Source organism: Virgibacillus alimentarius, from assembly GCF_000709085.1.
Lineage (GTDB): Bacteria > Bacillota > Bacilli > Bacillales > Amphibacillaceae > Virgibacillus_B > Virgibacillus_B alimentarius.
The window spans coordinates 1-53,677 of the sequence record NZ_JFBD01000004.1 but is presented as its reverse complement, the minus strand read 5'-3'; the positions used below and the strand labels follow the sequence as shown (position 1 = coordinate 53,677).

Annotated in this window: 52 protein-coding genes, 2 riboswitches and 2 other annotated features; of the genes, 36 read left to right on the top strand and 16 right to left on the bottom strand. The window is 38.9% G+C overall.

Annotation, left to right across the window (positions count from 1 at the left end; translation table 11 throughout):
- Window positions 1–194 precede the first annotated feature (194 nt).
- Window positions 195–848, bottom strand: coding sequence for an MsnO8 family LLM class oxidoreductase (locus tag GZ63_RS0100925; RefSeq protein WP_051681339.1), 654 nt, complete (start codon window positions 846–848; stop codon window positions 195–197).
- Between the two features lie 449 nt (window positions 849–1,297).
- Here GZ63_RS0100925 and GZ63_RS0100920 point away from each other — a divergent pair, with 449 nt between their 5' ends.
- Entirely contained in the window at window positions 1,298–1,903 is a 606-nt protein-coding gene (locus GZ63_RS0100920) for an alpha/beta hydrolase (RefSeq protein ID WP_029265952.1), read from the top strand.
- 45 nt (window positions 1,904–1,948) lie between these two features.
- On the top strand, window positions 1,949–2,347 hold the full coding sequence (locus GZ63_RS0100915; RefSeq protein WP_029265950.1) for a VOC family protein: 399 nt from the start codon (window positions 1,949–1,951) through the stop codon (window positions 2,345–2,347).
- Window positions 2,348–2,449: 102 nt separating this feature from the next.
- Here GZ63_RS0100915 and speG read toward each other — a convergent pair whose 3' ends face one another.
- The 3 genes from speG to sph all read right to left on the bottom strand — a co-directional run bounded on the left by speG (window position 2,450) and on the right by sph (window position 4,419).
- A complete protein-coding gene (speG, locus tag GZ63_RS0100910; protein WP_029265948.1) occupies window positions 2,450–2,962 on the bottom strand; it encodes a spermidine N1-acetyltransferase in 513 nt (170 codons plus the stop codon).
- Window positions 2,963–3,220: 258 nt separating this feature from the next.
- A complete protein-coding gene (locus GZ63_RS17765) occupies window positions 3,221–3,379 on the bottom strand; it encodes a hypothetical protein (protein WP_156947648.1) in 159 nt (52 codons plus the stop codon).
- A 56-nt stretch (window positions 3,380–3,435) separates the two neighbouring features.
- Window positions 3,436–4,419, bottom strand: coding sequence for a sphingomyelin phosphodiesterase (gene sph, locus GZ63_RS0100900; RefSeq protein ID WP_029265947.1), 984 nt, complete (start codon window positions 4,417–4,419; stop codon window positions 3,436–3,438).
- Window positions 4,420–4,825: 406 nt separating this feature from the next.
- Between sph and GZ63_RS0100895 the strand changes: the two genes are divergently transcribed.
- The 13 genes from GZ63_RS0100895 to GZ63_RS0100830 all read left to right on the top strand — a co-directional run bounded on the left by GZ63_RS0100895 (window position 4,826) and on the right by GZ63_RS0100830 (window position 15,711).
- The gene (locus GZ63_RS0100895) at window positions 4,826–5,347 is read left to right on the top strand and encodes a type 1 glutamine amidotransferase domain-containing protein (protein ID WP_029265945.1); all 522 of its coding nucleotides are present in this window, start codon (window positions 4,826–4,828) and stop codon (window positions 5,345–5,347) included.
- A gap of 303 nt (window positions 5,348–5,650) precedes the next feature.
- Complete coding sequence (locus GZ63_RS0100890) at window positions 5,651–5,974, top strand: PadR family transcriptional regulator (RefSeq protein WP_029265943.1); 324 nt, start codon at window positions 5,651–5,653, stop codon at window positions 5,972–5,974.
- Window positions 5,967–6,527, top strand: coding sequence for an HAAS signaling domain-containing protein (locus GZ63_RS0100885; protein WP_029265942.1), 561 nt, complete (start codon window positions 5,967–5,969; stop codon window positions 6,525–6,527). The genes GZ63_RS0100890 and GZ63_RS0100885 overlap by 8 nt, the downstream gene beginning before the upstream one ends.
- Window positions 6,520–7,365, top strand: a complete 846-nt coding sequence (locus GZ63_RS0100880) for a DUF4097 family beta strand repeat-containing protein (protein ID WP_029265940.1) — start codon at window positions 6,520–6,522, stop codon at window positions 7,363–7,365. The genes GZ63_RS0100885 and GZ63_RS0100880 overlap by 8 nt, the downstream gene beginning before the upstream one ends.
- A 123-nt stretch (window positions 7,366–7,488) precedes the next feature.
- Window positions 7,489–8,391, top strand: a complete 903-nt coding sequence (locus tag GZ63_RS0100875; RefSeq protein ID WP_029265938.1) for a nucleoside hydrolase — start codon at window positions 7,489–7,491, stop codon at window positions 8,389–8,391.
- A gap of 271 nt (window positions 8,392–8,662) precedes the next feature.
- Entirely contained in the window at window positions 8,663–9,652 is a 990-nt protein-coding gene (locus tag GZ63_RS0100870) for a LacI family DNA-binding transcriptional regulator (protein WP_318842347.1), read from the top strand.
- Window positions 9,645–10,520 carry a ribokinase gene (gene rbsK, locus GZ63_RS0100865; protein WP_029265935.1) on the top strand — a complete coding sequence of 292 codons (876 nt, stop codon included), beginning with the start codon at window positions 9,645–9,647 and terminating at the stop codon, window positions 10,518–10,520. The genes GZ63_RS0100870 and rbsK overlap by 8 nt, the downstream gene beginning before the upstream one ends.
- A 99-nt stretch (window positions 10,521–10,619) precedes the next feature.
- Window positions 10,620–11,015: a D-ribose pyranase gene (gene rbsD / locus GZ63_RS0100860; protein WP_029265933.1), complete on the top strand. Its 396-nt coding sequence runs from the start codon at window positions 10,620–10,622 to the stop codon at window positions 11,013–11,015.
- A 40-nt stretch (window positions 11,016–11,055) separates the two neighbouring features.
- Window positions 11,056–12,564, top strand: a complete 1,509-nt coding sequence (locus GZ63_RS0100855) for a sugar ABC transporter ATP-binding protein (protein ID WP_038220811.1) — start codon at window positions 11,056–11,058, stop codon at window positions 12,562–12,564.
- On the top strand, window positions 12,533–13,468 hold the full coding sequence (locus GZ63_RS0100850; protein ID WP_029265930.1) for an ABC transporter permease subunit: 936 nt from the start codon (window positions 12,533–12,535) through the stop codon (window positions 13,466–13,468). Before GZ63_RS0100855 ends, GZ63_RS0100850 begins: the two co-directional genes overlap by 32 nt.
- 33 nt (window positions 13,469–13,501) lie before the next feature.
- Window positions 13,502–14,446, top strand: coding sequence for a ribose ABC transporter substrate-binding protein RbsB (gene rbsB, locus GZ63_RS0100845; RefSeq protein WP_029265928.1), 945 nt, complete (start codon window positions 13,502–13,504; stop codon window positions 14,444–14,446).
- A gap of 592 nt (window positions 14,447–15,038) precedes the next feature.
- Window positions 15,039–15,233, top strand: coding sequence for a helix-turn-helix transcriptional regulator (locus tag GZ63_RS0100835; protein WP_029265926.1), 195 nt, complete (start codon window positions 15,039–15,041; stop codon window positions 15,231–15,233).
- A gap of 31 nt (window positions 15,234–15,264) precedes the next feature.
- Complete coding sequence (locus GZ63_RS0100830; protein ID WP_029265924.1) at window positions 15,265–15,711, top strand: hypothetical protein; 447 nt, start codon at window positions 15,265–15,267, stop codon at window positions 15,709–15,711.
- Between the two features lie 203 nt (window positions 15,712–15,914).
- On the opposite strand, the gene GZ63_RS0100825 is transcribed toward GZ63_RS0100830, so the two are convergent.
- The 6 genes from GZ63_RS0100825 to GZ63_RS0100800 form a co-directional block, all read right to left on the bottom strand.
- Window positions 15,915–16,400: a small multi-drug export protein gene (locus GZ63_RS0100825; RefSeq protein WP_029265922.1), complete on the bottom strand. Its 486-nt coding sequence runs from the start codon at window positions 16,398–16,400 to the stop codon at window positions 15,915–15,917.
- A 14-nt stretch (window positions 16,401–16,414) separates the two neighbouring features.
- Window positions 16,415–17,131 carry a MerR family transcriptional regulator gene (locus tag GZ63_RS0100820; protein WP_029265920.1) on the bottom strand — a complete coding sequence of 239 codons (717 nt, stop codon included), beginning with the start codon at window positions 17,129–17,131 and terminating at the stop codon, window positions 16,415–16,417.
- Window positions 17,132–17,143: 12 nt separating this feature from the next.
- Entirely contained in the window at window positions 17,144–17,479 is a 336-nt protein-coding gene (locus GZ63_RS0100815; RefSeq protein ID WP_029265919.1) for a DUF4870 domain-containing protein, read from the bottom strand.
- 411 nt (window positions 17,480–17,890) lie between these two features.
- Complete coding sequence (locus GZ63_RS0100810; RefSeq protein ID WP_038220800.1) at window positions 17,891–20,044, bottom strand: peptidase domain-containing ABC transporter; 2,154 nt, start codon at window positions 20,042–20,044, stop codon at window positions 17,891–17,893.
- A gap of 62 nt (window positions 20,045–20,106) precedes the next feature.
- The gene (locus tag GZ63_RS0100805) at window positions 20,107–23,202 is read right to left on the bottom strand and encodes a type 2 lanthipeptide synthetase LanM family protein (protein ID WP_029265915.1); all 3,096 of its coding nucleotides are present in this window, start codon (window positions 23,200–23,202) and stop codon (window positions 20,107–20,109) included.
- Between the two features lie 86 nt (window positions 23,203–23,288).
- Entirely contained in the window at window positions 23,289–23,468 is a 180-nt protein-coding gene (locus tag GZ63_RS0100800; RefSeq protein ID WP_029265914.1) for a class II lanthipeptide, LchA2/BrtA2 family, read from the bottom strand.
- A 343-nt stretch (window positions 23,469–23,811) separates the two neighbouring features.
- Between GZ63_RS0100800 and GZ63_RS0100795 the strand changes: the two genes are divergently transcribed.
- Window positions 23,812–26,208, top strand: a complete 2,397-nt coding sequence (locus tag GZ63_RS0100795; protein WP_029265912.1) for a penicillin acylase family protein — start codon at window positions 23,812–23,814, stop codon at window positions 26,206–26,208.
- A gap of 68 nt (window positions 26,209–26,276) precedes the next feature.
- Complete coding sequence (locus GZ63_RS0100790; protein WP_029265910.1) at window positions 26,277–27,446, top strand: pyridoxal-phosphate-dependent aminotransferase family protein; 1,170 nt, start codon at window positions 26,277–26,279, stop codon at window positions 27,444–27,446.
- A gap of 177 nt (window positions 27,447–27,623) precedes the next feature.
- Here GZ63_RS0100790 and GZ63_RS0100780 read toward each other — a convergent pair whose 3' ends face one another.
- From GZ63_RS0100780 to GZ63_RS0100770, 3 genes are all read right to left on the bottom strand, one after another.
- The gene (locus GZ63_RS0100780) at window positions 27,624–28,520 is read right to left on the bottom strand and encodes an AEC family transporter (protein ID WP_029265909.1); all 897 of its coding nucleotides are present in this window, start codon (window positions 28,518–28,520) and stop codon (window positions 27,624–27,626) included.
- A 194-nt stretch (window positions 28,521–28,714) separates the two neighbouring features.
- Window positions 28,715–29,653, bottom strand: a complete 939-nt coding sequence (gene hprK, locus GZ63_RS0100775; RefSeq protein WP_029265907.1) for an HPr(Ser) kinase/phosphatase — start codon at window positions 29,651–29,653, stop codon at window positions 28,715–28,717.
- A gap of 111 nt (window positions 29,654–29,764) precedes the next feature.
- Window positions 29,765–30,709, bottom strand: a complete 945-nt coding sequence (locus tag GZ63_RS0100770) for a c-type cytochrome (RefSeq protein ID WP_038220798.1) — start codon at window positions 30,707–30,709, stop codon at window positions 29,765–29,767.
- Window positions 30,710–31,044: 335 nt separating this feature from the next.
- On the opposite strand from GZ63_RS0100770, the gene GZ63_RS0100765 reads away from it, so the two are divergent.
- Complete coding sequence (locus tag GZ63_RS0100765) at window positions 31,045–31,965, top strand: LCP family glycopolymer transferase (protein WP_029265903.1); 921 nt, start codon at window positions 31,045–31,047, stop codon at window positions 31,963–31,965.
- A 160-nt stretch (window positions 31,966–32,125) separates the two neighbouring features.
- Window positions 32,126–32,233, top strand: a riboswitch (SAM riboswitch).
- Between the two features lie 171 nt (window positions 32,234–32,404).
- Entirely contained in the window at window positions 32,405–32,959 is a 555-nt protein-coding gene (gene ssuE, locus GZ63_RS0100760; RefSeq protein ID WP_029265901.1) for an NADPH-dependent FMN reductase, read from the top strand.
- Window positions 32,960–33,035: 76 nt separating this feature from the next.
- Here the strand turns inward: ssuE and GZ63_RS0100755 are convergent, their stop codons facing one another.
- Together GZ63_RS0100755 and GZ63_RS18020 are read right to left on the bottom strand one after the other, a co-directional pair.
- Window positions 33,036–34,556 carry a recombinase family protein gene (locus tag GZ63_RS0100755; protein WP_029265899.1) on the bottom strand — a complete coding sequence of 507 codons (1,521 nt, stop codon included), beginning with the start codon at window positions 34,554–34,556 and terminating at the stop codon, window positions 33,036–33,038.
- Window positions 34,553–34,711: a hypothetical protein gene (locus tag GZ63_RS18020; protein ID WP_198020893.1), complete on the bottom strand. Its 159-nt coding sequence runs from the start codon at window positions 34,709–34,711 to the stop codon at window positions 34,553–34,555. The genes GZ63_RS0100755 and GZ63_RS18020 overlap by 4 nt, the downstream gene beginning before the upstream one ends.
- Window positions 34,712–35,281: 570 nt before the next feature.
- Between GZ63_RS18020 and GZ63_RS0100745 the strand changes: the two genes are divergently transcribed.
- Together GZ63_RS0100745 and thrS are read left to right on the top strand one after the other, a co-directional pair.
- The gene (locus GZ63_RS0100745) at window positions 35,282–36,223 is read left to right on the top strand and encodes a phage/plasmid replication domain-containing protein (RefSeq protein ID WP_318842348.1); all 942 of its coding nucleotides are present in this window, start codon (window positions 35,282–35,284) and stop codon (window positions 36,221–36,223) included.
- A gap of 131 nt (window positions 36,224–36,354) precedes the next feature.
- Window positions 36,355–36,580 (top strand) — a binding site (T-box leader).
- Between the two features lie 44 nt (window positions 36,581–36,624).
- Window positions 36,625–36,847, top strand: a binding site (T-box leader).
- Between the two features lie 54 nt (window positions 36,848–36,901).
- Window positions 36,902–38,821: a threonine--tRNA ligase gene (thrS, locus tag GZ63_RS0100740; protein WP_029265895.1), complete on the top strand. Its 1,920-nt coding sequence runs from the start codon at window positions 36,902–36,904 to the stop codon at window positions 38,819–38,821.
- 147 nt (window positions 38,822–38,968) lie between these two features.
- Here thrS and GZ63_RS0100735 read toward each other — a convergent pair whose 3' ends face one another.
- A complete protein-coding gene (locus tag GZ63_RS0100735; protein WP_029265893.1) occupies window positions 38,969–39,457 on the bottom strand; it encodes a hypothetical protein in 489 nt (162 codons plus the stop codon).
- A gap of 81 nt (window positions 39,458–39,538) precedes the next feature.
- On the opposite strand from GZ63_RS0100735, the gene GZ63_RS0100730 reads away from it, so the two are divergent.
- The 15 genes from GZ63_RS0100730 to GZ63_RS16240 form a co-directional block, all read left to right on the top strand.
- Window positions 39,539–39,721: a hypothetical protein gene (locus GZ63_RS0100730; RefSeq protein WP_029265891.1), complete on the top strand. Its 183-nt coding sequence runs from the start codon at window positions 39,539–39,541 to the stop codon at window positions 39,719–39,721.
- A gap of 35 nt (window positions 39,722–39,756) precedes the next feature.
- Window positions 39,757–42,714: an SIR2 family protein gene (locus tag GZ63_RS0100725; RefSeq protein WP_029265889.1), complete on the top strand. Its 2,958-nt coding sequence runs from the start codon at window positions 39,757–39,759 to the stop codon at window positions 42,712–42,714.
- Window positions 42,715–42,769: 55 nt separating this feature from the next.
- The gene (locus GZ63_RS0100720) at window positions 42,770–44,122 is read left to right on the top strand and encodes an LLM class flavin-dependent oxidoreductase (RefSeq protein WP_029265887.1); all 1,353 of its coding nucleotides are present in this window, start codon (window positions 42,770–42,772) and stop codon (window positions 44,120–44,122) included.
- Between the two features lie 622 nt (window positions 44,123–44,744).
- Window positions 44,745–45,587, top strand: a complete 843-nt coding sequence (locus GZ63_RS0100710; protein WP_029265886.1) for a MurR/RpiR family transcriptional regulator — start codon at window positions 44,745–44,747, stop codon at window positions 45,585–45,587.
- A 20-nt stretch (window positions 45,588–45,607) separates the two neighbouring features.
- A complete protein-coding gene (locus GZ63_RS0100705; protein ID WP_029265885.1) occupies window positions 45,608–46,747 on the top strand; it encodes a M20 peptidase aminoacylase family protein in 1,140 nt (379 codons plus the stop codon).
- A 3-nt stretch (window positions 46,748–46,750) separates the two neighbouring features.
- Window positions 46,751–47,536 carry a GNAT family N-acetyltransferase gene (locus tag GZ63_RS0100700; RefSeq protein ID WP_038220806.1) on the top strand — a complete coding sequence of 262 codons (786 nt, stop codon included), beginning with the start codon at window positions 46,751–46,753 and terminating at the stop codon, window positions 47,534–47,536.
- A 24-nt stretch (window positions 47,537–47,560) separates the two neighbouring features.
- Window positions 47,561–48,670 carry an o-succinylbenzoate synthase gene (gene menC / locus GZ63_RS0100695; protein ID WP_038220804.1) on the top strand — a complete coding sequence of 370 codons (1,110 nt, stop codon included), beginning with the start codon at window positions 47,561–47,563 and terminating at the stop codon, window positions 48,668–48,670.
- A gap of 203 nt (window positions 48,671–48,873) precedes the next feature.
- A complete protein-coding gene (locus tag GZ63_RS0100690; RefSeq protein WP_029265880.1) occupies window positions 48,874–49,959 on the top strand; it encodes a YkvI family membrane protein in 1,086 nt (361 codons plus the stop codon).
- 84 nt (window positions 49,960–50,043) lie between these two features.
- On the top strand, window positions 50,044–50,517 hold the full coding sequence (locus GZ63_RS0100685) for a PaaI family thioesterase (RefSeq protein ID WP_029265879.1): 474 nt from the start codon (window positions 50,044–50,046) through the stop codon (window positions 50,515–50,517).
- Window positions 50,518–50,531: 14 nt separating this feature from the next.
- Window positions 50,532–50,595: riboswitch (Fluoride riboswitch) on the top strand.
- 59 nt (window positions 50,596–50,654) lie between these two features.
- Complete coding sequence (gene crcB, locus GZ63_RS0100680) at window positions 50,655–51,047, top strand: fluoride efflux transporter CrcB (protein WP_029265877.1); 393 nt, start codon at window positions 50,655–50,657, stop codon at window positions 51,045–51,047.
- Window positions 51,044–51,400 carry a fluoride efflux transporter CrcB gene (crcB, locus tag GZ63_RS0100675; protein WP_029265875.1) on the top strand — a complete coding sequence of 119 codons (357 nt, stop codon included), beginning with the start codon at window positions 51,044–51,046 and terminating at the stop codon, window positions 51,398–51,400. Before crcB (GZ63_RS0100680) ends, crcB (GZ63_RS0100675) begins: the two co-directional genes overlap by 4 nt.
- Window positions 51,401–51,556: 156 nt before the next feature.
- The gene (locus GZ63_RS0100670) at window positions 51,557–52,099 is read left to right on the top strand and encodes a phage holin family protein (protein ID WP_029265874.1); all 543 of its coding nucleotides are present in this window, start codon (window positions 51,557–51,559) and stop codon (window positions 52,097–52,099) included.
- A 188-nt stretch (window positions 52,100–52,287) separates the two neighbouring features.
- Window positions 52,288–52,740 (top strand): GNAT family N-acetyltransferase, encoded by a 453-nt coding sequence (locus GZ63_RS0100665; RefSeq protein ID WP_029265873.1) that lies wholly within the window; start codon window positions 52,288–52,290, stop codon window positions 52,738–52,740.
- A gap of 93 nt (window positions 52,741–52,833) precedes the next feature.
- Window positions 52,834–53,280 (top strand): ASCH domain-containing protein, encoded by a 447-nt coding sequence (locus GZ63_RS0100660; RefSeq protein ID WP_029265871.1) that lies wholly within the window; start codon window positions 52,834–52,836, stop codon window positions 53,278–53,280.
- Between the two features lie 34 nt (window positions 53,281–53,314).
- A partial coding sequence (locus GZ63_RS16240) for a hypothetical protein (RefSeq protein ID WP_156947647.1) occupies window positions 53,315–53,677 on the top strand: 363 nt, incomplete at its 3' end.

Sequence of the window (53,677 nt, the reverse complement as noted above, 5' to 3'; positions counted from 1 at the left end):
TTTGGGCATTTTAAAGCAAGTAAATGTATTATGGAGAGAAATTAGTAAGCTATGAGAATTAAAACGACGAATTTGAAGATTACATCTACTTGGTAATAAACCACGGTACGGATCAAAAGCAAAAATTTGACTGGACTGAAGTCCGGTCACGAATACCGAACTCAATCCAGCCAATCAGCTGCATAATAAAAACTCTAACTTTTAGGGGTCGCCACTTTATCTGGATTATTCAAAAACCCTTTTCGGAAACTTGCTCGATAGGTCTGATGTGCTTCTTTCCCTCTATTTTGGTTAATGAAATGACCGTATACATAGCCAATCCCCAGTTCGCCTGCCAGTGCAGCACTATTTTCTCCCAAACCTAATGCGAATAAGTTCGGAGCATCTTCTGTACGTGGTGCGGCACGAACCCTTCCTTCTTTACGCAAAAATTTAATGAGATCTTTCAATTTTTCGGGATAGTCAGCTAGTTGATTCACCTTGCCATCGGCCAGTAACGATCGAATCCTTTCTGTTCCTCCAGGAGAACGTCCGACACCGGCCTCTATTCTTCCGGGAAAAAGTGCCTGTAATTGAAATAGCTGGGTAGCAACTTTATATGCACTATACTGTGGAAGCAGGATACCACCACTGCCAACCTTCAATTTGGAAGTTTTAGCTGCGACTGCCGCCATCATAATTTCAGGAGAACTGGATACAAGTCCCTTCGTTGCATGATGTTCCGCAAACCAATAGCGTTCATACCCTAATGCTTCTACATATTGAGCCAATTCAATCGTACGATCTGTTGTCTCTTCTGCAGACACCCCCTTTGGTTGCGCCATCTGATCTAATACACCTAACTTCATTTTCAAATCTCCCCTTTTTTCCCGATAATCTCCATTTTAAATTGGACGACAATATTTTTATGAAACCCTTGATAATCATTATCATCATCATATCATGAAAATGAGATATGCCTTTGTTGTGCAGCACGGCGGAGTAAAATAAATAATGTTCTTCAAAGTACTGAAACCTAGAGAGTAGGGAAGATGTTTCGCAATCAGGTCATATCGTTGGAAGAGGTATTCATTTATACATCTCATTGACACGGTAAAGGAAACTGATATATAATTACTTCGAAATCGAGATAATTTGATAAAGGTATTTGGCAGGGGTTGGAAGCCGGTTCTAATGATGCGAAAAATCGGTGACGTTTTTTCCATAGAGAAACCAAAATAGATTGGGGAACATGTAAAAGAATGTAAAAAGGAATAGGAGAAATAAGCGGCGAAAATAATAAAGAAGAGGAGAATTGATCATGAAACATATTTTCCAAAAAGGAAACGATTCATCCAAACCGACATTACTATTATTACATGGAACGGGAGGAACGGAACAGGACCTTCTGCCTCTTGCAGATAAGGTTGACCCAGATGCAAATATTTTAAGTGTAAGAGGTAATGTTCTGGAGAACGGAATGCCGCGCTTTTTCAGGAGATTAGCGGAAGGTGTATTTGATGAAGAAGATTTGGTTTTCCGTACAAAAGCGTTGAACGAATTTCTAGATGAGGCAGCACAAAAGTATGCATTTGACCGTAATCAGATTCTAGCAATCGGTTATTCCAATGGTGCAAATATCGCAGCAAGCTTACTGTTTCATTATCCAGATGCTATCATAGGAGCCATTCTCCATCATCCAATGGTTCCAAGACGAGGCATGAAGTTGCCGAATTTATCAGGCAGAAATGTATTTATTGCAGCAGGTACCAATGATCCTATTTGTTCACCAGGGGAATCTGAAGAATTGAAATCCTTGCTGGAAGGAGCAGGGGCAAAAGTAGACTTGCATTGGGAAAATAAAGGACATCAGTTAACGTTTCATGAAGTAGAAGCAGCTGGTAAATGGTATAAGCATATTTAAATTTTAAACAAATCAACAATAATGGTAAAGGTGTGAGAAATAGACATGAAAAGGATAGTACCTCATATTAGGGTAGAGAATTGTAAAGAAGCAATTGAATATTATCAGGGGATTTTTGGCGGTGAAATCAAGAATACGCAACTATCTGATGGTATTGAAATGTTTAAAGGGCATGAAGGTAAGTATATCCATGCTGAATTACATATTAACGAGCATTGCATCCTTTATTTTGCAGATGTATTTGGGGAAAAGACGATAAGTGGAAGTGATATCTTGCTCGGTCCCGATCTCGACAGTGAAGATGAAATCGTTCGAATCTACGTTGCTTTATCAAAAGACGGTGAGGTTAAAATGGAACTACAGGATACTTTTTGGGGTGCCAAACATGCGATAGTTACAGACAAAAACGGCATTTCATGGGAATTGAATGTTGTCAAAGGATAACAAAACACACAATTGCTTCACACCAAAAATGAAAGAATCATTTTAAACCGCGTCATCTTTTAGAACGGGAAAGAGTAATTAGTAAAAGAAGTAATAAATGACTTATTTTTTTAAATACTGCTGTTGAAACAGACACATTCGAATAGCGTTATGATAACTGCCCTCAACAAAGAATTCATCTTGTAACTCACATTCAATGGAGAAACCAACTTTTTTGTATATGTGAAGCGCCTTCTCATTTTTCGCATCTACGATCAAATAGAGTTTGTGTAGATTTAATATGGAAAAAGCATAATCCATTGCCAGATTCGTTGCAACCGTTGCATAACCGTTACCTTGTTGCTTAGGATCGATGATGATTTGAAATTCTGCATTGCGATGAATAGCGTCAATATACACTAGCTCGACAAGCCCTATCATTGTGTGCTCTTTTTCTACTATAAAACGACGCTTATCTCGGTCGTGAATATGCTTATCATATAATTCTTGCAGCGCAGCAAAATTTGCATAAGGTTCTTCAAACCAATAAGACATAATGTCGGGATCATTATGAAGTTTATGTATAAATTTTAAGTCATTACGTTCTAGTGGGCGTAAATGAATATCGTTGCTCATTTTTAAACCTCCGTACTGTATCAAAAGTATTTTAAGCATACAATAATGAAACAAACATGTCTAGAAAAGGTGATTTTAAAGTAGCTTCCACGAACCGATATCAAAAATAACTTTAGCCCTTATTTCACTGAAAAAGATAAAGCAGCTGGTGATAGCTTTGATTTAAAAAATAGATATTATGCATCCGAAATGCGTGAAAGAAGTATAAACCATCCAATTCCTTTCTTATAAAAAAGATACTGTTGATACTTAAAAGTGCTAACACAAGAAGAAGGCATCAATCCATTTGATGCCTTTGTCAACGATATGAAGTTTGTGTGCGATGCAAAAAATGTGTATCCGACTGTTACTGCAGTTGTATGCTTTCGCGTATTGCTCAGCAGCAAAAATGGCATCCGCAACTTCATTCGATGCCATCTCAAGCCCCCTTTCGTAGAGGTGAATGAGAGCACTAGATGAATAGCTAACCGTTATTATTTCATTGGAACGGTTGAACCGGAGACTGGATAATGATCGGAAAAATCATTATACTTATAGGTTTTTCCCCAGGAAGTAACGGACCATTCCGATGATTTGATTTTTTTTGCATCTATATACCATTGATTCGGTTGGGCATGGTCTCTCTCAACAAAAATATAATCCAAATATTGTCCATCCATTTCAGGATAATTATAACGGGCAATGGAATTGGTTGTCGGATCCCAAGTTGCAGTGTATCCTGTATAAGCATGAGGCGGTGTTACATTTAATTGATCGATCATTGACTTATATTCATCCGTACCTTTCATGACATTTAGGTCCCCACCTATGTAGATCACTTCATCTTCTGGGATGTTCTTCCTGTCAATAAACTGCTGGATTTCTTTCATCTGCGTGGAACGAATTTCAGCAGCTTCATCGGTCGAACAAAGGGAATCTGTCGATTGCATATGCGTACCGATTGTATGATAATCATGTCCATTTTTATTTATTTTGACGTATACAAATCCTTTATTAGCCATCGCGTCACCACTACATCCTTCATCGTAAACGTACTGAATTTTTTCTTCAATCGGCCATTTACTGACAATGGCTACACCACCATCTTCCGGAACTGTATGTGAATAGTCACCAAGAGTCTGGTTCCATCCTTCTGTACTCCGGCCAAGTACAGGAGTTTGATAAGGATACTGTTCGGTTAAATCATTTAAAAGCACCTCTGAAGCTTCATTATCAAATACTTCATTTAAAATAAAGATATCATAACCCTTAATATAATCTGCGTCAGCAATAAGTTCAGCCCGTTTTACCTGGCCCCAATTCGGATACAATGCTTGTGATAACATATAGACATTTTGTGATAGCAGTTTAAAATCGTTAGGATAATTCGCTTTAGCATAGACTTTTCCCTGTGAAACGGAAAAAATAGAAAGGATTATCCCCAGTGTCATACATGCAGTTATCAATTTTTTTATCATTCTGTTCCCTCCATGAGTTCGTATTTGGAAATGGCTTATACGGTTCATTGGATATTGCACAGTCCTGTTGCTAACTGCGATCCAATGGTTACTGGTTCACATTAGCTTGTGCAGTAGTCTTGTGAAGTTGTTTTTAAAACGGTAATCCGCTTTCATTAATGTAATTAAAATTATTAAAAATATTTTTAACGTTTTGAAACAACTGATTATAATTATACTAAATCTCTATTTACTGTCAACTTCCTTAAACCAATCCTATCCAATGATTCTCAAGTTTCGTAACTGTTGTTATACTAGAAGTAGTCCCTGGGAAAGCTTAGGCACGCTTGCTAACGTCTCCTAGTATAAACACGCTTTATGTCTTTCTCGGGTGTGAAAATACTATTTTTAGAAGGAGAGAATGCAAATGGGAAAAAAAGTTGCGGTTCTTATGACAGATCTATTTGAAGAGGTTGAATATACAGATCCGGCCAAAGCTCTAGAGGAGGCGGGACATGAATTGACCGTAATTGAAAAAGAAAAAGGCAATAAGGTTACAGGCAAAAATGGAGAAGCTAAGATTACAATCGATGCTTCCATTGATGATGTAAAACCGGAAGACTTTGATGCGCTTATGATCCCTGGCGGTTTCTCACCGGATATCCTTCGTGCAGATGATCGATTTGTTGACTTTGCGAAAACTTTCATGGATGCAAAAAAACCGGTGTTCACTATTTGCCACGGTCCTCAATTACTTATTAATGCAAATGCACTCAATGGGCGCAAGGCAACAGGGTATAAGTCCATTCAAGTTGACTTAGTCAATGCCGGAGCTAACTTTGTTGACGAAGAAGTCGTCAACTGCGGGGATCAATTGGTCACAAGCCGCACGCCAGATGACCTTCCTGCATTTAATCGGGAGTGTCTTGCTGTTCTTGAAAGAGCATAAAAGATGCCGGTGATGCGGATGTTATATAACGTTAGTTAGAGACTGCAAAATAAAGAACCCTTTAAATTGGAATTCACTGTGATCCGTTTTTTCATGGTGAATTCTTTTTTATATAACAAAGGATCGAGAAAAGTTAGCTCTTTTGTAAGCTTCTGCTCCATAAGAGCCGCGCTTCCCGTTGGGTATTCGCGGATTTTTTAATGAAAAAAATATACTACCTTGCAATAAACAGTACTGTATGGTAAATTAACTATAACAGGTACTGTTCAATACAAGGTACTGTATTGGAATGGAGTGACAACAATGAATGTGCAATTTAAAAAGGGCATCTTGGAAATTTGCGTGCTTGTCCTGCTGGATAAAAAAGATTGTTATGGCTATGAATTGGTGCAAAGAATCTCCGAAAAAATTGAAATATCGGAAGGCTCAATGTACCCGCTTTTAAGAAGATTAACGAAAGATGGTTATTTTACCACCTACTATCAGGAATCCTCAGAGGGACCCGCGCGTAAGTATTATAAACTGACAGAGAAGGGGAGGATTCATCTGCGTGAGCAAATGCAGGAGTGGAAGGAATTTTCAAATGCTGTGAATCAATTCATAGAGGAAGGTGTCAGCAGTGAATAAAGAACAATTTTTAAATCAATTGGATAAATCGCTCAAAAATCTTTCCCAAAAGGAACGGAAGGATATTATCCGAGATTTTGAGGAACACTTTGCTTTTGGGCAACAAGAAGGGAAAACAGAAGAGGAAATTGCAGCATCGCTCGGTCAGCCAAATCAAATTGCGAAAGAACTGCTCGCCACCTATCATCTTGAACAAGTAGAGGCGACTGCAACGGCAGGTAATGTCATGCGGGCCTTGTGGGCAGTGATCGGACTTGGCTTTTTCAACCTCGTCATTGTTCTCGGTCCATTTATTGGGCTAGCAGCTGTTGTCTTAGCCGGATGGACAGTCGGGGTTGTGTTTGCAGCATCACCACTTTTAGTGCTTTTCAATGCGGTTATTTATCCGGAAACATTTGTACTTTTTGATTTATTTTTTTCCATTGCGCTAACTGGTCTTGGATTATTCATAGCGATTGGAATGTATTATGTCACCCGGGTATTAACCAGCGGATTTATTCATTATTTACGTTTTAACGTCAAACTTGTCAAAGGAGGAATGAAGCATGATTAAAAAAACAGCGATGATTGCTGGAGTACTCCTAGGGATTGGCATCATCGGAAGTGTTTTTACGTTTGCGTCCGCAAATAAGATGGAAGATTTCGAAAAAGAGAAAACCATCAAGGAAGACTTTGATGCCATTGATATCAAAGCCGGTAATGCTAAAATAGAAGTTTTACCGACTAGGGATAAAGAAGCCAGAGTAGAACTGTCAGGGAAAGGTTCGAATATCGATTTCTCTGCTAACGTCGAGCAATCCAACTTGCGGGTAGTTGTAAATGATCAGCAGAAAAAACTGATTCACTTTGATTTCATTTCATCACGTTTAGCTTTAAACGTGTATGTTCCAGAAAAACAATACCAGGCACTCAAAATTGAGAGTGATAATGGTCTTGTGGAAGCTAGCGAGCTACAGGCAAAAGCTATTCAGATCCGTACGGATAACGGAGCTATTCAATTACAAGAAATGAAGAGTGAAAAGATGAACATCGGAACAAGTAATGGAAAAATCCTTGTAAAAGATTCAGAAGCCGGTGCGGCTGATGCGAAGGCGAATAATGGGAAAATCAGTTTTGATCACGTAAAGGGAGCGCTTTCCGCTGAAGCAGATAACGGAAGCATCTCGCTCAACACAGAAAGTTTGGATCGTCCATTGGATTTTGAAACAGATAACGGCAAGATCAACATAAAGACAGAAAACAAGCCAACCAACGCTATTTTTGATGTCAAAGTAGACAACGGAAAAGTGAAGCTATTTGGTCAATCAGACTGGGATACAGTCATTGGCAATGGCGCACATATGATAAAATTAACAACAAATAACGGAAATATTACGGTGGAAAAAATATAGGGTGCCTGTCACTTCCCGGATTTTGTCGAAAATAAATAGAGCTCACACATACATATGTGTGGGTTTTTTTGTATGATCGTTTATAATAACTTATGTAATACTATTAACATAAGGAGGACTACCATGAAACGACCAATTATCATTGATACAGATCCTGGGATTGATGATGTTGCTGCGATCACTGCAGCATTATTTTCAGATAAGCTTGACGTAAAATTAATTACAACGGTTGGTGGAAATGTCGGGATTGATAACACGACAAAAAATGCACTTGATTTGCTTACATTTTTAGAAAAAGATATACCGGTTGCGAAAGGTTGTGGCGAGCCACTAATCAATAAAATAAAGACAGCATCACAAGTGCACGGGGACAGTGGTGTTGGCAACTATCAATTTGAAAAGGAGCCAAACACTTCGCTTTTGTTAAAAGGCAATGCAATCGTCGAATTGAGAAAAGCTATTATGAGTGCAGAGGAGCCGGTGACGCTTGTGCCGATCGGTCCATTGACCAATATTGCACTTTTATTCAAAACTTTTCCGGAAACAAAAGAAAATATTAAAGAAATTGTCTTAATGGGCGGGGCTGCTGAAGGAGGAAACGCAACCCCTGTTGCAGAGTTTAATATATATGCAGATCCGCATGCTGCCAAAATCGTTTTTGATACATCGATTAATATTGTCATGTGTGGACTCGACGTGACCCGTTTAACTGGAGTGGCTGCTGACGATGTGGAAAAAGTAAAGACGCAAGGGAAAATCGGTGAAATGATCGCGCATATGATTCAGTTTTATGAGCGTGCCTATTCTAAATATTCCATTGCGATTCATGATTTGTGCACCATTCTTTACCTGACTCGACCTGAGTTGTTTAAGACAAAGCGAGCAAACGTCAATGTAGTGACAGAAGGGGAAGCGTCCGGATGTACGGTAACGCATTTCACGGAAGAAGGGAACGTGCATGTCTGTATCGATGCAGATGTGGAGGCATTTCGAAAGGCATTTACTTCCATTTTCGCGGGAATTTAGTGCTTGTGATATGGGAGGGGGCACTCCCTGGTTTTTACCTGTATGGATTGCCGGGTGGTTGGGTGGTGGATCACTTGGATATTTTTCGACATTATTCGGGGAGTGCCAGGCACCATACGCTTCCTCGTATTTTGTCGAAAGATTCCCGTTGACATGCCCACGGAACGGTTTTATTATATTCTGTAACGGGTTACATTTATTTTTTGAAACGGATGTAACCCGTTACATGCTTTTTTATTTCAAATCTTGGGAGTGATGGAGGTTGTCTACGATGAGAGATGTTGCGAAATTTGCCGATGTTTCAGTTGCTACCGTTTCACGGGTCATCAATGGGAAAGGTGATGTGAATCCGGAGACAAGAAAACGCGTGGAACAGGCGATTGAATACCTGCATTACAAACCAAATGATGTAGCCCGGACCCTTTTTAGAGGGAAGTCGAAAATGATTGCCTTATTTGTGCCGGATATTATGAATCCTTTCTTTCCCGAACTTGCCAGGGCAGTAGAGGATGTAACGAATAAATATAATTATACCTTTATTTTATGTAATACAGATGGCGATTTAGAAAAGGAATTAACATACATAGACACACTGCAGCAAAAAGCAGTGGATGGGTTTATTATTGTTTCCAGTACGATTACCGATGAAATGCTCAAGAAAATCAGTGTACCGATCATTGCCCTTGACCGGTTCTTCCATTCGGAATTGGCTTCGATTACCGTAGATAACTACCAAGGCGGAAGAGAAGCTACGGAGTATTTACAATCCATCGGTTGTCAGCGCATTGCTCATTTATGTGGGCCAGAAAGTGCCAGTAATACGATGGAGCGGCTCAGGGGGTATATGGACGTAGTCCGAGATACAGATTGGTTTCTGTCCAGTTATCTTTTATCGTGCAATTACAACATGGAACAAGCGAAAGTAATGACCATGGAAATGCTTAGGAACCATCCAGAAATCGATGGTATCTTTGCAGCAAATGATGTAATGGCAATCGGTGCAATGAAAGCTGCAGAACAATTGGGGATCCGCATCCCGGAAGATTTAGCGGTGATTGGCTTTGATGGAAGTTCAGTTGGAGAGGCAACAAGCCCAACACTGACGACGATGGCTCAGCCAATTTATGATATGGGTACCCGTGCTGCTGAAATGCTCATGGAACAAATACAGACACAAGTGGCACCTAAAACAATCGAAACATTTCCTGTTCATTTATTAGAAAGAGAATCAACCAAACGAAAGAAGGTCGCACATGGATAATCAACCAACCGTTTGTATCGTCGGAAGCATAAATATGGACTTAACGATTACAACGGAAAAAATGCCAATGCAAGGAGAAACTGTTCTTGGAAAGGACTTTGCAACATATCCAGGAGGAAAGGGTGCCAATCAGGCTGTCGCTGCCTCTAGGCTAGGGGCAAATGTGCATATGATTGGAGCAGTCGGAACAGATGCATTTGGTGAAAAATTGCTTGCTCACCTTAAAAAGGAAGGAATAAATACACAAGGCATGCGTACAGATCCAAGTCAGCCAACCGGGATCGCGAACATTATCTTATCCGAAGATGATAACCGTATTATCGTTGCCCCTGGAGCAAATAAAAGCGTACTTCCTGACTTGGTGGACAAGCAAAAAGAATTAATCAAACAAAGCGATGTCATTTTAATGCAGCTGGAAATCCCAATGGAAACGGTGCTTCATACGTTAGCAATTGCCAGTAAGTTCCAGGTTCCAGTCATTCTTAATCCAGCACCCTATCAGAAGCTACCTGAAGCACTTTTAGCCAAAGCTGCTTACTTCACACCAAACGAAATTGAAGCGGAAGCAATCAAAGAGAGTCCCCTGTTTTCCTCCATTCAGAAAAAACTGATTGTGACCGAGGGGAGTGAAGGTGTCACGTTTTATGAGAATAATAGCCAGCAATGGATACCGGGACATCCTGTCGAAGTAAAAGACACTACAGGGGCTGGGGATACGTTTAACGGCGCATTTGCGGCAGAAATAGCAAACGGTGCTTCTATCCGTGAAGCAGTTACGTTCGCGAATGCAGCTGCCGCATTATCCGTTACAAAGATTGGTGCCCAGGGCGGCATGCCGATAAGGCAAGAAGTGAAGCATTTGATGTAAGGGGGCTGTACGGTCTGACCCCCGCCACGTTCGTGTGCTAAAGCGGTGAGAGAGTGTCCCCAGTTTATTTTATAAGAGAGAGAGAGAGGACGAGCTTCGATGAAAAAGTCAGGAATATTAAATAGAGAAATTGCATCCGTGCTCGCAAATCTTGGTCACACCGACACGATCATCATTGCGGATTGCGGGCTGCCGATCCCGGAAAATATCCAATGCATCGATGTTTCCCTTGGGTTAGGGAATCCTAGCTTTTTGACAGTACTGAAAGCGGTCACAGCGGATATGGCTGTTGAGGAAATCATGCTTGCAAATGAAATACAGATAAAGAATGATGAACTGCACCAGGAAATTATCAAAAGACATTCAGATACACCGGTTCACTATATCCCCCACGAGGAATTAAAAAAGAACATAAAAGGTGCAAAAGCAGTCATTCGAACCGGGGAAGCGACACCTTATGCCAATATGATTTTACAGGCTGACGTCATTTTTTAGAAAAGAGGTGAGAACATTGCATTCAACACCGATTGTAGAAATGAAGCAGATTGATAAATCGTTTGCTGGAAACAAGGTGTTAAAAAATGTGGATTTTGAGGTGAGAAGCGGAGAAGTCCACGCTTTGATGGGTGAGAATGGAGCTGGTAAGTCAACATTGATCAAAGTTTTAACAGGCATCCATCCACGCGATCACGGGGTCATTAAAGTAGACGGTGCAGAAGTTGATTTTACCAATCCAAAACAGGCAGAGGAAATGGGGATCAGTGTGATTCATCAGGAATTGAACATTATTCCTTATTTAACCGTTGCCCAAAATATGTTTCTCGGAAAAGAACTCGTGTACGGAAAAACAGGTATCTTACATAAAAAAGAAATGCATCAACGCACGAAAGAAAGTCTGAAGGAACTCGGGGTTACAACAATTCACCCGAATGATATCGCAGGGGATCTTTCGGTAGGAAAACAGCAAATGGTTGAAATTGCCCGGGCACTGTCCACCAAGGCGCGGCTGATTGTCATGGACGAGCCGACTGCGGCACTGACCGACCGCGAAATTTATAACTTGTTCCGCGTGGTTACGGAGTTAAAGAAACAGGGAGTTAGTATTATTTACATATCACACCGGATGGAAGAAATTTTCCATCTTTGTGACCGGATTACGATTTTACGTGACGGACAGTTTGTTGGGTGTGAAAATATTGCCGATACATCCTTTGAAGCCATTGTCAAAATGATGGTTGGGCGTGAGCTCGGTGAACGCTTTCCGGAACGAACCCACGCCGTCGGTGACGTTATCTTCGAGGTGGAAAACCTCAAACGGGATGGCCTATTTCAGGATGTGAGCTTTAACGTGAAAGAAGGAGAAATCCTTGGCATTGCCGGTTTGATGGGAGCGGGAAGGTCAGAAGTGATGGAAGCGATCTTTGGCTTTCAAAAAAAAGACGGCGGCACCGTAAAGCTCCTGGGCAAAGAACTGCACATCAAACACCCGCGGGATGCCGTCCGTGCGGGAATCGGTTTTATTACGGAGGACCGAAAAGCAAAAGGACTCGTTCTAGGCGCATCCATCCGAGAAAATATTGCGTTAACGAATTTGAGAGCGGTATCAAAAAACGGCTTTATCTCGGATGCGAAAGAAAAAAATCTCGTGATGGATTTGATTCAAAAGCTTCAGGTGAGGACAACAGGAAAAGAACAGCAAGTAAAATCACTGAGCGGCGGAAACCAGCAAAAGGTCGTCATTGCCAAGTGGCTAGGAATCCATCCGCGTGTCCTCATATTGGATGAACCGACAAGAGGTGTTGATGTTGGGGCGAAAAAAGAGATATATACCATCATGAATGAACTCACTCAAAGTGGTGTTGCCATTATGATGATTTCCTCCGAGCTCCCCGAAGTGCTTGGTGTTAGTGATCGCATTATGGTCATGCACGAGGGGAAAGTTACTGGGTTTTTAAACCGTGATGAAGCGGATCAGGAAAAGATTATGACAGCAGCTACAGGAGGGAATAAACATGAAGCAGCTGATCCAGCGCAACCTCATTAAAATTGGGCCACTTATTGGGCTGATTATCATTACGATTATTCTTGGCTTGTTAAGCGATAATTTTTTTACCCTAAATAATATTTTGAATTTACTGAGACAGGTATCTGTCAATGCACTGATTGCCTTTGGAATGACGTTTGTTATTTTAACTGCTGGTATTGATTTATCGGTAGGCTCACTTTTAGCCCTTGGCAGTGCACTCACGGCAGGTTTACTAAGCAGCGGTGTGGATCCGATGCTTTCAATGCTCATTGGTCTGTTGATTGGTCTGGCTTTAGGTGCAGTTAACGGACTAATTATTACAAAAGGGAAAGTGGCACCGTTTATTGCAACACTTGCGACAATGACGATTTTCCGCGGTGCAACGCTTGTTTATACAGGTGGAAAGCCGATTACCGGATTATCGGATAGCGTCAGCTTTCAAATGATTGGGAAAGGATATGTATTCGGCGTTCCTTTTCCAGCCGTTATCATGATGATTGCTTTTGTGATTTTATTTTTCGTCCTCAGAAACACCGTATTCGGCCGGCAGGTATATGCGGTCGGGGGAAATGAGGAAGCATCCATATTATCGGGAATCAAGACAGATCGTGTCAAAGTCTGGGTGTATGCTTTAACCGGAATGTTGTCGGTTCTTGCCGGAATTATTATTACGAGTCGTTTGAATTCCGCGCAGCCAACAGCAGGCACGATGTATGAACTGGATGCCATTGCGGCTGTAGTAATCGGTGGTACAAGCCTAGCCGGCGGCCGCGGGAGAATTGCAGGAACATTAGTCGGTGCCTTAATTATCGGTGTCATCGATAATGGCTTAAATCTATTAAATGTATCTTCATTCTATCAGCAAATTGTAAAAGGTGGTGTTATTTTACTAGCGGTATTAATGGATCGACGTTCTGAGTAAGGGAAGGAATAAAAAAAGAGGAGGAATACTAGAATGATAAACTTTTTGAAAAAATGTAGTATTTTCGCTTTATTGCTTGTTTTACTGGCAGCATGTTCCATGGAAAAACCGGGATCTTCCGATGACGGGGAAGAGGCAATAGGAAAAGAAGAAGATAAGGATATTACCATTGGATTATCCGTCTCCACACTAAATAATCCATTTTTTGTCACATTACGCGATGGTGCGGAGGAAACAGCAAAAGAAGCCGACTATGATATCGTATCCTCAGACGCGCAGGATGACCCATCAACGCAATTAAGTGATGTAGAGGATCTATTGCAGCAAGACATCGACGTCCTTTTAATCAATCCGGTAGATTCCGAGGCAGTTACGTCCGCTGTGGAATTAGCCAATGATGCAGACGTCCCGGTAATCACAGTGGACCGAAGCGCTGAAGGGGGAGAAGTAGTCACGCATATCGCTTCCGACAACGTGTCAGGTGGGGAAATGGCCGGTGAATTCATTGCAGATCAATTAGAAGAAAAAGGAAAAGTAGTCGAGTTAGAGGGGATTTCTGGTGCATCTGCAACACGTGAACGCGGAAAAGGATTCCACAATATCGTGGACGACATGGATGATATCGAAATCGTTGCCAATCAATCCGCAGATTTTGACCGCACGAAAGGACTATCCGTGATGGAAAACATCCTCCAAAGCGAAGATGAAATTGATGCCTTATTTGCCCATAATGACGAAATGGCACTAGGCGCCGTGGAAGCATTAGAAAGTAAAAATATGCTGGACGATGTCGTTGTCGTCGGGTTTGACGCAACCGATGATGCACAAAAAGCAGTAAAAGAAGGCGACATGGACGCAACGATCGCCCAGCAGCCTAAACTCATTGCAGAGAAAGCAGTCGAAGCAGCAGGAAAAGTAGCAAACGGAGAAGAACTTGACGAATTCATCCCAGTAGAACTGGAAATGGTTACAGAATAAAGGGTCTGTCCCACTGACATATTTACAGCGTGTGCGCGTTTCACACCGTGGACTAGTACACGCTTGCGGTGGTGCTTGTCACTATTCTGTATATGTTGTTTTTGTCGACTGGAGAAAATAGAACGATAGATTTTCGCTTCATAGAATGTAAAAACTCCTTGCCAAATAGTGGTAGGGAGTTTTTGTTGAGATAAGTCACATACGATACTAGTAGACATAGGTAAGACACTTCCTTAAATACTAGATTATTTTATGATGAAATTGTTTATCAAATGTGTGAAAATAAGGTATACTATATATAAGTGTTCAGGGTGTTGAACGCTTCTGATGCTTAGAGTTTTTTTCGGTGATGTTTTTCGAAAGGTGCGAAAAGAATATCTTGGAAAAATTGCTGTATTTGCGTTTGAACAAGCATAGACGAAAAACATTTAATGAAGTACTGAGTTAATTAAAGTTTACGAATTGATATAGGAACTCCATCAACGAACTACAAATCTGCTATTTATAGTTTCAATGAGAAACTTGCAAAGGTCATACTTTATCTTAAAAGTAGATTTATTTTATCCCACTTAAGAAAAAAAGGAAAATACATATGCTCCAAAATAGCGTCAAACAGCTTAGAAAAGAACAAAAACTAACCCAAGAACAACTTGGGAAAAAAGTAAATGTGACTAGACAAACAGTTGCTTTCATTGAAAAAGGTGTATATGATCCTTCTGTTACTTTAGCAATTAAAATTTCAAATGCCTTGGGGAAGGATATTGGAGAAGTTTTTTGGATTGAATGAAAATACAAGAAGGGCTAATTGGTGGTAAAATATGATTGAGAATTTATTACGTTTTCCTTTATTTCAAATATTGCTTTTAACTGTATTAGGAACTGCCATTTTAGAACATAGTTATTCAGAGTATTTTCCACTTTTTATACAGTCAACTGATTTAAAGTTTATGTTCTTCGTGGTGTTTCTTACCTGGATTATTTTAATTACTGTATATAATATGAAGAACCCTGCAAGAAAATTTAATTTCTTTACTTTAAAGCCTACTGAATTAATAGAGGAAGATGAAGGTTTAAAATGGATGACTCTTCAGGCCTGTAGAAAAGTCTATATTTATTATTCAGTAGCAATCCCTTTAGGAATAGGTATAATAGCTTATTTTAGTAACATCCCCTTCATGCCACTTTTAATTTTAATTCTGTTAGGAATCGGCCAGTATATTATTTATTGGTTGGAGCTTAAAAAAATCATTGACACCATTAAATAAATATCTCGCATGAATGGATTTTATGGTATTTACATTTTCCCTTCACTAAAAGTTCTTTTCGTATTTAAAATTAGTTACTACCAATAAATTCAGGCAAGAGTGGATCCGAAGGGTGCGGTGTAAATATTTCATAGAAGTAGCTGCGGATTATTCGTTTCTATCGTATGAATGCAATAAACAATATTTCCTCCCCTTAGGTTAAGTTATTCCTTTAATAGATTATACACATCTATACCATAGATCAATAGAATCCCTGTACCTATTCCCCATGCTGTAATAGAAATAAACTGCCAGATGATTACTTGCCTTCTTGTTGCACCTGCCATCATTGAAACAAAAGCGCTTATATGATTAGCCCCGATGATCGGCCCCATGAGTGATAAACCTGGGACTCCGTACCTGTTAAAATAATATTGTGCCTTATTAATCCTAGAGGCTAATACGGAAGTTCCCTTTTTTTTAAACATGTTCGTTCGTAGAAAACTAGCGAACACTATAAGGAACATAACGGAAATGAAATTTGCTACGATAGCAACCAAAGTTATCGGGACAAACGGTAAATCCACAATCACCCCCAACGGAACAGCTACATGGGATTCCAAAAAGGGGACGAAGCCAATTACAAAAATCATTAATACCTGATAAAAGGACGGCAAATCTGTAATCTTCTGAATTAATTCTTCCAGCATTTTTTCACTCCTTTTTAAGAAAGCGTTTCGCGGTAATAATTATAAGCATTTTCAATAAATCTTTTTTCCTTTTCTGAAAAAGGATTATACAGGTCAATATTTAAGTTTATGTCTTTATGAACAGGATGTTTATCAATGGAGAGAGTATTTGCGACTACCTTTTCAAGCCTTCTGATTAAGTTCTGGGCTTTTTCAGAAAAGAATGGAACCTCCTTGGAAGCAAACTGCTTAAGTTCTACATAAATGTCAAAATACTCTTTATCCAATTTCACCCGCTCATCCCGTTGCAAAAAGGGTAAAGCACCATCTAATTCGGCCTTATTTTCCTCTTCCCAAATCATTGCATAAACGATAAAACAAAAAATATCTAAATAAATATAATCTCTTCCATGTATCACCTCACTCATCACGTTTAATTTTTCTACAGTTTTTTTCTTTTCATCGATCTCTTCCAAAAGTTCCTCTCTTTTATAAGAGATTATTTTTTCTATATCCGCTTGTTTCACAGTTTTATCCTTCAATAAGCCAGCAATTTCCTTTAGCGATAAACCAAGAAATTTTAAAGATTGTATTTGTCTTAATTTGTTAAGATCATTGTGTGTATAAAGACGTACTCCTCCCTCACTATGTTCACTTGATTTAAGCAAATCAATTTTGTCATAATAGTGTAACGTTCTTATAGTGACATTCGTTCGTTTCGCTAGTTGGCCGATAGTGAGTAGATTCTCCATGAAGTCACTCCCCTAAATCACATTCTTTTTAATATACGTTATGGCAATTGGATAGGTATGGCTTTTTTTACGAGCAATGCGTATCATTGCATATCCAATGAAAAATAGTTCAATGACCAATACAACATAAATAAAATTTGTGTACCAGGCAGGCATGAAATAGCTGATAAAGAAAAAGGGAAAAATAGTCAAGTGAAAATTCAATGCTTTTCTACTCGCCTCCCGATAAAACATGTTGGTTTTCCTTGTTTTTAAAAACATAATGAATGGAGGCAAAAAACCAAATAGTAAAGAAATTCCAAGCATGATCTCCACCATCCAAATTTCACGTACCGAACCGTCCTTCATTATACTTCTCCTTCCATAAAGTAAAATTTACAAAGGCTCTGCTTTTCTTAGCTTACTTAAATTTTACTCTACCAACTTTAAGGAAGTATTTGTCATTAGAATAATCCTCCAACAATGGTCATTCATTCCCAGGTATTTTTGATATGGCCTATATTTCCTCCCCTCTTGCGTATCCTAAAGTTGGTGGCTGGATGCGTAACCCCAGCTCCTTCATTACCAATTATAGGGGGTAACGTGAGGTTAGGTGCAATAACAAAAATACAGAAAGTTGAATATTAAAAGTCCCAACTTCCGCATTACAGATTAGACAGGTAAACACTTCATTGGTCTGTAGCATAGATTTAATCGAGAATGCGAAAGTTGAGTTAAAAATAGCTAATACACGCAAGCCTTCCTTTCACTTCTTATAAATTATGTGGCAATCATTGATTTTTCATCATAATTAAATATTAGTTCATAGTAATATCCCTGTTTGCGTAATAAATCATTATGGGTTCCTATTTCTACAATCTTTCCGTTATCAAGGACAAAAATTTTATCCGCATTTTTAACTGTGCTCAACCTATGAGCTATTACAATTCGTGTACAATCCAAATCGGACAATATTTCATCAATCTCTTTTTCCACAATGGTATCCAACGAACTTGTAGCCTCATCTAACAATAAGATAGAGGGTTTATTGATTAATGCTCTGGCTAATGCGATTCTTTGTTTTTGCCCTCCAGAAAAATTAGTACCAAATTCGGAAATCATGGTATTATACCCCATTGGTAATGAAGAAATATCATCATGAATTTTTGCCAACTTGGCAGCTTCTTTCACATCCTCTAATTGAGCACTAGGGGAATACATTGTAATGTTTTCCATAACAGAACGATTAAAAAAATGAATATCTTGAGGAACAACTCCCACCTTCTTACGCAAGGTTGATTTATCTATTTCACTTAAAGGAATGTCGTCAAAATAAACTTCACCCTTGATTGGTTCATATAAACCAATCAATAAATTTGCAACGGTGGTTTTTCCTGAACCAGATTTACCAACTATTGCAATTTTTTCTCCTGCCTCAATATCCAACTTTATATTTTCTAGGAACAGCTCTTCCTCTGGATTTTCATTATAGCTAAAGCTTAAGTTTTCTACAGTTATATTTCCTTTTAATCTTTCTATTCTTCTCTCTCCATTTTTCTCTTCAGGCCTTTCTAAGATATCGACGACACGTTCAATATATGCTTTCATCTTTGAAAACTCGCTAAAAGAAGTAGCCAGTGATCCAAGCATTGTAAAATAAGTAACAGTAAGTGTAAAAAACGCAACCATGCTTCCTAAAGACATACTATTATTAAGAACCTGTATAGTTCCTACACCAAGAACCAGGAAAGGTGCTGTTGTTCTAATGGCAAAAATCAAAGTTTCTAAATTAGCGGCATAATAGTCTTTTTTCTTGATTGCTTCTAATTGTTCTAGGTAATATGTTTCCCAGGTTTGAAACATATTCGCTTCTAATCCGGCCATTTTTACTCCGAGAATTCCATATATCATTTCGCTTTGATGCCATTGTACTTTAGTACGCTTTGAAAGTTCTTCTTTTGTAATCTGATGCAGCCTTTTGGTTGCAACAAATATCATAAGGAAATAGAGCATTCCAATGGCAGTAATCATAATTGTTAGAAACGGTGATTGATAAAATAAGTAAAACGTAAACACTACCAATAAAGTAGAATCCAGAACACCGGCTAACGCCTGATTGGAAAGAGTTTGCCGAATCATTATATTACTATTTGCCCGAAACATTAGATCGCCAAATGATCTGCGTTGGAAAAATCCATAAGGCAAATATAGCAAATGGCTCATAAATTTTGTCATCATCTCTAAATCCAAATGATTTCTTAAAACTACGACTAAACGTGCCCGGAGAAAAGTAAATAATACTTGAAAAACAACTAAAATGGTCATAATTGCAATCAATACGTTTATCAGCTCAAAATCCCCGGGGATGATTATTGAATCAATGGTATAATTCGTCAGAATCGGAGTGGATAATAATAGTACTTGAAGCAATATTGAGAAACACAAAAGATAAAGGACCAATTTTCTTTTTGATGACAACAGTTTTAAATATGGAATCCATAAATTTTTTTCTTTTTTCTTTGAAAACAATTTGGATGGTTTCAAACACATAATTAATCCAGAAAAAAATTCTTTAAATTCCTCCGGCTCAATAGTGATTCTTCCTTGTGAGGGGTCTACTATGGTATAACCTTTTTTACTTACTTTCTCAAGTACTACGAAATGATGCCCTTTCCAATGAATAATTGCTGGTAAATGGCATTGAAATAATTTCTCACTTGGCGCGTTATACACCTTGACATCTAATCCAATATTTCCTGCAATTTCTTTCAGGGCTTGTAAGGAAATACCATTTCTTCCATTTTGATATAATTCCTGAATATCTAATAGTGTTAAATGTTTTCCATAATATCTTGAGACCATTGCTAAACAACACAAACCACAATCCGATTGTTCCTGTTGTTCAACAAAAGGCACCTTCTTATCGATAAACATAGGTTCCTCCTTCATAATCTATCTTTTTTTGAAAGGAGCCCTGTCACCATCATTTTTTAATCCTACTGTAGAACCAGAACATTAGGAATTTTATATTTCATAGACAATAGACCTAATCCGACACCTGCTGAACCTAGCATTAAGCTTGGTGTAGGGATCGCTCCAGGAAAACCACTGGTTATAGAATCATATTCAATATCATTCAAGATATCTTTTTTAAATTCACTTAAATTTTTTTCATATTTTTGGTCTATCAAAGGAGTGGCACTTAAAAGCCAGTAATTTCCTAATGCCCCATGACATAATGAATGGTTATTATACTCCATATTTGAAAAGGTTTTATTTATTGCTTTTTTAACATTGCTTTTTTGCTTTTTATCCAGTAATTCCCACATTTCAAGATAGGCAGAAATTATTCCTGATGATCCATGGCACCAACCGTAGTCTTTGTGTACTCCACCAGAGTCTGTTAGGTTCTTCCATAATGAAGTATTCGTATTAAATAGAGAATCTTGATATTTAATTGCTTGTAGACAAGTTGATAAGTATTCAGGTTTACCTGTTGCCTTGTAAAGACGATAAAGAGCCACGGCAATTCCAGCCACACCATGGGAAAATCCGCCTAATGGAATATTTAAATGTGTTGTCATCCAAGCCCTTCCTTTATTCATAGCAGTGGAATTTGTTATTAAATGATCTCCGCATTTCTTGGCTAGTTCTAGGATGTGAGGTTTTTTTGATTTCCTCCAATACTTTATTAGCACCATTAATGTCCCCGCTACCCCGCCAATCACATCATAAGATTTGTCTTTAGACACAAGTGGTGAGATCTTTTTCACTAGTGATTCAGTAATTTCCTCCATATCGGGTACGCCATGTATTTCATTTATCACAGATAACCCATATAAGATTGAAGCATACCCATGGAAACCCGATATACCTAGTTTATTTTCTGGGTAAGTTAGGTAATTAGTGATTAGCTTTATGGCTCCCTCAGACAAGTTTTTGAAATCCTTTCTTTCTGTAACCATGCTTAAATAAGCATAAAATAAAGAAATTCCGGTTAAACCATCATAAAGCCCCATAGATAAGGGAGAGAGGCTGACTTCTTCATCTTGATTCATTCCAACTCCTATCCATGTTACGTCATTTTCGGTACTTCCCCAAACCGCTTCACCAGCAACATGGTCACCTATAGCATCAGATAACTGAACAGGATTATTTATTCCTTTAATCTTCTTTAGCAGTTCTTGATCCCTATGAATAATATTTTCATCGGTTAATGTGGAAACCGAGGTTGTTATCCATTTTTTTTGCTGCATAAGGTCTAATGAATGAAGGGATTGTATTTTTTCTTTTATCAAATCCCAACCGCTGACATCCAGAAAATTGGTAATCTCCTCTCCTTTTGAGTTCCAAATACTTTTACTATTAATTTTCGTATAAAAGTATGGAACATCCCCCCTCAACAAATCTTGTACTTCAGAGTGTGTTATTAAAAAATGTTTAGAGGATAGATTACTGTAATTCCAGAATAAATCAAACAATCTCTGACGTTCTAAACCATGCTGCAAATAGTCTGTGTGTTCACTTGCTTTTAAAAATTTTGCATAGACGTGGGTGTTTTTAGCAATATACCGTATTCGGTTATTCGAAAACCTTCCTAACAAGCCGTGGTCATGTACCAAATCATCTTTATGATTTAAAAAAAGTTTATACAACTTTTCAAAACCTTCTAATATATATTTAAGATAAAACGCTGGATTGATGATTTCATTATTTATTACAGGTCGATTTTTCTTGTTCTTCATGTATGCATTTGTCTTTTCTATACTTATGTTGGCTGTTTTATTGTCTTTTATATATTCAGATTTGCCAATATACTGCCCTTTACTTCCTCCTACTCCGCTAACCTCAACATTCATACTTCCATCAGGTTTATACTGAATAGGTAGTAGTCCGGTACCTAATGTCGACTTCATTAAAGTCTTGATAGCCTGATGTTGGGCTGTATTTTGTTCTTCCATTGGCTGCAAGGGATAACATATAGACTCTAAATCTATTAAATATGGGTGTTCTCCGTGAGCAATGATATTCTCGAAATGAAAATCCACAGCATTAAGAAGATAAAGAATGCTAAGATAACCACCTAAGCGTGTATAAAATCGCTTAACCTCCTCTTTGCTACGACATTCCTTGTATTCTATAAATTCCTGCCAACCATAGCTGCCTTTGTCTAAAATATTTAATTTAGCAAATGTAATGTCCCTTAGTTGGTCATTACACCAATTGATTAGATTTTGAAAACTCAGGTCTGTGGAAAGGGATCTAGGTTTGTAAACTAGTTTCATTCCGTTTTCGAAAGTTAACATACTAACCATTTGCCCATTATTATGAGTATCTCCAGCTCCTGTTTCAATATTTATGAGAGGTGACGTGAAGGGGGTTACTATTTTATGTATTTCATCAAAATCATTATTAAATCGATTAACTAATTTCAGTTGGTGATTCAAACTTGATTGGGTAGTTTCTGTCAGTAGTCTGGCCAATACAGGGTATTCGCTAAGAAATTTCAGCACCCCTTCATAAGTGCTTAATTTACTTTGGATAAAATAGGCGAACTGATCTTCGTCGTTTTCTCCCGTAAGCTCTCCTTTCAGCCTGGAAATATTAATTTCTAAAATTAACGGTTTTACAGTTTTTGGGCTCAATTGATTCTTGATGTTAGAAATAATTGATTGCTTGACCGCATCTATACATACTCTACTACTAGATATAGTATTGTTTTGAAAATAGATATCAATTTGCTTTGAACTAAAATGAATAAAAGGTTCAACTAGACATTCGAAGATAGTTTTGCCTGAAGTGGAAATATTTACATCATTTGAGAAAATCTTTTCAAACAACTTTATCCATTCCAAATCTGCCGTTGGAATGTCATTTCTTTCTTTTGCATTTAAGATATTGATAAATTCTTCTATAGTCATATTTGCTTGTTTTAGTCTATCTTTTAAGGTTAACTTACTAAAACCAGTTTTCTTCATCCATTTCTGTAATGCTTCGTCCTTATCTCTTCCTTCAACATGGCTTATTGTTATCTCTTCTAGATATGCTGCAAGATTAAATTTATCCCATGGATTTTTTTTAATAGTTTCCATCTTCCAACTCCTCTATCTCTTGATATAAAGAATGTGATATAAAGAATGGATGAGAAGCACTCATCCATTCTCTAATGATGTGTTTATTAATCACAAATTGTTGTCGTTAATATGATTACACATGGCCAAGTTGTCTGTGGATTAACATCTGAACCACCTACTGCTGCTGCCAGCTCTTCCTCTGATACTTCTCCTACTGGACTTTCAAGAACACCTTCCATTCTCATCTCAGGATTTTTCCATGCAGTTTCAATTTTTTCGAACATTTTTAGTTTCCTCCATTTCAATAGAAATTGTATTATCTCTCCCGGGATATTTATATTATATGTTAAGTAAACATAACATTTCAAGTCTTTTTCAGATTTTTCATAGAAATAAAAATTATATTACTGTTTATTTACATCTAGTAAGTAAACTCCCTAGCTATAAAATGACACATTCTTTTTAGATGATTTAAGTTATAATTAGGTTGTTAAAAATATAAGTGACTACATAAGTGCCAAATAAAATAATAAATGTAAGCAACCAATGTCTCCTCTTTTATATTTCAGATAATTTGGTATTTTCCATAAAATAAGGTAATATATGGTTAGAAAGGGGGGGAAATAGATGGAAAAGCCATCAAAACAGACGCTACTTGAGCCAAGGAAAAAGAAGAGTGCCCTTAAGATTAGTCTCATTACGCTTGGTGTGCTGGTTGCGCTTGGTCTGATTGCATTTTTTGTGATTAATGCGTACATAAATAAATCGATGGCGCAATTAGAAGGAACACTTGAAGTGCCAGGCCTGAAAGAAGAGGTTGTTGTTCTGACAGATGAAAATGGTGTGCCGCATATTCAGGCGGAGAATGAACATGATTTGTATATGGCGCAGGGATATATTCAGGCGCAAGAACGGATGGTTCAAATGGAGCTCTCAAGGAGACAGGCATCTGGTACGCTAAGTGAAGTCGTCGGTGAGAAGGCAGTCGACACAGACAAGTATTTTCGGACGCTAGGACTAAGACGGGCTGCTGAAGAATCGTATGATTTATATTCGGATGAAGCAAAACAGGTGCTCACGTGGTTTGCGGACGGGGTCAATGCTTACATGGATGACGCCAAAGAAAAGAATCGTCTCCCTGTGGAATTCACATTAATGGGAATGGAGCCAGAGACGTGGACACCACTGGATTCGCTGACCATTGGAAAGTATATGGCGTTTGACCTTGGGGGGCACTGGGAAAGACAGGCGTTCAATTACTATGCGCTCAACCAATTGGGTAAAGAAAAGGCATATGAACTATTTCCAAGTTATCCGGAACATAAGCCCGCTATTATCGATGAAGGAGAGCTGGAGGCAGCTAGCGATAGGGTTGATGTGGAGAAAAGTTTTGCAACGGCGATTATTCCACATGCTTTTAACGGAAGCAATAACTGGGTGGTAGCAGGAGACAAAACAAAAAGCGGGAAGCCTTTGCTTGCAGACGATCCCCACTTAGGACTAGCCACACCTTCCGTCTGGTATCAAATGCACCTAGAGGCAGATAATGTCAATGTGGAAGGCGTGATTTTTGCCGGCGTCCCCGGAATTATTTTGGGCCATAACGAGCAGATTGCATGGGGCGTGACAAATACAGGGCCTGATGTACAGCAATTATATATAGAAAAAAGAAATGAAGCGAATCCGAATGAATTTTTATTTGAAGATGAATGGGAAAAAGCAGATGTCATCGATGAACCGATTCAAGTAAAAGACGGGGAAACAATCGATTACCAAGTTACCGAAACGCGCCATGGACCGGTGATCTCTGAATTCGCTGAGGAGAGCGGAAAAGATATTGTCATGTCTTTAAGGTGGACTGCACTGGATCCGACAACGGAACTTCAAGCGATTTTAGAAATAAATAAAGCGAAAAACTGGGATGAATTTGAAAAAGGTTTAGAACATTTTCTGGCACCGGCGCAAAATTTTGTTTTTGCTTCCAAGGATGGAACGATTGCATATAAAGCAAATGGAAATATTCCAATCTATGAAAACGGAGATGATGCATTGCTTCCACTGCCTGGATGGGAAAAAGAACAGGAGTGGGACGGATACATTCCTTTTGATGCATTACCGCTTGTAAAAAATCCGGAAAAAGGTTTTATTGCGACAGCGAATAATAAAGTAGTCGGAGATGAATATCCTTATCACATCAGCAATGTCTGGGCGCAGCCATATCGATATGAGCGCATTGCCGAAGTGCTGGATAATGGGGACAATTTTACCTCCGAAGATATGATGCATTTACAAATGGATCAAATGAATTTGCAGGCAAGAGAATTCGTGCCATTGTTTGAAAAAACGCTGAAAGATGCTGATTTAACGGATAACGAGAAAAAAGCAATGGATGCACTCAAACAATGGGATTTCAAAGACGATGCAACAGAGGAAGCACCGCTTATTTTTCACACATGGATGAATGAAATTGAAACCGTTTTATATGACGAGGAAATTCCTGACGGGATGATGGAATTATTTACTGGAAGTGGACAGACGACAGACCAGTTATTGAGAAAAGGGGATGATGCGGTTTGGATAAGGGAAAATGGCGGTCTTGAAAAAGTATTGCATACCGCATTAGAAAACAGCCTAAAGCAATTAATCGAAGAACACGGGGATACACTTGCCAAGTGGGAATGGGGAGATTATCACCAAGTGACGTTTTCTCATCCTTTATCAGAAGCCAGTTCGATTTTAGCCTTCTTCTTTAATCCTGAAGACCCAATTCCTGTTGGAGGAAGCAGTGTCACTCCAATGGCGGCAAGTTATGACACCGAAACAGGAATTGTTGATCATGGTGCATCCTGGCGATTTGTCATTGACGTTAAAGACATGGCAAAAGGATATCACATCGTTGGACCAGGCCAGTCCGGTCATTTCAAAAGCAAGTGGTATCACGACCAAACAGAAGACTGGGTCGAAGGAAATTACCATGTAACCGACCTAAAGGAGAAAAAAGGAAAAGAACTTATCTTATATTGAAGGTGCCTGTCACTTCCCGAATAATGTCGTTTTTTGTCGAAATATAAAATTAACGGAGGGGTATTGTCATGAGAAATAAGGAAATGTTGTTGATTCCTGGACCAACGCCCGTCATTGATTCGATCTATGATGCGCTTGGTCAGGAAACATGGAGCCACACGGATCCACGGTTTGCGGAGATTTATAAAAATGCAATTGAGCAAACCAAACAAGTGCTTCAGACGGATGGAGAGGTTTTTGTGATCGGAGGATCCGGTACATTAGCAATGGAAATGGCGATTCTGAATACAGTAGCCGCGGGGGAAAAGCTTCTAGTCGTCAGCAATGGCTATTTCGGGGATCGCTTTATGAAGTTAGGTGAGGCATTTGGTATTGATATTGACGTGGTACAGGCTGCGTGGGGCGAGTCCGTTACCGCAGCAGAAGTAGAAGCGAAATTAAAAGAAGATACGTATAAAGCAGTGACAATCACGCACGCAGATACATCAACAGGTGTTGCTGCCGATTTAGATGAGCTCGTTCCGGTTATTAAAAAGCACGAAGCACTGGTGATTTTGGATGGTGTTTGTGCTACCGCTGCGATGGAAGAGGATATGAGCAAAGGATATGGCCCAAACAATGAAAAGATTGACGTTATTTTAACAGGGTCACAAAAAGCAATTGGCGTACCACCAGGCATTGCAGTAGTCGCCTTTAATCAGAGTGCACTGGACGTCCGCAGGCAAATGAAGCATGTTCCGGCTTATTATACAGATATTTATAATTGGCTGCCGATTATGCATCAACCGCAAAATTACTTTGCTACACCACCTGTCAATTTAGTGTACGCCTATAACGAAGGGATGAAATTGGTGCTGGAAGAAGGCATGGAAAAAAGGCATGAGCGCCATTTAAGGTTTTCAAAAGGTGTAAAAGCGGGATTAGCGGAATACGGAATGAAAGCATTAGCGGATGAAAACGTAGCTGCAACTACATTAACCTGTATCCTATATCCAAAGGGAGTGGAAGACACTCAGTTCCGAGCTAAACTAGCAGAAAAAGGAGTTGTCGTCGCAGGCGCTCTTGCACATTTATCAGGAAAAGCTTTCCGGATTGGACACATGGGCAACACGACAAAAGAAATGCTCAAAGAGGCAGTGCGTCTCATTGGAATCACACTGCAAGAAATGGGACATGACGTAAACATCGAAAAAGCACAAGAACAATTTGAACAAGCATTCAGCAAACAAACTGTTTAGGTGCCTGTCACTTCCCGATTTTTGTCATATATTGTCGAATGATAGATGTAAAAATGCTCCTCATCCAAATGTTCGATGAGGAGCATTTTTTGCCTCAGCATAGTTCCCTCCGCCCTCCTTACATGACGGGGAGGATGCATGCGTTAGCAAAATTTCTAATCCAAGCAATTCGAATTCCTACACAACGATATTTAATAAAATACTTAGTGTTACAATACTCACTAGTGTCGAGATCAAGGTAATACTCGATACAAGTTCTGGCTCGGTATCGAATTCGATCGCATACATCGTTGTTGTCGCAGCAGTCGGCATCGCGGAAATAATAATGAGAACGGAAGCAATAATCGGATCCATATCCACCATGAATACAAATAGCGCAGCCACGATAGGTGCGACAATCATTTTTAACGTTACCGCTGATGAAACAACTTGCCAGTTAAGCTTCAGTCCAGTTATCGAACCAAGTTGCATGCCAAGTACGATCATCATGACCGGGATTGCCGCGTCCCCAACCATAGACATCGTGGAGTGGACGGCTTCAGGGATTTCCACGGAAAAATAATGAAAAATAAATGCGATCATTGCAGCGTAAGTTGTTGGCATTTTCATTACGTTTTCAAGTGCCCGCCTCATTCCGCTGGTGCTTCTGGATGCATAATAAATGCCGAAAAAATTATTTTGCAAAGCCTGAACGACAATGATAAAAACGGAATATGGGACTGCTGCTTCCCCTACACTAAACAGCACAACAGGCAATCCGTAATTTCCCGAATTCATGAATCCAGTTGCAAGAATCGACGCGCTTTCGATCTGGGGTTCCCACTTGAAAATTTTTGCGAGTATTTTATTTAGGAAAACCATGATATAAAATAAAACAAACATATAAACGAGGATAACGATAAATCCACGATCAAACGTAGATTCATATAGTGTTGTAAATACTAGCGCAGGTGATAGAATGTACAGAGATACAGCAGAAACCGACTTTACATCCAGCACCCGGATCCGCTGCAGGATAAATCCCGATGCAAAAACAGCCATGATTGGTAAGATAACACTTAAAAACAAACCCATTTTTTAACATCTCCATGAATAGAACTAAAGAATAGTTTAGCATATTTAGAGAATAATGTGTTTTTATGTCCGTTGAATCATGGATGGCAATCGTTGATAGCATACATTTTTGTAAGAAAAAACTCCGTACATAACATAAAAATGATCACGGGCGCGCACATTGCCCCTGATCATTTTTCTTACCAAAGATATTTCTAATGAAAATCCTCACCCGCATTCTCACTTGCTTCCGCTTCAACCCGTTCCATAAACTCTCCCATCGCACTATAACCCTGCTGCTGGAGATACCAGTTGTTCGCAGCGGCTTCAATGAGTCCAGCTACATCTCTTCCCGGTTGCAGCTGAATTTCAATAAATGGAATAGGTACCCCCATATATTCTGAATACTTTTGCTCGAGTTCCAGTTCGTTATTTAAATCATCCGCTTTCCATTTCGTGAGTTTGATATCTAATGTAATTCTTGTCTCATCCTGGAAAGCTTTGCGTCCGTAAATACGCACTACATTTAAAAGCCCGATACTGCGCAGAGCAAGAAATTCCCTATTTGTTTCGTTATGTGTGCCAAGTAGGGTCTGTGGACTGAGTTTTTTTAGCACAATCATATCATCTGCTACCAGTCGGTGCCCACGGCGAATCAGTGTATGCGCGGTTTCACTTTTGCCAACGCCCGAATCCCCGCGCAAAAGGATGCCGATCCCTGAAACATTGATACAAACACCGTGCACCGCTGTCTCTTCTGAAAGGGTTTTAATCATATGCGCATCTACCTTTGGAATAAATTCGGCAGTTGATTCCTTTGTCCATAATAATGGGATGCCTTCCTCGGTGCAAAACTTTGTCAAATACTCTAATCCCCCTTGCCCATGAGTAACAATAAAACATGGAGGGCGATACTTTACAATGTTTCCAATCCGGTGTTTTCGTTCTGCTTTCGTTAATTTATGTAAGTAGGTGATTTCTTTTCTGCCCAGCACTTGTACACGGTCCATCGGGAAAAAATCAAAATATCCAACAAACTCCAATCCCGGCCGATGTGCCTTTGGCTGGGTAATGTTTCGGTCCAATTGCTCCTTACCAGCAAGAACCTTCAAAGAAAACCTTTTCACCAAATTCCTTATTGTAATCCTCTTCATATCCGTAAACACTCCCAAAATAACTATATCACGGATAGGGGTCCTTGTCTAAAGAGGTCAGATCCCGCCTGAATTTGTCGAATCATCAAGAGGGATCTGTCTTTCTAAAAACTACTCTTCTGAAGGTACAATCGCTTCAATTTCGGTCCAATCGAATGTGCCTTCTTTGATTTTATCTTTGCGTTCTTTTGTAATGATATCCGTTGGTTTATCCCCTTTCGGCCAATCATCATCATGTCCTTCCCATTCGGGTCTTTCCTTCGATAAAATAAATGCAGCAAGGTCAGCAGCTTCTTGATCTGTTAAAGGATCTTCACCGCCAGGAGGCATATTATTTTGGATAAATCCTGCCATTTTTGACATACGCCCCATGCCAGCACCATCATTGAAAGAATTTTCTCCCCAAAGGGCAGGACCAGTATTTGGATCTATCCCTGAACCATCTGTAGCATGGCATGTCATACAGTTCTTTTCTTCATATAATGCTTCTCCATTTGCTACATTTGGCTCCGGAATTTCTTCCATTGTATTTTGCATGCGCCAAGGAATATCTTCTCCAGTCTCTATTCCCTCAGAGATGTAACTCAAATAAGCAACAATAGCACGCATTTCTTTACTTTCATGGTCTATTTTTTCCCCGTTCATACTGCGAAGCATACATCCATTAATCCTGTCCTGAATGGTAAAGACAGCATCTTCCCGCGGACGGTACTGCGGGAATTGTGTCGTAACCCCTACCATCGAGGATACTTTGTCCTTCCCGCCATCAGCATGACAGCTTTGACAGGACAGCTCATTTCCAACCTCCTCTGCCAGCACGGTGTTTGTTTCATTAAAAACTTTTTCGCCGTACTGGATCATCTCGGTCATTGGATCATCTTCATCCAAATCCTCAAGTGATGGTGGATCATAGGCGAGTTCCTCCTTTCCTGTTTCTTGTTGGTTGCCCTGGGTTTCAGTTTGGGCGTTTTCATTTTTGTCTTTAGAACATGCAACAAATATAAGTGTAAGTACAACGAATAGTAGGGAAATTTTCAACATGTTCGATCTTTTCATTTCTTTTTCCTCCCTAAATTGAATTTTCCTTACACCAATATTTTAACAATTCATAATTAACCTGTGTGAATTTTGGCAACGCTATCGCCCAGTGTGCGAATATAGTCATAAAGTAGCCATAAAATAGACAAAAAGGTGCCTGTCACTTCCCGAATTTTGTCGAAGGATATTTGTAGAAAATATGCTAAAATGCTCATAATTTCGTTTCTAATATTAGCTAGATTGTGTATAATAAGAGAATAGCAGATTCACGAGCAAGACAAGTGATTATAAAAAATAAACATTTTGCTGAAGAAAGGCAAATTTTTTTATGTACAGAAGGGGAATTGAATAATATGGGAAGGTCAAAAAGAAGAAAGTCGAAAAAAATCTGGTTAATTCCACTGGCAATCCTACTTTTACTTGTGTTAGGGATAGGTGGCTATGCTTTTTCTCTCTATAATAACGCGAAGAATACCGTAAATAATAAAATGCATGATCCGGTAGATTCGATTGATTTAAATGAAACGAAAAAGAAAATTAAGGCAAGCAAATCTCTAAATATCCTGTTAATGGGTGTTGATGCCAGAGGAGCTGATAAAGGCCGTTCCGATGCCTTAATGGTCCTAACGCTAAATCCTAAGACGGACAGTATGCAGATTGTCAGCATTCCCAGGGACACAAGAGTAGAAATAGCTGGTAGAGGAACACAGGATAAAATTAACCATGCCTATGCATTTGGCGGTGCTGATATGGCCGTTAATACGGTAGAAAATTTCCTTGATGTTGACATGGATTATTATGTAAGCATGAATATGGAAGGAATGGAAGAGCTCGTCGATCAACTTGGCGGTATTACAGTAGAAAATGATATCGAATGGCAAGATAAAAAGTATCATTTTACCAAAGGAACGACAGAGTTGGACGGGGATAAAGCGATGCATTTTGTCCGCATGCGTAAGCAAGATCCAAATGGCGACTTTGGAAGAACAACGCGTCAGCGCAAGGTCATTCAGGGAATTATTGATAAAGGTGCCAGCATCGGATCTGTGACGAAGTTTGACGGCATGATTGATATCCTTGGAAATAATATGGCTACAAATATGGACTTTGATGATATGAAAAAGCTGTTTTCCGATTATAAAAATACAAGAAAGAAGACGGAGAACTATCAGATGGAAGGAACCGGAACGAACATTGGCGGAGTCTACTATATGCAGGTGGATGACGCAGAAATTCAAAAAGTACACAGCATGATTAAAGATATGAAAGAGTGATCGAATCCAAAGAAAGCTTTCGCAGGACGAAAAAGAAGTGTTAGCATTTTTGGAGACAGACTCCGCTCGAAATTTTGTTGAGTATTTTCTAGGAATATGCATATGCAAAAGCTGTTGACTTAATCAGACGACGGTGATATGATAAATCACAATTCAATAATTCTTATCAAGAGAAGTTGAGGGATATGGCCCGATGACACTTCAGCAACCTCTGATTCCGATCAGAAAGGTGCTAATTCCACCAAGTATTATGCTTGGAAGATAAGAGCGGACACGGACTGTAAATCGTAACCCTCTTTTCTTCCGGGAAAAGGGGGTTTGTTATTGGCAAAAAACCGTATCGATGAAAATCGTTTAAGATGTTGTAAACTTAATTCCAACTAAATCAATGTGTAATATCGAATTAAAAATTTAATCACAGAACAGGAGGGATGATCGTATGAGCGAAGTCATTCTGTTATCCGGAAGTCCATCTGAACATTCACGATCACACCATGTACTGCAATATATAGGATCATTGGTGGAAGCGGAAGGGTATCGTATCAAACATATTTCCATTCGAGATATTCCAAAGGAAGATCTATTTCTAGGAAGGTATGACAGTCCCGCTGTTGCAGAAGTAAGTAGAACGTTAGAAAAAGCAAGTGGGGTTATCGTTGGTTCTCCCGTTTACAAAGCAGCATACTCTGGCGTTTTAAAAGCATTACTGGATCTGCTTCCGCAAGATATCTTGCAGCATAAACCGGTGCTTCCTATCATGACGGGCGGTAGTCCATCCCACATGCTGGCACTGGAATATACATTGAAACCGGTGCTCGCTACATTGAAAGGACAGACATTAAAAGGGGTTTATTTGCTTGACCGTCAAATCGATCGCAAACTGGAAAATCCGATTGTGGATGAAGATGTTTTAAATCGAGCCAAGAAGCAGGTGCAGTATTTAATCAGTATATTAAAAAAGCAGGAAGCCGCTCTGAATGCTTCCTATCTATAAAAAGATTGATGAGGAGGTATGCCATCGTGGTGAAAAAAAGAATTTTGTTAAATGCGTTTGAAATGAATTGTTCCGGTCACCAATCATGTGGAATGCTGTGTGTTGCTCGTAAAAAAATAGAAGATATATAAGGGTCCGAGAATCGGTAATGGATTCTCGGACTCCCATCTTCTTTTATTTCAATTTTTTCTATTAGTTTGTGGAGCATTTCTTCATCAAGGATAGGGTTTTGAACAAATTGTTCAATTTGTTGGATTAGTTTGGTAAAATCAATCTTTTGCTTTTGCTGAAGTAATCCCATTTCTAATTTAACCTTTTCCTCATTTAGTTTTGCAATCTGATTTCCATTATCTTCAATAAGCAATCTATATTCATCGTCATGTATTTCACCCCGTATTTTCATGCGAAGTGCAGCAGTTTTGTCTTTCTTGATGTTCTCAATCTCCTTGAGAATTTTAGCAAGTCGCTTCTGATCACGCTGAACGCAAGTTGTTATCTTTTTCTCAATATTTTTTTGAATGGATTTTGTGGAAAGCTCCGAAAACATTTGTTTTATATCTTCTGAAATTGCCTTAATCAAAACATTTTCCCGTACAAGATGGCTTGAACATTGTGTATGGCCATGTTTATTATATGTTCCGCAAATATATCCTTTGCGATTTGCTTTAAAGTGCATACTCTTACCGCAATCAGCACAAAGGGAGATATTTGTGAAAAGATGTTTTTTAGCATATGGCCGTTTACGTTTTCTTTCTGTGATTAATTGCTGGACTACCTGAAAATCATCTTTAGAGATAATTGCATCATGTGTGTTTTCGCTGATGATATAATTTGATGGATCATTACTTTTTCGTTTTTCAGTTGTAACACTAATTGAGGTCTCTCTTTGTTGAACCAGATTACCGATATAGTGTGGATTCTCCAGAATGTTTCGAACTGTAGATCCATGCCATATAGAGCTTGAGTTTCTTTTTCCTGCAATTTCTGATGGGGTACTAATACCTTCCTCCAAAAGCTCCCTAGCTATCCTATCAAATCCATTTCCTGAAAGATAGGAGTTGAATATTCGACGCACCACATCGGGTGTAAAATCATTTTTGATTTTTAAAACTCCATCTTGTACGTAGTACCCGTATGGTGGCACAGAACCTTTAAATTTGCCTTTTGCCCTAATTCTCAAAGCGGCCTTCACACGGTCACTTGTTCTTTGCGATTCTTGTTCATACATCCATGCGTACAACCCAAACATCTGCGTGTTTCCGGATAGTGTGTCAATGGCTCCATCCAATGTAAGGATGTGAATGCCACAATTTTCAGCAAGATTTTTAATTTCATAGGAGAGTTGTCCATTTCTTGCTAATCGTGACAATTCTTTTGCTAGAATAATGTCAAACTTCCCCATCTTTGCTTCCTCAATCATTCGTTTCAATTCAGGGCGTTTTGTCATTTTAGTTCCGGATTGGACATCTAAATAGATATCGTACAAATCCCATCCCTTTTCGGTCAGTAGATTCATAAATAATTTTTTTTGGTTTTCAAGAGATTGCTTTTGTTCTTCTTTATTTGTTGAAACACGAATGTATATTGCACATTTCATGCCACTTCCTCCTCTTTAGAAGAGTCAGCGGAATTCACCTTATTATTATCATAGAATTCCTTGATAAGTGCGTCAACTTTTTCGTTCAATATGGATTGGAAAATGTCTTCGAGGGTGATTGAGGTTGTATTATTGAAGATTTTTTCGAGGGTCATTCTGTTTTCCTCCTGCTGTTTTTATTTTTATTTTTGATGCAATCCAATTGTATGGGAGAGATGGGTAAATACCTAAGAAAATAAATTCGAGGGTGTTTTACTTTGGATTGTAAGTTAATCATACCCAAGCTCCTAATTAAAAATCAAAGTTATTAGGTTCTAGGGTGAATTTTTTTGAATTACCGTTATAAATACACTGTAAAGCTACTAGAACAATATTGAACCACAATTCCTTTATTACAACCTTCAGCAAATCCTACAATGAAACTATCAACGTAAGATAGTTCCCCTAAAACCTACCTCAAAGAGCGATCTATACCGCTTCTAGTCATTGTCCTTTCTTTGGCAAATCCATGAAGAATATAAAAACTAAATTCCACATTGCGTTCTAGCGATGTGATGAGGGTCTTTTAAATTGGTTCGGCTTGGGAAAATTTTATGTTGGAAACCCATTGATAGTGTGAACTTTTCATAGTCCCAAAATAAAAATACAGGAGTTGATGAATGATGTTACATTCGTTTGAAATGTAATTGCCAATAAATTATGAGGATGCACGGCACTTGTTTTACATGTATGGAGTTAAAGTAGACAGATATGAACACTTTGGTGCTGCTGTAATAGCGTTGAATCAAAAAGTAAAAGATAGATTTAACGCTTATGGAATCAGGTGGTTAAGCTCCCAAGGGAAAGGAATTTGGTATCTTCATTTGAAAGTCGATGCTATCAAAATACTTAGAAAGAGTGACATTACAGACAACGACTATGCTGCAGTAGAAGCGAATATCCGCATTTTTTTGATTAAACACTTTGGCCATGCCTCATACTTTAATTCTCACCGACTTACACGAATCGACTATAGATTTGATGCAGTGGTACCAAATCCTAAAGATAGAAAGTTGTTGTTTCACTTGTTTGAAAAGTACACCAAAAAGTATGGCTTTAAAGAAATGGTCAAATGGGGAAAGGACGAAAATGGAAATCCGATCAAATATGAGACATCACAATACCATAAATGCAAGAGTGTTGAACTTTTCATCTATAGTAAAGAGGATGAACGGAAAGCAAAAGGGGAAAAAATAGAGCCTTATGACCGCAATCGAGTCAGATATGAGTTGAGATTGAAGAATGAACATTTGAATGGAATGACAAGAGATGATAAAGGGACGGGCAGACCGAAGAAACTAAGTGCTTACTTTTCGAATGCTTTATCTGAACAATATTTGACAAAACATGTTTTACCAATTGTCCACAAAGGTAATTATTACAAAATTTCCGAGGCGGAAAAGATCATAGAAAATAGTTCCTTTTCAAAATTGAAAAAGAAAAAACTCCGAGCATTCCTCATTTCCATTTCCAAGGGAAATATTGATACGCCTCTAAAAAAGGGTATGTCAAAACCCACTTATCGACAATACCTTCGTGACCTTGAAAATATTGGGGTCAATCCAATCCTCATACCAAAAAACCGCAAAGACTTCCCAAATCAACTGAAAAATCCATTTATCCTCTGAATAATTGGTTGCAAAAGTTTTGAATTCGTAATCTGTTTGAATTTAAAGAGTGAGGCTCCTAACTAAAAAGGTGTTGCAAAATGAACGGGGATAATGTAATATATGAGGAAATCAAAATTCATTTGACTATTAAAATAGCTACGACAAGGATATGAGCAACTTTTAACGGTTTACAGAGAGGGAAGTCATGTTGAAATCTTCCCAACGCAGGAAAGTTGTCTTACCACCTTTGAGCTGTATTGGGGAACCAAAGTATCTAATACCGTCAATGCTACGTTACAGCACCAGAGCCTTAAAGCTATTTTCTTGCTTTATGGGAATTTGGGTGGAACCACGGATAACACATTCGTCCCTCTATTAGGGATGGGTGTGTTTTTTTATTTTATTTCAAAATAATAACAATAATTGCTATGAAAAGGACATGAGTTACTTTTAACGGTGTACAGAGAGGGAAGTTGTGCTGAGATCTTCCTAACGCAGGAGAGTAACTTACCACCTTTGAGCTGCATTGAGGAATCAAGTATTCAATGCCGTTTATGCTACGTTACAGCACCAGAGCCATATAGCAACTTTTTGCCTTATGGGAATTTGGGTGGAACCACGGATAACACATTCGTCCCTCTTCTAGGGATGAGTGTGTTTTTTTATTAAACAAAATGATAAAGGAGTGTTTTGACTATGGAGGAAAATATCGTAAGAATTCAATTTCCAGATGGGCAGGTAAAGGAATTTCCTGTAGGTACTACTGTAGCGAAGGTGGCAGAAGTTATTAGCCTAAGTTTAAGGAAAAATGCAGAAGCGGGAAAGGTAGATAATCAAATTGTAGATTTGAGCTATGAGTTAAACCGGAACGCAAGTCTGTCTATTCTAACGCAGGATTCGGAAGATGGAATACATGTACTACGTCATACGTCAGCACATGTATTAGCACAAGCGGTCAAAAGATTATATGGAAACGTGAAACTAGGTATAGGGCCTGTTATTGAAGATGGATTTTACTATGATATGAAATTGGAGCAAAGTCTGAATTCAGATGACCTACATGCTATCGAAAAAGAGATGGAAAAAGTCATAAATGGAAATTTCGAGATTCAACGATTAGAAGTATCTTATGATGAAGCCGAAAGATTATTTGAAGAAAACGATGAACCATATAAGATAGAAATATTAAAAGGCCTTCCTAAAGGTGAAAAAATTACTTTATATAAACAAGGAGAATTCATTGACCTTTGCCGTGGCCCACATTTACCTTCTACAGGTTTCATAAAAGCATTCAAATTGACACGAGTCTCGGGTGCTTATTGGCGGGGAGATAGTGATAATGATGTTCTACAACGAGTCTATGGAGTTGCTTTTAAAAATAAAAAAGATTTGGAACAACATTTGAGCTTCTTGGAAGAAGCAGAAAAGCGAGATCATCGAAAGTTGGGAAAACAATTAGAATTATTTATGTTCTCGGAGGAAGCTCCAGGAATGCCCTTTTATTTGCCAAAAGGACAAATAGTAAGGAACGAATTGGAAAGGTTCTCCAGAGAAGTACAAAGCAGTGCATATTATGATGAAGTTCGTACACCTTTCATGATGAATCAAGAACTATGGGAGAAGTCAGGCCATTGGGACCATTACCATGAAAATATGTATTTTTCAGAAGTGGATAACACAAAATTTGCTTTGAAACCGATGAATTGTCCGGGGCACATGCTTATATTTAAAAATAACCTATACTCTTATAGAGATCTTCCCATAAGATTGGCAGAGTTTGGTCAAGTTCATCGTCATGAATATAGCGGTGCATTAAATGGGTTGCTTAGGGTTCGTACATTTTGTCAAGATGATGCTCACATATTCGTCCGAGAGAATCAAATTGAAAGTGAAATTAAGCAGGTGTTTAATTTAATTGATCAGGTTTATCGTACATTCGGTTTTGATTATTCGGTTGAACTTTCGACTCGTCCGGAAGATTCATTGGGTGATGATGCTCTTTGGGAAATCTCTGAAACAGCATTAAGAAATGTACTTGATACTCTTAATGTTGACTATCAATTAAACGAAGGGGACGGAGCATTTTATGGTCCAAAGATTGATTTTCACATCAAAGATGCTTTAAAACGAAGCCACCAATGTGGAACAATTCAGCTTGATTTTCAAATGCCTGAAAAATTTGACCTTACTTATGTAAATGAAAAAAATGAAAAGGTTCGTCCTGTTGTCATTCATCGTGCTATTTTTGGTTCTATTGATCGTTTCTTTGGGATTCTCATCGAACATTTTGCTGGAGCCTTTCCGTTATGGTTAGCACCAGTACAGGCACAAATAATACCCGTCTCAAAAGTTCACTGGGATTACTGTCTAAGTATTCAAAAGGAACTGGAAAAGTTAGGTGTAAGAGTGAAAATTGATGATCGTAATGAAAAACTTGGATATAAAATAAGGGAAGCACAGATGCAAAAAATCCCGTACATGGCAGTTGTAGGGGACAATGAAGTAAAAGAAGAAACAATAAATGTAAGAGAATATGGAGAACAACGGTCAAAGAGTGAATCATTTGGAGATTTTAAGAATAAAGTTGTTCAGCAAATAAATGAACGAAGCCTTTAGTTTGTTTGTTCTTTCCTTTTGGAAATGAAGTAAAGGGGAATGATAATGAATTGACAAAAGGGAGGCTTTTAGTTGCGATTGAGGTGATAAACTTCAATGAGTTTTATATACAAAAAGACGAAAGAACCATTTTCGGTTCTTTCGTCTTTAATGCTTGTAAGAATTCATGAAGTTGATTAAGGCCTGAGCTATCAAATCTTGCATTTTTAGATGAGGGTATTGATCATCACAAAATTTGCTGAATTCCTCATAAATATCAGTGTTCATTTTGATGCTTTTATTGACGAACCCTGCATCATTACCATAAATTCGTTCATCAAGTAACAACAACTTGTTTTTCTCGTATAGCTGAACGATATTTTTTAGGGTGTTTAGGTTCTTTTGGATAAAGGTAATCTCTGATAATTCTCCCTTTTCATTGACCTTTTTTCGCTCTTCCTCTGATCGCACGAATGGGTAATATTGTTTGTCCGACTGGTGATAAAAATAATCACCAACCCTCATTTCTTTCGTGAAAGTGCTGTACGGTATACCGACGATTTCGGCTACTTGCTTCAAGTCATACTTTTGTAATAGTTGGTTTACCTCTTTGATTCGGATAGATGGTTTCGTTGTAAAGAATGTGTCTTTATCCATAGGCACAACCCCTTTCTTTTAATGAAGATATAGTATTATAGAAAGAAAGAGATTCTTTTATTCCATATGAGGAGGAATGCAATGAAAGAAACTGAGAGAGAATTTGTATTACCTATTACTAACTATCTAAATCAAAAGATTGTTATTGACTTATTGGCAGTAATAGAGGATGGCTTTGCAGAGGTAACTAATTTAAACATCTCAACTACAAAAGGTAGCACGATAACTGGAATTGTTGATGGTGAAGGTGGATTTGGAAAGTAAAAAGGTATTCAGAAAAATAAAAAGAGGTGTTTCTCATGTTGGACAATAATGTAGTTGAATGTATAAAAGAAATCACAGAATCCTCAAGGAATGGAAAACTCGTCTTTTTTGTTGGTGCGGGAGTTTCAACACTTTCAGATTATCCTCAATGGTGGAGGTTGGTAGATAAGTATCATGAAGAGCTCTATGGGGGTCCAAAGAAAGGAAATTATTCTTCTGATGAATATCTTCGAATTCCTCAAATATTTTATAATGTCAAAGGTGAAATGGAATTTGATGGTATACTAAAAGGTTTTTTTCAGGTAGATAAGCCTACGAACCCAACACATGACAAGATATTAGCTATGAACCCTGCACATGTAATTACAACTAATTATGATAATTTGATTGATACTGCTTGTTGGAAGAGAGGGAAATATTTTAGTGTAATCAGTGCTGAAGAAGACGTTGCTAATGCCACTTCATCAAGATATTTACTAAAGGTTCATGGGGATTTTAGACGGGGTTATAAAGGGGAAAATGTAGTTTTAAAGGAAGATGACTATCTGAATTATGATCAGAATTATCCTCTTATCAGTAACCTCATGAAGACAATAATTGCAACGCATACCATTGTTTTCATAGGTTATGGTTTAGGAGATTATAATATTAATATGTTGTTAAATTGGGTAAGAAAGTTACAAAAGGACAGTTTTCATAAACCATTTTTTATTAGAACAGATCCTTCGCCCATTGAAAATGAGACTTCAATCTATTACGAGAATAAAGGATTACGAATAATTGATGCAGCTAGTTTGATAGATAGTAATGAATATGATTATTTAGAACGTTATTCAGCAGTAATGGATCTTCTTATTGAATCAAAAGAAAATAAATTTATCACTAAAGACGACGAAGTAATTGATTATATATACGGAAAAATAAGCCCATTATTTGCCCTTCAGTATATTCGTAAAATTGATCTCAAACATGTCTTTGAATACGATTATCACTTTGAAGTCAATGGTACTGTTGTTCGGCATAAGAATAAGGGCTTTGGTTACATGGAGCGTTTTTTTGAATTAAGAGAGAACTGCGATGAGAGAAGTAAACTTTCCAAAAAACAATGTGAAAGGTTTAATGCTCTTTCTAATTTCTTTGAGAAGAATGGAGTTATCTGTATGGCGAAAGATGCAGGTACTCTGAATACTTCAATAGAGATTAATAGTTTGGCGTATCACGGTAAATATGATGAAATGAAGAAATTTATTGAAGAGCAATCGGTAAATATTGAGGATGATTATAAAAAAGCATTTTTTCTTGCGTGTTTAGGTAGGTGGGAAGAATCCTATAACCTTTATTCAAATATCATCTTAAATTCTATAGATGAATCAAATTGGTGTGTACATTATCTATCACAAATAAATAGATATAGGATTTATCAATCAATAACACAAGCTGTAACACAGTTCAATGGTCTTGGTTTATTAACATTTGGGAGGCATTATAAACCATTTACTGATGAATTTCTAGCTAGGGTCGAAAGGGAAATGACAAATTTTAGTATTGATGATTTATTTAGTGGTATGCCATTTGAGTTTCAAAAGAAATATAAGATACTTGAGTTTTTAAGTGATAATCAGTTTTTATATGATGATACTGTAAAACTTTTTGAGTTGACGAATAAAGTGCGTTCTGAAATGAGTAAAGGGTCTTATTCTTTTGGAATGTCATCTGATGTTGTTGTTCTTCTTCGGCTTTATGATAATTTACGTTTTTTATATGAAAATTGCTTATGGTCTGTTTCTTTTCATGAATTTCATCAATATATGCGAAACTCAATGAGCCTACTAATTGAAAAGGCTGAATATGAGCGAACGAGGGATATTGATGAATTTGGATTCTCTTTTGGGGGAAGAAAAACAGGTTTTTTTATTGATTATTACGATTTTGTTAATATATCAAGAAACTTTAAAATTGATGACATAAAGCATCTTGAGAGAAGTTGCTCAATTGATAAAATTAGGTTTGGTGAACAGGAAAAAATAGAGGAATACTTAGTTGGTATAGCAGAAGAAATTACTAAGCAATTTTCTGCTAATGGAATGAACGTCGTTTTTTATACTCAGTTTATTACGGAAGCAAAAGCAGCACTCTATTTTGCTAAATATGTAAAACTATCTGAAGAGGGACTTAGGAAAATAGTGAAAGCATTGTTGTTTTATTTTCTTGAGAGAGATTTGGATATAGGAAAACGCTATGTATGGTTAGAGAGATTAACTATATGTAATGGATTACCCAAGTCAATAATTTCTATTATTGATGATTTTTTAGTGTTACAGGCAGAAAAACATAATGATCAAAATTTTTCAGAGGAATCATCAAATGGTTTATATTCCAGGGACTATGGTGCTTTAATTAAGCACTTTGAGAAGAGTTTCATTTCAAAAAGACTATCAGAAATCGCTTTATGTTTAACACAAGATAAGCAAAAACAAATTGACTTTTTGTTTGAATTATTACCCCTACTTTCCACTAATGCAAAAAGTCATCTATTTAGTTTTAAAAAAGTTGAAAATATAAAGGATTTAATGAATGGAATTAGAATAGGATTAATTGATGATTTCACTCCGGAGCATGAAGAATTAATTATTGAATATCTGGAGAAACGAAAGGTAGATTATATTGTTGAGAAGGAAAAGGGAATACAAACTTTTTCTTCTAACGACTATATGAGTACCTTTGGTATCTGGTATTTTCTTGAGGAAATAAATAATTCAAAAATGGAAGAGTTTATTGGAATGGATGATCAGTATGACTTTTTTGTAGACCCAGAGAATTTTGATTACAAAAAGTTTATACCATCGTGGCTAAAAAATTATAATGATAAATTACTTAGTGAAATCGCTGGAAATAAACATATGAAACATCATGTGATTGAGGCACTAAAAGAAAGAGTTGAAAACTCAAATGATAAGAGGTATTTGGAAATTCTAATGAATCACTTTATCTAAAACTCATTTGTAAATCTTTACTAAAGGTGAATTCCACTGCTCAAGAAAATTTGCTATGGTTTGTCTACACATAGCACTCTACGCACCAGGATTATGGAAACACCCAGAAGACCAATCCCATCGTTACAAAGATAGTGCTTATTGGATCGAACTCGCGAACATTTTAGAAAAAGGACGTTTTGACGCTGTATTTTTAGCGGATGTCCTTGGAACGTATGATGTTTACCAGGGTTCAAGAAATGCCGCTGTCCGCCAAGGTGCGCAATCCCCAGTAAATGATCCATTGCTCGTCGTCCCGCTCATGTCAACAGTTACCGAGCATCTGGGCTTTGGTGTAACAGCATCCGTCACGCATGAACATCCATATACATTTGCCCGCAGAATGTCGACGCTGGATCATATTACAGACGGTCGCGTTGGCTGGAACGTGGTCACATCCTATTTAAAAAGTGCAGCGGTGAATATCGGCCTAGACGATCAAGTGAAGCATGATGAACGCTACGATATCGCTGATGAGTATTTGAAAGTTTGCTATAAATTGTGGGAAGGCAGCTGGGAGGATGATGCCGTTAAGCATGATAAAGAAAACGGCATCTACACGGATCCAACAAAAGTCCACGATATTCAGCACGAAGGAAAATACTTCAAAGTGCCAGGTGCCCACTTGTGCGAACCGTCCCCGCAACGGACACCCGTCCTTTTCCAAGCAGGTGCCTCTACAAGAGGCCGTGCTTTTGCAGCAGAAAATGGCGAATTGGTATTTATCGGGTCCCCAACAAAACAAATAGCAAAAAACACGGTGAAAAAATTACGACATGATGCAGAACAAATAGGAAGGGATCCTGAGGAAATCAAGGTGCTTTCGATGTTTGTGCCAATAGTGGGCAGGACGGAAAAAGAAGCTTGGGCAAAATATGAAGACTACAAACAATATATTAGCTATGAAGGTGCATGTGCGCTACTGGGAGGCTGGACTGGTATTGATTTTTCCAAGTATGATCCAGATGAAAAACTGCGTTACGTGAAGAATGATGCCCTTCAGTCAGCGGTCGAAAATTTCACGAAAATTGATCCGGAAAAAGAGTGGACGGTAAGAGAAATTATCCAATCCGTTGGAATAGGCGGCATGGGCGCATTTGCTGTCGGCACGCCTGAGCAAATCGCAAACACGATGGAAGAATGGCTGGAAGAAGCTGATGTTGACGGCTTTAACATTGCCTATGTTGTCTCCCCAGGGACCTTCATTGATTTTGTGGATTTAGTCGTTCCTATTCTACGAGAGCGAGGATTAGTCCCGGAAAAATATGAAGGAAATACATTAAGAGATAATTTATTTGGAAATGGGGACCATCTGCCCGACCATCATCGTGGAAAGCGGTATAGCCTTGGTTCTGCTGTTGGTAAATAGATAGAGTAGAGTGAGCCCGATAGTAGATAATTTTTCTTTATCATTTATCGAATGCTAAATATAATAAAAGAAGGGCCGCTATCTTCGTTGTGGCCCTTCTTTTATCAATGATCTTTTTTATGCTTCTTTTCTATCAGATTTTGACATTTCCATCATTTCCATCTTGGATAAATGGCAAGATTATTAATTTTCCTTTATTATTAATGCACATCATTCAATCATCGATTTGTCACATCTTAAATCTTTCATTCTTCTAATTCAAAGAGTAATCGCATAAAAACATCTCAATGTATCAAAAGCGGACATTCCTATGTGTAATATGTACGATGGGAAACCTCTTATTGCTTAGTTCCAAATTGTTCCAACAGCAACACTTCAGTCATCCCCACTACGCCTTTTCCACAAAAACCACCATCAGCCACCAGGCTTTGCATCCTTATGTACACCGTATCTTCTCAGCCGATCTATTTTTCAAATAATTGGAATGGAATGTTGTCAAAATTTGCAGAATATGCTAGAATAGTGAAAATTATAAAGTGAATACTTTTTATTAAGTATCAAATAAAGCATTTACTTTATTTGGTATGAATCTTTTTACCGCACTGTGTAATGGGGGATTTGAATGGAAGGTATTTATCAAAAAATAGCGGAACACCAATCTATTTTCACGAAAAAATTTCAGAAAATTTCATCATATATCTATCATGAGCCAGAGATCATTGCTGCAAATTCGGCTACAGAGGCTGGTAAAACGATGGGAGTCAGTGAGACGACAGTGATTCGTTTCTGTCAAACACTTGGTTATCCGGGTTATCGCGCGCTTCAGGAAGAGGTGCAGAAGCATCTTTTCCAAAAAAGCAGTTTAACAGAATATGTGGAGGATAAAGCGATCGATGGCAGTCAGAACCAGCCAATCAAAGGATTAATGGCCAATGATTTGGAAGCCATTCAACAGACGATGAGGCAGATTTCAGAAGCGCATCTGGAAACAGCTGTTACGAAAATAGCTGCTGCAGATAAAGTGCTAGTGGCAGGCATCCGCACCTCCCACGCTTTAGCGAGCTGGTTTGCTTTTTCGCTTGATTTAATTATGGGAAACACCCGTCTTTATCAACCCAATGTGGATGATATTTTACTTCGAATGAGTGCGTTATCGGACCAAAGTGTTGTGGTTGCTTTTTCATTTCACCGTTATGCGATAGATACGATACGTCTTGCAAAACTCGCTAAGCAGCAGGGGGCTTTCGTGATTGCATTCACCGATTCGCCGGTTTCGCCCATTACAGGGCATGCCAGCCTTACGCTTCCGATTCCATTTCACGAAAAATCAACGCTGGATGTAGCACCGGCTGCAATGTCACTGGCAAACAGTATTGTGTCTGCAATTTCACTGCGAAATGCCGATCAATTTCAAAAACGGGCAACGCTGTTTGATTCAATTCAAGGTCAAGATTTTTTTGCTTAAATAATGGAGGATGGATAGATATGAAAAAAATAATTGAAACATTAACGCCTGATCTGGAGGATATTTTCCAGCATCTACATGAGCATCCGGAGATCAGTTGGAAAGAATTCCAGACGACGCAGTATATCCAATCATTACTGGAAAAATATGATTGCAATATAAAAACATTTGAAGATACAACAGGGCTTGTTGTAGATGTTGGAAGTGGAAAACCTGTCATCGCCTTACGAGCGGATATGGATGCATTGTGGCAGGAGGTAGATGGAACATTTCAGGCGAATCATTCATGCGGTCATGATGCACATATGACGATTGCGATTGGCGTGTTTATGCATCTCGTAGAAAAAGGTCTTCCGGAACAGGGAACATTTCGCTTTATTTTTCAGCCTGCTGAGGAAAAAGGAACAGGTGCGCTTACATTTGCGGATAAAGGTGTCATTGATGATGTGGATTTTCTGTACGGCATGCATCTGCGCCCGGTTGAGGAACTGGAAAATGGTGCATTTGCTCCAGCGATTCAGCATGGCGCGGCGAAGTTTATTCAAGCAACGGTCCAAGGGGAAGATGCGCACGGGGCCCGTCCACATCTAAACGCCAATGCGATTCAAATTGGAATGGAATTTTTTCAACATTTGAATCATATTCAAGTGAATCCGAGAATCCCTCATTCGGCTAAGATGACTACCTTTCAGGCCGGGGGAAAAAGTACCAATATTATTCCGGGAAATGCTACCTTCTCCATTGATGTACGGGCGCAAACGAATGAGGTTATCGAGATGCTGACAACAAAAATAGAGCAAATCGCGTCCATGCTTGCAGCGTACCATCAGGTGGCCATTGATTTAGAAGTCGGGGCAAATGTTGCTGCGGCGGTGCTTGATCAAGATGCGACTCGAATGATGCGGGAAGCGATTACCTCTTGTGTTGGGGGGGATAATCTTAAGCCTGTTATTACGACAACTGGCGGAGATGATTTTCATTTTTATACGATCAAACGCCCGGATCTCAAAGCCACCATGCTTGCCGTTGGCTGTGACCTGAAGCCGGGATTGCATCACCCGCACATGACATTTGATCACGCGGTTATTCCAAAAGCAGTGGATATTCTCGCAAACGCACTTCGTCAAACAGCTCAAGTTTACAGTGGAAAGAAGGAATAAATGATGGAAAAGATAGAGATTCGATCACTGACAACACTCGAAGAATTAAAACACATGCAAGAGGTGGAGGCGGAGGTTTGGCAAATGGCTCCTACACCACTGCATCAAACATTTACCGCTTTAAATAATGGCGGCATTCTTCTTGGGGCATTTCGGGATGAAAAAATGATTGGTTTTTTATATAGTTTTGCTGGTTTTGATGGAAAAATTCCTTATGTATGCTCTCACATGCTTGGTATTTTACCTGCGTATCAAACATCCGGAATTGGTGTAAAGATGAAACAAAAGCAGGCTAAAATTGCCAGGGAAAAAGGCTATCCTATGCTGACATGGACATTTGATCCGCTGGAAAGCCGTAATGCTTATCTAAATTTACACAAGCTCGGGGCAAGAGGTGTGATCTACAAGCCAAATTATTATGGTTCCATGCATGATGATTTAAACCAAGGACTGCCAACAGATCGCATTCACATTCGATGGGATCTCCATCATACCAAAGAGGACCTGTCCTTTACCTTTGATCCGGAGCAATTATTGCTCGGTCAGGACGAGGCAGGATCTCCAGCTATCACGGAAGCTTTTCATACAAGTGATTTTCGGAAATCTGATGTTTTTTTCATGGCGATTCCAGCCACGTTTCAAGCAATAAAACAAACTGATTTTCAGTTGGCAAAAAAATGGCGTATGGAAACAAGAAAAGTTTTCCTGACGCTGTTTGAACACGGATTTCAGGCAAAAGATCTGATCCGGGGAGAACGGTCAGTTCATTATTACGTCTTTGCCAAATAAGAAGAGGAGGATTCAACATTGACCATTCCAATCAAACAAATAAAAATACGGAAACTAAATATGCGTTTAAAAAATCCATTTACAACAAGTTTTGGGACGATGCAGGACAGGGCATTTTTTATTACAGAAGCAGAAGATGAAGAAGGTAATCATGGATTTGGGGAGTCGGTAGCTTTTATCAGCCCTTGGTATAGTGAGGAAACCGTTGAGACGAACGCACATGTGATGGAAGATTTTTTAATCCCCATCCTGAAGGAAAATAAACTGACGCATCCAGATGATGTGTCGGCGCTTTTTACACCAATTAAGCGGCATAACATGGCCAAATCAGCATTGGAAGGTGCGATTTGGGATTTGTATGCCAAGCAGAAAAATATATCACTAGCTGAGGCACTTGGTGGAAAGAAAACAGAGATTGATGTCGGGATTAGTATCGGGATTCAGCCAACGGTACAAGATTTATTAAATACCGTTGATCATTACGTACAGGAAGGGTACAAGCGGATTAAAATAAAAATTAAACCAGGCTGGGATGTGGACGTATTACGTGCAGTTCGAGAGCAGTTTCCAGACACACCAATCATGGCGGATGCGAATTCTGCATATACTTTGAAGGATATCCCGCATTTACAGCAGTTGGATGATCTTGATCTAATGATGATTGAGCAACCTTTGGCACATGATGACATTGTGGACCACGCCAAACTGCAAGCCGCCATGAAAACGCCAATCTGCCTAGATGAAAGTATTCATTCTCTAGAGGATACGCGAAAGGCCATTCAACTTGGCAGCTGTAAGATCATTAATATTAAAATTGGACGTGTTGGCGGACTGACGGAAGCAAAACGGATTCATGATTACTGCCTAAAACACGATATAGCCGTTTGGTGCGGAGGTATGCTGGAAGCTGGGGTAGGACGTGCCCATAATATTGCATTAACGACATTATCCGGGTTTACATTGCCAGGAGATACGGCAGGTTCATCCCGGTACTGGGAGAAAGATATCATTACGCCTGAAGTAAAAGTGGAAAGTGGGAAAATTCATGTCCCAAGCAAACCAGGGATCGGCTATGCCATTGATAGGCAAGTGTTAGATGCATTTACCGTGGAAGAGAAGGTGTTCCATTTTTAAGGAAAGAGGAAATGCCATGTATCTTTAGCTAGCAGAAGACACCCTTCTCAAAAAACGTCAGCACTCAGGTGTGGGGGGTTCAAGTGGCTAAATCCGGTTCATACAAAAGAAGGACACCCCTCTTTGCCTTTGGGCTCGCTAGGAGCGAGTTCTTCTTTTGGGGTAAATTGTCAAAAGATTATGATTAATAAAGGGAGAGATCAATGAAACAGTATTTTCAAATTGCAGGCGCATATATGGGACTGATTGTCGGAGCAGGTTTTGCATCCGGTCAGGAAGTGTTCCAATTTTTTACCAGTTTTGGTTTGTATAGTTTGATTGGGACTGCAGTAGCAACCGTTTTGTTTGCTTTCTTAGGGATGCAAATTATTCAGCTCGGGTCTCGCTTAAAAACAACTTCCCATAAAGATGTCCTTCGGCAAATGTGCGGGAAATATGTAGGGACAGGTGTTGATATTTTAGTTACTTTTTTCCTTTTTGGTGTATCTGTTGTCATGATCGCCGGAAGCGGTTCTATTTTCAAACAGCAATTTGGTATTTCTCCAATCATCGGGAGTTTTATACTTACCGTCCTTGTTATTGTAACCCTAAGTTTAAATGTGAAAAAAGTCATTTCTATTATTAGTATGATGACGCCTTTGCTGCTTATTATGATATTAATAATTACCGGATATTCGATTTTTACAAGTAATGCAAACATGGAAGAACTGGACGCAATCGCTTCGAGTCAATCATCTGGTGCACCAAACTGGCTTGTAGGCGGTATGTTGTATGTTTCTTATAATATTGTCGCAGGTTTCTCGATGCTGGCAGTGATTGGTGGAACGGTAAAAAGTGAAAAAGTGGCAAGACGCGGCGGTTTTCTTGGTGGATTAGGGCTTGGACTTCTACTTTTATTAATCAATTTGGGAATGTTTATGCATGCAGATAAAATCCAAGGGGTGGACATGCCAACCCTATTTTTTGCTAATGAGCTGTCACCAATGGTTGGATTCTTCATGGCCCTTGCATTGCTCGGAATGATATTTAATACTGCAGTTGGTATGCTATATGCCTTTACTGCACGGTTTATCCAGCCGGAGACACCGAGATTTAAAGATAGCGTTCTGGTGATTGGTCTGCTTGCTTTTGGTGTAAGTTTTATCGGATTCGTCGAACTGGTTGGCTCTGTGTACCCAATTACAGGATATTTAGGTTTTGTGCTGATCCTGGCCATTGTACTGTCATGGATTTCCTCCCGCAGGAAAAAGGATTCGGGCAAGGACGGGAATTGGACAAAAGTGATGTGAGGAATTTTACGCAAAAAGAATGATTTTAGAGCGCTTACTAATATAGTATAATAGATAAAAAGCTTACGAGAAAGGTGGATAGAGATGGACGAGATTAAACACGCGATTCAAGATGTGTATGGTGATGATTATGCTTGGTGCTACGGATGTGGGCGCTTGAATGATTCAGGGTTGCATTTGCGAACCGGGTGGGATGGGAATCAAACGGTTACCTTGTACAATCCGCGAAAGGCGCATATGGCCATCCCTGGCTTTATCTATGGAGGACTGCTTGCATCCCTGATCGATTGTCATGGTACAGGCTCAGCTTCCCTTGCCCTGCACCGGAAAAATGGACATGAACCAGAGGATGGAGTTGAACCTCCACGCTTTGTAACAGCTTCCTTACATGTTGATTTTATGAAACCAACTCCTGACGGTGCCACGTTAAAAGCAATTGGGGAACCCGAAGAAATCCATCCAAAAAAGTGGCGAATCCAAACGGAAGTGTTTGCAGATAATGTTTGTTGTGTAAAAGGGGAAGTGATCGCTGCACTTATGCCCGATTCGTTTGGGTGAACGTTAGTCTGTACAATCAAATAGGTGATGGGGTTTACCATATAACTGCCAATCATGGCTAATGACTCCTGTCAAAGATAAAGGGATACCTATGTCTTTGGCGGGAGTTTTATTTATAATAAGAGCAGAGGAAGGTGATGAAAATAAATTTGTTATTTGTGATGATTGGTGGATTTTTTGGTGCTATCAGCAGGTATGTTTTAGGGGAATGGATACAAACAGACACCGTATTTCCTTTAGGTACTTTATTAGCGAACCTCCTCGGATGCTTTGCCATGGGTTGGTTTTTAACATTTGTGGGCAGAAGAAGGATCATAAGACCAGAACTCACCGTCATGATTGGAACCGGATTTATCGGCTCATTTACAACCTTTTCAACGTTTTCAATGGAGACGATTCATTTATTCCAAAGCGATTTTATTTTGCTTGGAATCCTCTATGTTTTAATAACCATAATAGTAGGGTTGCTACTGGCTTATTTTGGCCGAAAAGTAGCATTAGCAAATCGTAAAGAAGGCGATAGCTTATGATATGGTTCGTAGGATTGGGCGGATCTTTAGGTGCAGCTGCCAGATTTTTATTAGGTACGATGTTGAATAAGTATCAAGATCAAATTCCAATCGGTACATGGATGGTGAACGTGACAGGTTCATTTTTGCTTGGAGGCTTGGCTCGTCTTTATCTGACAAACCAAGTCGATGATTGGGTCTGGTTTTTTTGGGGAGTTGGTTTTTGCGGTGCCTATACAACCTTCTCCACATTTGGATATGAAACGATCCATCTCATCCAGTCCAATCAACTAAAGGCAGCTATCATTTATGTAACTTCGTCCGTAATCGTAAGTGTGATTGTTGCAGCAATTGGTCTATCTGTTTTTAGGTAATTGACACAGCAAACGACCTAGACTTTGAATCCTGTTTAGAGGACAATCTGTGCTGTGGTAGAATAAAAGAAATACTTCCTATTTTGGGTGGGAGTTCCCTTTGAACAGAGTAAAGGGTTGAAACCATCATCCTGCACAACAAGAATGGAGGATATTATGGAGAAATCACAGGAAATGCATTTTTATGAATCGAAGATAAGATTAATTTTCCTATTGATATTAGGTGTAGTGTTTATTTTATTTGGCGTTTTAGTTGGTATTTTTGCTTTTAACGAAGGAGATCTTGGAATGGGCGCTTTAGGTGCAGTGTTGGCCTTGTTTTTTGCATTCTGTATTGTTATGGGGTTAAAGAGACTAGGAAATCCCGGACCTTATCTCACTTTAACGGAGGAAGATTTGATTATTAATGCCTCGTCTAACAATCCGATTTATATTAAATGGGTGGATATTGAAGCGTTCAGCATCTATAAAAAGAATAATAATAAATTCATAGGGGTTATTCTATATGATGAGGAAAAATACCGTGATCTTATGTCTGACAAAATGAGAAAACTCTATCATATAAATACAGTGATGCATTTACCTTTGTATAATATTACATGGGGACAAATTAAACGCCGGGATAAAGAACGGCTGCTGGAGGAGTTAGAAGGGCGTATATCTCAAAATTTGCAAGCAGATGGCAATGATAGCGTCTGATAGGAGTGCAAGGAGAAGCTTATCAGGAGAGATGCGCCGGAAAAGATAAGCAAGGTGGATTGAAACGGCGGAGTAAACAATTGCTACTGGAAGAGCTCGACTCCGGGTTAGGTAGAAATAGGATAAACAAAAAAGGCGTAGACAATGAATTTAGGAGAAATTAGTACTGAAAAGGGAGGAAGATACGATTGGAAATCAGAAAATTAGACGCAGATGAACAGCCACCAATGGAATTACTTTTAGCAGCAGACCCCATGCAGAAAATGATAGAAGCGTACCTCCAAAGAGGGCAATGCTTTGTTGCTCGTTTACATAACCGTATCATAGGTGTGTACGTTTTACTCCCAACAAGACCTGAAACAATCGAAATCGTAAACGTAGCGGTTAGTAAGGACGAACAAGGCAAAGGAACCGGAAAGCGGTTAGTGAATCATGCCAAGAAGCAAGCAAAGTCGCTAGGGTTTAAAACCATTGAAATCGGTACAGGAAATTCCAGTACTGGGCAACTGGCACTCTATCAAAAATGCGGGTTTCGGATAACGGGGATCGATAAGAATTTTTTTATTAGACATTCCAAGGAAAAAATCTTTGAAAATGGCATACAAGCTGTGGATATGATTCGTTTATCCCAGGATTTATAGCGTTTTAAGTAAAAACGAAAACAGACGGGATTAGGAACATTCCGATTAAATGACTTTTGTTAGATGAATATCAATATATGGAGGATGAAAGAAATGAATCAAGAAGCGCAAGCCTACTGGGATACCTATTGGAAAGGACAAGATAAACCACGATCTGTTAGTGCATGGCAATTCGGAGCTGATCCAGACGAGTTAGCTCAATTGGTGATCGACGGCACCAAAACAGCAACATGTTCAGGTTATATTTTTTATGGAATGGAAAATGAGCCACTACCAACAACAGAGGATTACAGCGTTATCTTAAATAGTGATGACAAACCCGTAGCAATCATTAAAACGACTGAAGTTACATTAGCACCTATGAACGAGGTGACAGAGGAGTTTGCTATTGCAGAAGGAGAAGGAGATAGGACCTATTCATATTGGTGGGACGTGCATGAAAAATTTTTCAGGAATGAGTTAAGGAAAATCGGACGTGAATTTTCAGAAGATATGCTGCTAGTTTGTGAGCGTTTTAAGGTGATTGATGTAAAAAAATAATGTTCAGCCGTCTTGATTGGGTGATGTGAAACAATTGACTTATATAGGGATAAGCATATCGACCGGAGCGCGGAAGAATCGACTGACTGGATCGAGAGGAAATCGACCGGAGATGCGGAAGAATCAACCGGAGAGAGTGCTTATCAACCGGAGCGCTGGAAGAATCAACCGGAGAGAGTGCGTATCAACCAGAGGGCTGGAAGAATCAACCGGAGAGAGTGCTTATCAACCGGAGCGCTGGAAGAATCAGCCGGAGAGAGTGCGTATCAACCAGAGCGTGGAAGAATCAACCGGAGAGAGAACAAATCAACCAGAGCGTGGAAGAATCAACCGGTGGGAGTGCGTATCAACCAGAGGGCTGGAAGAATCGACCGGAGAGAGAACAAATCAACCGGAG

Coding starts and splice junctions, on each gene's coding strand:
- rbsD (WP_029265933.1), top strand. CDS start 10,620: ATGAAAAAGTCAGGAATATTAAATAGAGAAATTGCATCCGTGCTCGCA.
- speG (WP_029265948.1), bottom strand. CDS start 2,962: ATGAGCAACGATATTCATTTACGCCCACTAGAACGTAATGACTTAAAA.
- GZ63_RS0100850 (WP_029265930.1), top strand. CDS start 12,533: ATGAAGCAGCTGATCCAGCGCAACCTCATTAAAATTGGGCCACTTATT.
- rbsK (WP_029265935.1), top strand. CDS start 9,645: ATGGATAATCAACCAACCGTTTGTATCGTCGGAAGCATAAATATGGAC.
- sph (WP_029265947.1), bottom strand. CDS start 4,419: ATGATAAAAAAATTGATAACTGCATGTATGACACTGGGGATAATCCTT.
- GZ63_RS0100835 (WP_029265926.1), top strand. CDS start 15,039: ATGCTCCAAAATAGCGTCAAACAGCTTAGAAAAGAACAAAAACTAACC.
- GZ63_RS0100795 (WP_029265912.1), top strand. CDS start 23,812: ATGGAAAAGCCATCAAAACAGACGCTACTTGAGCCAAGGAAAAAGAAG.
- GZ63_RS18020 (WP_198020893.1), bottom strand. CDS start 34,711: ATGACCCTCGAAAAAATCTTCAATAATACAACCTCAATCACCCTCGAA.
- GZ63_RS0100690 (WP_029265880.1), top strand. CDS start 48,874: ATGAAACAGTATTTTCAAATTGCAGGCGCATATATGGGACTGATTGTC.
- GZ63_RS0100810 (WP_038220800.1), bottom strand. CDS start 20,044: ATGTTTATCGATAAGAAGGTGCCTTTTGTTGAACAACAGGAACAATCG.
- GZ63_RS0100745 (WP_318842348.1), top strand. CDS start 35,282: ATGTATGGAGTTAAAGTAGACAGATATGAACACTTTGGTGCTGCTGTA.
- hprK (WP_029265907.1), bottom strand. CDS start 29,653: ATGAAGAGGATTACAATAAGGAATTTGGTGAAAAGGTTTTCTTTGAAG.
- crcB (WP_029265875.1), top strand. CDS start 51,044: ATGATATGGTTCGTAGGATTGGGCGGATCTTTAGGTGCAGCTGCCAGA.
- GZ63_RS0100705 (WP_029265885.1), top strand. CDS start 45,608: ATGAAAAAAATAATTGAAACATTAACGCCTGATCTGGAGGATATTTTC.
- GZ63_RS0100925 (WP_051681339.1), bottom strand. CDS start 848: ATGAAGTTAGGTGTATTAGATCAGATGGCGCAACCAAAGGGGGTGTCT.
- GZ63_RS0100895 (WP_029265945.1), top strand. CDS start 4,826: ATGGGAAAAAAAGTTGCGGTTCTTATGACAGATCTATTTGAAGAGGTT.
- GZ63_RS0100755 (WP_029265899.1), bottom strand. CDS start 34,556: ATGAAATGTGCAATATACATTCGTGTTTCAACAAATAAAGAAGAACAA.
- GZ63_RS17765 (WP_156947648.1), bottom strand. CDS start 3,379: ATGGCATCGAATGAAGTTGCGGATGCCATTTTTGCTGCTGAGCAATAC.
- GZ63_RS0100875 (WP_029265938.1), top strand. CDS start 7,489: ATGAAACGACCAATTATCATTGATACAGATCCTGGGATTGATGATGTT.
- GZ63_RS0100685 (WP_029265879.1), top strand. CDS start 50,044: ATGGACGAGATTAAACACGCGATTCAAGATGTGTATGGTGATGATTAT.
- GZ63_RS0100670 (WP_029265874.1), top strand. CDS start 51,557: ATGGAGAAATCACAGGAAATGCATTTTTATGAATCGAAGATAAGATTA.
- GZ63_RS0100805 (WP_029265915.1), bottom strand. CDS start 23,202: ATGGAAACTATTAAAAAAAATCCATGGGATAAATTTAATCTTGCAGCA.
- GZ63_RS0100730 (WP_029265891.1), top strand. CDS start 39,539: ATGAAAGAAACTGAGAGAGAATTTGTATTACCTATTACTAACTATCTA.
- GZ63_RS0100720 (WP_029265887.1), top strand. CDS start 42,770: ATGGTTTGTCTACACATAGCACTCTACGCACCAGGATTATGGAAACAC.
- GZ63_RS0100660 (WP_029265871.1), top strand. CDS start 52,834: ATGAATCAAGAAGCGCAAGCCTACTGGGATACCTATTGGAAAGGACAA.
- GZ63_RS0100870 (WP_318842347.1), top strand. CDS start 8,663: ATGAGAGATGTTGCGAAATTTGCCGATGTTTCAGTTGCTACCGTTTCA.
- ssuE (WP_029265901.1), top strand. CDS start 32,405: ATGAGCGAAGTCATTCTGTTATCCGGAAGTCCATCTGAACATTCACGA.
- crcB (WP_029265877.1), top strand. CDS start 50,655: ATGAAAATAAATTTGTTATTTGTGATGATTGGTGGATTTTTTGGTGCT.
- GZ63_RS0100855 (WP_038220811.1), top strand. CDS start 11,056: ATGAAGCAGATTGATAAATCGTTTGCTGGAAACAAGGTGTTAAAAAAT.
- GZ63_RS0100820 (WP_029265920.1), bottom strand. CDS start 17,131: ATGGAGAATCTACTCACTATCGGCCAACTAGCGAAACGAACGAATGTC.
- GZ63_RS0100765 (WP_029265903.1), top strand. CDS start 31,045: ATGGGAAGGTCAAAAAGAAGAAAGTCGAAAAAAATCTGGTTAATTCCA.
- GZ63_RS0100790 (WP_029265910.1), top strand. CDS start 26,277: ATGAGAAATAAGGAAATGTTGTTGATTCCTGGACCAACGCCCGTCATT.
- GZ63_RS0100830 (WP_029265924.1), top strand. CDS start 15,265: ATGATTGAGAATTTATTACGTTTTCCTTTATTTCAAATATTGCTTTTA.
- GZ63_RS0100800 (WP_029265914.1), bottom strand. CDS start 23,468: ATGTTCGAAAAAATTGAAACTGCATGGAAAAATCCTGAGATGAGAATG.
- GZ63_RS0100735 (WP_029265893.1), bottom strand. CDS start 39,457: ATGGATAAAGACACATTCTTTACAACGAAACCATCTATCCGAATCAAA.
- GZ63_RS0100815 (WP_029265919.1), bottom strand. CDS start 17,479: ATGAAGGACGGTTCGGTACGTGAAATTTGGATGGTGGAGATCATGCTT.
- GZ63_RS0100710 (WP_029265886.1), top strand. CDS start 44,745: ATGGAAGGTATTTATCAAAAAATAGCGGAACACCAATCTATTTTCACG.
- GZ63_RS0100700 (WP_038220806.1), top strand. CDS start 46,751: ATGGAAAAGATAGAGATTCGATCACTGACAACACTCGAAGAATTAAAA.
- GZ63_RS0100725 (WP_029265889.1), top strand. CDS start 39,757: ATGTTGGACAATAATGTAGTTGAATGTATAAAAGAAATCACAGAATCC.
- GZ63_RS0100780 (WP_029265909.1), bottom strand. CDS start 28,520: ATGGGTTTGTTTTTAAGTGTTATCTTACCAATCATGGCTGTTTTTGCA.
- GZ63_RS0100825 (WP_029265922.1), bottom strand. CDS start 16,400: ATGCTGGAAGAATTAATTCAGAAGATTACAGATTTGCCGTCCTTTTAT.
- GZ63_RS0100770 (WP_038220798.1), bottom strand. CDS start 30,709: ATGAAAAGATCGAACATGTTGAAAATTTCCCTACTATTCGTTGTACTT.
- GZ63_RS0100890 (WP_029265943.1), top strand. CDS start 5,651: ATGAATGTGCAATTTAAAAAGGGCATCTTGGAAATTTGCGTGCTTGTC.
- rbsB (WP_029265928.1), top strand. CDS start 13,502: ATGATAAACTTTTTGAAAAAATGTAGTATTTTCGCTTTATTGCTTGTT.
- thrS (WP_029265895.1), top strand. CDS start 36,902: ATGGAGGAAAATATCGTAAGAATTCAATTTCCAGATGGGCAGGTAAAG.
- GZ63_RS0100880 (WP_029265940.1), top strand. CDS start 6,520: ATGATTAAAAAAACAGCGATGATTGCTGGAGTACTCCTAGGGATTGGC.
- GZ63_RS0100915 (WP_029265950.1), top strand. CDS start 1,949: ATGAAAAGGATAGTACCTCATATTAGGGTAGAGAATTGTAAAGAAGCA.